The sequence below is a fragment of the Maritalea mobilis genome, from assembly GCF_019800885.1.
GTDB classification, from domain to species: domain Bacteria; phylum Pseudomonadota; class Alphaproteobacteria; order Rhodobacterales; family Rhodobacteraceae; genus Roseibacterium; species Roseibacterium beibuensis.
The window spans coordinates 1-56,525 of the sequence record NZ_JAHVKE010000001.1 but is presented as its reverse complement, the minus strand read 5'-3'; the positions used below and the strand labels follow the sequence as shown (position 1 = coordinate 56,525).

The window sequence follows — 56,525 nt, the reverse complement described above, 5'->3', positions numbered from 1 at the left end:
GACGAAGTCCATGGCTCCGATGGCAGCCGCAACCTGAAGGGCGAGGCCAAGGCCGCCTTCCTCGTCGACCGCTTCGGGCGCGGCGGGTTCGTCTATATCGGGGACAGTTCCGCCGACCTCGCCGTCTGGCGCGAGGCCGCAGGCGCCATCACTGTGGGCGCCAGCGACAAGACCCGCGCGGCGCTCAAGGCGCAGGGGATCGAGGCCGAGCATCTCGACGGCGGCGCGGGCGGCATGGCGGCGATGTTCAAGGCGCTGCGCCCGCATCAATGGCTGAAGAACCTGCTGGTCCTTGTGCCCGTCATCGCCGATCCGGGCCACGGCGCGGGGGCGCTCCTGCCGATCCTCGCGGCCCTGGTGGCGCTCAGCCTCTGCGCCTCGGCGGGCTATGTCCTGAACGACCTGCTCGATCTGGCCGACGACCGCAGCCACCCGCGCAAGTGCAAGCGCCCCTTCGCGTCGGGGGCTTTGTCGGCGGCGACGGGCACGTTCATGATGCCCGCGCTGCTGGTGACAGGCCTTGCCGTGGCGCTGTCCGTCTCGCCCGCGCTTTTCGGTGTGGCGGCACTCTATTTCGTGTCGACCATGGCCTACTCGGTGAAACTCAAGCGCCATGCCATCGTCGATATCTGCGTGCTGGCCTTCCTGTTCACGCTGCGCATCATCGCGGGGGGCGCGGCCGTCGGGATCGGATTGTCCGTCTGGCTTCTGGCGTTCTCGATGTTCACCTTCTTCGCGCTCGCCGCCGTCAAGCGCCTGGGCGAGATGAGCGAGGCAGGCGCCGCCGGGCGCGAGGTGTCGCGGCGCGGCTACCGGGTGGAGGATCGTCCACTGCTAAGCCAGATGGCCATCGCCTCGGGCTACCTCGCCGTTCTGGTGCTGGCGCTTTACGTCGACCAGCCCGATGTGCAGGTGAAATACGCCACGCCCTGGCTGCTTTGGGGGGTCTGCCCGATGCTGATCTTCTGGATCAGCCGCATGACGCTGGTGGCCAGCCGGGGCGAGATGGACGACGACCCGCTGGTCTGGACGTTGGAAAACCGGACCAGCCGAATGACCGTCCTGATCATCTCGGCCCTGATCGCGGGGGCGCTATGGGTGTGAGGGGGGCCACTCTGGTTGCGCGATACGCGGGCTTCGCGGTGCTGGCGGTTCTGGCCAACCTCGCCGCACAGCGCCTTGTCCTCTCCGGCGCCGAACTGGTGACGTCCACCCGCTTTGCCGCAGCCATGGCGGTCGGCACGTTGGTGGGGCTGGTGGTGAAATACCTGCTCGACAAGCGATGGATCTTCTACGACCAGACCAGCGGCGCCAAGGCGCAGGGGGCGCAGTTCCTGCTCTACTCGGCCATGGGCGTGGTCACGACCCTGATCTTCTGGGTCAGCGAGACCGCCGCCTGGATCATCTGGGGCACGGATGCCGCGCGCGAGGCGGGCGCGATCCTTGGCCTGAGCGTGGGGTATGTCACGAAATACCTCCTCGACCGCCGCTATGTCTTCAACCGGGCGGAGGCACGGGCATGAGCATTCTGTCGGGCTGGGGCCGCACCCCGAAAGCCGCCTGCCACGTCGTCCGCGCCCGCACCGAGGGCGACGTCGCCGCATCCCTGGGCGACACGACGCTGATCGCGCGCGGCAACGGGCGCTCCTATGGCGACAGCGCGCTCAACCCCGCGCTGACCCTCGACATGCGGGGCATGGACCGGATGCTGTCCTTCGACGCCGAAAGCGGCACACTGGTGGCCGAGGCCGGTGTCCTGCTGGAAGACATCATCGACACGTTCCTGCCCCGCGGCTGGTTTCCCGCCGTCACCCCCGGCACCAAGTTCGTCAGCCTGGGCGGCGCCATCGCGGCGGATGTGCATGGCAAGAACCACCATCGCGACGGCGCCTTCGGCAGCTTCGTGGACTGGATCGAGGTGATGGGCGCCGATGGGCAGGTCACCCGGGCCTCCCGGGACGGGAATTCAGATCTCTTCGGGTACACGCTTGGCGGTATGGGCCTGACCGGCGTGATCCTGCGCGCGCAGATCCGGCTGCGCCGGGTCGAGTCCGGCTGGATCGTGCAACAAACCCTGCCCACCGGCACGCTGGAAGAGGCGATCGACGCGTTCGAGGCCAATCTCGACGCGCTCTATTCCGTCGCCTGGATCGATTGCGCCACGCAAGGGCGGCATCTGGGCCGCTCCCTCGTCATGCTGGGCCATCATGCCACCCCGGACGAGTTGCCATCGGACAAGCGCCGCAAACCCTTCGCGGTCAAACGCAAGCGCGCCAAGCGCGTGCCGCTGGATTTTCCCGGCTTGGCGCTCAACCGCTACAGCGTCCGTGCCTTCAACGAGCTCTACTACCGGATGGGCGCGCGCAAGGCGGGCCGCGCCATCGTCGATTGGGACACGTATTTCTACCCGCTCGACGCGATCCTCGACTGGAACCGCATCTACGGCACACGCGGCTTTTTCCAGTTTCAATGCGTACTGCCCACCGATACGGCGCGCGCGGGCATGCATCAGCTGGTCGAGCGGATCGCCGCCTCGGGGCAAGGCAGCTTCCTTTCAGTTCTGAAGCGCTTCGGCGCGCAAGAGAGCCGGTTTTCCTTCCCGCAAGAGGGCTATACCCTCGCCCTCGACTTCCCCGCCAATGACAGGAGCCTTGCGCTGATGGACACGCTCGACCGGATTACCCTCGAAAACGGGGGGCGGTTCTACCTCGCCAAGGATGGGCGCGTGCCGCGCACGGTCTTTTCCCAAGCCGACCCGCGCGCCGCGGAATTCGCCGCGCTGCGCCGCGAACAGGGATGGGACCGCGCCTTTGCCTCGCTGCAATCCGAAAGGCTGGGGCTATGAAAGGCGGCCCTGTCCTGATCCTCGGCGCGACCTCGGGCATGGCGCGCGAGATCGCGCGGTCTTTCGCCGCCTGCGGGCACCCGATCCAGTTGGCGGCCCGCAACGTGGCACGGCTGGAGGATGACAGGGCCGATCTGGAAACCCGGCACGGCGTCGCTGTCACGCTGCACGAATTCGACGCGCTGGACCTCGCCAGCCACAAGGGCTTTGTCGAGGGGCTGCCCGCCCTGCCCGACATCGCGGTCTGCGCCGTGGGCGCGATGGGTACGCAGGAGGAAAACGCCGCCAACCCCGAGAAAGGGGCCATGGTGATGCGCGCCAATTTCGAAGGCCCCGCCTCGATCCTCGGGCATCTGGCCAACGCGATGGAGGCGCGCGGCTCGGGCACGCTCGTCGGGATCTCGTCGGTCGCGGGTGATCGCGGGCGCGCGTCGAATTACGTCTATGGCTCGGCCAAGGCGGGGTTCACCGCCTTCCTGTCGGGCCTGCGCAACCGGCTGGCCAAGACGGGCGTGCATGTCCTGACCGTGAAGCCCGGCTTTGTCGCGACCGCCATGACCGAGGGGATGGACCTGCCCGAAAAGCTGACCGCCGATCCCAAGGAAGTGGGCCACGCGATTCGAATTGCCGTGCAGTCGCAGAAAAACGTGATCTACATCCGCCCGGTCTGGCGGCTGATCATGGCGATCATCAAGGCCATTCCCGAGCCGATCTTCAAGAAAACCGAGATTTGAGAGGCAAAACGCGCGCCGAAAGGCCCGATGAACCAGGGGGCGTTGCGGATTTCGGGGAAGATGCGCGCGGCACTGGCCGAATCTCGCGCAACAAACCGCCAGAACGGCGAAAATCTGCCAAGGGTGCAACAGGTCAAGAAAAACCCGCCTTGGTGTTGTTGCGAATTTAACACTTTCGGCTTACCCCAAACTCATGAAAGGGACAGTTATCGCGCAGAACGAGGCGCGACGTAGGGGCAGTGCATCCAGGCTAATGGACCGCAGTGATATCGTCTTGGCGACTTCCATCGCCTCGACCTGTATTGCCGCACTCTGCAGTTTCGTCGTTCTCTCGAACGTGTCCGACGCCCGTATCGGGTCTCGGAGCGCCACCGCCACCGAAGAGTTGGCCGCAGTGCGGCCCGCCCCGCGCCCGACCGAGGCGCGCCAGTATCCCCAGGCCGAGGCCTCGGGGGCGCTTACGCTTGGGGAATTCGAGGATGAGCTTGCAGCCGTGCGCCAGGCGCCACTGCTTACACCAATGCGCGCCCCGCGGCTGGCCCTGGCCACCCCGCGCGGCAGCACGCCAGATGCCGTCGAGCCGGTTTCGGTGCCCGTCATGCTGGGCCGCCCGCCGGTCGAGGCCGTGCCGCGCCCCCAGATCGGGGTCGAGGTGGTGCAGGTTGCGCGCAACCTGACCACGGCCCGCGCGCTGGCCTTGCCGACGCCGTCCGTGCGGCCCGAGGCGATCATAGCCCGTGCCGCCCCGATCGTGTCTGAAACGCCGGGTGCCGAGGGTGCACCCGAGGCCGCGCCTTCGGTCCTGCTGGCCGCCGTCAGCCCGCGCCCGACGCTGCGCCCCGAGGGGCTGGCCGAACGGTTCCCGGCCCGCACCGCGCCCGGTCGCACCGATCCCGGCATCCAGGTCGCCCGCGCCGTCGAGCCCGAGGAAGAAATCACGCTGGCCCGCTACGAAGATCCGGGCCGTCCCAGCCTTCTGGGTCCGCGCGCAGGGTCCAACCCCTGTTCGTCGCGGCTTGCCGACATCCCGCGCCGCCGTGGCAGCGCGCCCTCCGGCTCGGCCGTCATGGCGAGCCTCGGCAACGGGTCGGGCAGCGGACGCGACAACGCCATCGTCGAGCAGGCGCTGTCGGGCAACGTCCCGGATTTCCTGCGCGATCTGCAACCGGTCAGCTTCACCGGCATCGCCGGCGGCCGCCAGACCGAGATCACGATCTGCGTGACGCCGGATTACCTCGCCATCGGGTCGGATGCCGACCATGTGCGCGTGCCGCTGGGTCTGCCCGCCGCGCTGCGGGTGGCCGACGGGTTCGACATGATGCTGCCCACGACCCGCATGGTCGACGCGATCTATGCGCAGGCCGACCTGCGCCTGTCGCCCTCGCCCATGACGCCGGGGCCGCAAATGTCCTCGACCGACTACTTCCTGCGCCATGACGCGACCGTGGATGGTCAGTTCGCCCGCGCCGGTGGGCGTGGCGGCATCCTCGTCGCCGGGCACAAAAAGGACGTGGTCATCGCCAACCGCCTGAGCCGCGCGCCCGGACGGGTCGCGATCTATGGCTGGCACCGCTCGAACGGCAACCCGATCCAGCCGCTCTCGACCGTGCATGGCGAATACTACGCCGATTACAGCCACGGCATCCGGCTGGTCAGCCGCACGGCTTACGTCAATGGCCGCGCCATAGACCTGCGCAGCCTGCTGACCGATGGCCAGTATGCGAGCCTTTTGAACGACGATGGCCCGCTGAATTCCACGACCGTGCGGCTCGCCGCACTGCAATAACCGCAAGTCGCAAGACGAGGGACGCGGAAGAGCGAGGCCCGCCACCGGAACACCGGGGCGGGCCTTTCTCATATCCGTGGTCTAGCCAAGGCGCAGGACCGGCGCAGCCCTCAGACGGGATTCTGCGCGCCCGCGAAATAGATCAGGCGTCCGTCGCCGTCATAGATCGGCCGGATGCGCAAACGGTTGACGAAGGGCGACCCGTCCTTGCGGTAATTCAGGATATCGATGGTAAACCGTGTCTCGGCCTTGAGACCGTGCCGAATGGCCTCGATCGCGTGCGGGTTGGTGTCGGGGCCTTGCAGGAACCGACAGTTTCGCCCGACAGCGTCCTCGGGGGAATAACCGGTCTGAGCCTCGAACTCGTCGCTGACATAGATCATCGGATTGTCCGGGAGCGATGGGTCTGAAAACACCACGCTCATTTCGACCTCGTCTTCTTCCAACAAGGATTTGAGGAAAGCCTTGTCGTCGTTTCTGTTTGCCATGCGATGGCTCCCTCACCTGCAACACCGGGTCATGCGGTCGTCTCAAGGGGCTGCCTATCGCATGATCGTTGCGCACTCCAATGGCAATTTGGGTCGGAGGCACCGTATGCCGCTGATCTCGCGAACCGGGGCCGCCCAACTCCGAACGCGCGCCCACTGGCAGAGCGGTTTCAGCAACAGCCGCCAGCGTCCGGACACCGCTGGCACGCGAGAGGGTTCCGGTAGACCCTGACGCAGCGGTATGCTATCGCATGCCTCGGAACGTGAGGGGAAACCGCATGTCAGCAAGCGATATCCTGTTGCCCGCGTGGCAGTCTTCTCGGACGGTGGCCCTTGCGCTGATCGCGGGTTTTGCGCGCAAGACCGGATTTCGCACGCTTGAAGAACGCGTCGAAGCCCTTCCCGTCCGGTCCCAGGCCGTGATCGTTGGGCTGACACTCGCGCTTCTTTTGGGGGTCAGCCTTTTCGCTGCTCAGTTCGGCCTGCTCGGATTTGCCCTTTATCTTGCGGCGGTTGTCGTCATCGTCGGCTGATCGCTTTCCTCATGGTTGTTGCGCTGCAGCATTTTCAACTGCAGCCGTCATTGTCGTCGAAAAGACTGGCTCTATCTCGCGGGGCACAGACGACCACAGCAACCGAAAGAGAGGAATGACCATGGAAATCGGTGGCCTAATTCTGAACTTCGGTACGTTGGGTTTTGTTGTAGCCTTTGCCTACATCTCGGCCCGCGCGACCGAAAAATACCGCAAGTCCAATCCGCCGAAATCGTCCCTGTCCCGGGACGGCATCGAAGAGCGGCTTCAGCAGGCCCGAGTGACAGTGAAATGAAAACAGGGGGCCGGAACGTCCGGGCCCCTTTTGGTTGAGACCGTCACCTGTCTCGGCATCGGCCCACTGGCGTGCTGAGCCCCAGCAATACTACAGAAAGACCAACGCCCTCGCAGGATGCTGCGCGGGCGTTTTTTTCTTCGCGTTCGAGCCAAGACCCATACGCTCCGCAGTACCGCAACACCGGGGCGGACCTCTTTCATGCGGGTGACCCCGCCAATACCCTTCGTGCGGTTCCACCGATCCGCCCTGAGCTTGCCATCGGCGCATACAACACGGACCCTTGATCCAAATCATTTCATTTTACACGAATTCGCCCGACTTTTCTGGTGCGTGTCGCAGGAATGGGAGGATGAGACATGACATACAGTCGGACATATCGTTCATTTTTCTTCTTGGTGTTTGCCGTCTTCATGGGATTTGCACAAAGCGAAGCACGGGCCGAGACACTGGTTGGCACGAATGTCGACAATCGTTTGATTGTCGGATTTGCCGTAGACCCAGACGCCGTCTTGGAGTTTGCACCAGACGGCTACGCGCCAATTTCGTTTCCACAGGGGCCGATGGCGGGTGCCAACTTGTTGGTTGTCTTTATCGATCGGTTGATCCAGCTCGACCCTGCCGGCGATGCGGCAGGTCCGCCCAACAGCCGCTTTGCCGTGCTCGCCGGTCTCGCCGCGACCGAGGGACGCCCCCCGCAGCTGTTCGTGTATCGAATCTATGCCTCGGATGGCTCTGACCCATACTTCAACTCCGTCGAAGCTGAGGTGACCCGTCATAGCCTCTCGGAGGGTCCCCCCAACGAGGGTCGCGCCCGGCATGAGACCTGGGAGACGACGACTGCAGATGGATCTCTGACGCTCGACCTCGACTTCACGTCAGGCCGCAGAAGCTGGAGCCCGGGCGAAGCGACCCCTTGGTCCGCTGCCGACCCCTCCTTTTCGCGCATTTATCGGTATAGCCAGCTTGTCGATGTGGTGATGAGTGCTGCCATGGATCGGGATCGAGCGAGCGAACTGAGCTTTCAATCCACGATCCCGGAACTGTCCGCTATCTTCGATGGCTCCGAGCAGATTTTGGCAATCATGGATATCCCGGTCTACACGCGACAGGTTTTCCTCCCGTGATCGGCACACATGACGCAACGATGGGACGCTGTGAACCCGATTTCTGATCGCAAAACGGACTACGCCCCCGCACATCTGCGGGGGCGTAGTCGTTTCGAGCTTCATATCTCAATGAGGGGCTGTACCGAAGCCTAGCCCGATCCTTGACTCTCGCGCTCAGATATCGCGGAAGCAGCGGAAACCGAGGTGGTAGTTGTGGTGGCTCGACGGCGACATCACGCGGCTGCCGTGCCAGAACGGCGCGCGCCAGCGCGCCCAGTGCTCATGCGCGCGGATCGTGTCCCAGATGAACCACGAGCCCTTCATCTCGGTCACGCCAAGCGTGGTCGAGCCGCGGCTGGCCATCTGGTCCTCGGCAAGCGGCAGGTTCATGTGCTCGGCGGCGTTGCCGTCGATGTCGTACACCCCCAAAGGCGAGCGGCATTCCGGGAAGGACCCTGCCGGGTAGGTGTTCGAGCCGCAGCCCTGGAAGCTGCCGCCGTTACAGCCCGGCGATTTCGACGACCCCGTGGCGCAGACGCCCGAGCGCCACTGGCCGATGGAATAGAGGTTCCGAGTCGAGGCGTAGCGGTTGTTGTGCCAGCTGCGCATGGTGTTGACGGCCTGCGACATGCCCATGCCGCGGATCATGTCGAACGGGTAATCGGGCGGCAAAAGCTGACCGGCCGCGGCGCCTTCCCATTCATGGGCGTCGCCGATGCGCTTGCCCTCGGCCGCGCAGAGCATGGCCGCCTCGTTGGCGCGCACCCAGGTCACCGGGTAGGCCATGGGGATGTTCGGATATTCGAACATGTCGGCACACACGGTCGCGTCCGAGGGGCTTTGCGTCTGCGGGTCGTAGAGCGGCACCATGAAGGGCTCGCCGCAGATGCGCTCGAATTCGCGGTTGCGGTAGCTGTTGCGAACCTGCTCGACCGACCCGCCCAGCCGCGCGGCGGCCTGTTCCGGCGTCATCGGGTGGCGCGTCACCGAGGGGTTGCCCTGCCCCATCCAGGGGGCTGCGGCAAAGATCTCGCGGATGCGGCGCATTTCGCCGGCAGACACGCCTCGGATCTCGCGCATCTGCTGGAACATCAGCTCGTTGTTCTCGGCCAGGGTCTGGCCCTGCGCCCCGCCCGACAGCATCAGCGCCGCCAGGGCCGCCCCGATGGTGGTTTTTAGGGTCGTTCCCAGTCGCATCACGTCACTCCCTCCGGATGAGATAGAAGAAATCGCGGTTATCGGGCGCGCTGACGAAGCGCGGGATGCGCCCGCCGTCCGAGCCGCGCACATCGACCTCGGCCATGCCGGTCACGAGGTGCTGCGCCTCCAGCTCCTCTTCCTCGCGCTGGTAGAGGGCCATGTAGGTGTGCTCCTGGCTGTTCATGTCCAAGAGCATGGCATAATCGCACTGGTACGCCTGGAAGGTGCGCGCCATGCCCGAGGGCGTCGCGGTCGAGAAATAGGCGTAGATCAGGAACTGCCGCCCCTCGACCGTGCGGGTGCAGGCCCCGGCGCGCAGGGTGCGCAGGTCGGCGTTCGCCGAGCCCGACCAGTTGCCCCCGCCCCAGGAGGTCACGCGCGCCCCCGGCACGCCGTCTTCGATGATCGCAACACCGTTCTGGCGCGCGAATTGAAGGGTCGACAGGAACTCGGCCGAGTTGTCTTCCTCGGTCCAGGTCCGCATGACGACTTCACCATCATGGGTCATGTACATGGTGGCGAGGTTCTCCCAAAGACGCGACAAGATCACCCCGTCCACCATGAAGCCGTAATGGTGGCCGTAATTGAAGGTCGCGTAGTCACCGAAGCGCCAGGCGCCATGGTCGCGCTTGAAGCCGCCGGTGAAGATGGCCGCGACCGACTCCGCGTAGGTGGGGTTCAGCGTACCGGTGCGCACCAGCGGATCGGGGCTGTCGAACCCGTCGGGGCCGCGGCCCTGGTAATGGCGATGGCTGGGACGCGAGGACCAGCCAAGGCGCGGGTGATCGGTGCCCGGCTCGTAGCCGAGGGTGAATTCCCCCATGTCGAAGGCCACGAGGTAGACGTCGGCGCGGCTTTCCACGCCGTCGAGGCGGTTGGCTCCGGGCACCTGGAAGACCTCGTTCGCGATCATGCCAGGTTGCATGACGCTGGCATAGATGCCGTCGGCGCCGTCCACCTCGTACCAGCTGCCGGCCTGCATGCCGTCCTCGGCGCCGACAAGGTCAAAGCCCATATAGGGGCGCATCACCGGCGCACGGTCGAGCAGCGCCTCGCCCAGAAGGGCGACGCCGTCGACCTCTTCCTCGACCTCCAGCCCCTCGGACGAGACCATGAAGGCATCCTCGAAGAAGGTGCCCTTGATCAGGTTCACGATGGAGTCGCCAAAAAGCACGTTGTCGCGCAGGAACTCGGCCACGGCCTCGCGGGTGGTGCGGTTGCCCGTCACCGGGTTGCGCAGGAAGACCGACCATTCGCAAAGCGGCGCGAAGGGCAGGCCCGTATCGCGCGCCTCTTGCAGGCCATTGTCCTCCCACGGGGCGCAAAGGATTTCTTCGCCATCCTCGTCACCGGTGCCGAGCACGCGGATTGCCGGGGCGCCGCCATCTTCGACCAGCGAGATCTGCCATTCGTCCCGATCGGCATTCTCCAGGTGGTAGTAGCGCGACGACCCGCCCTGTGGCGCAACCTCGAGGACGAACCAGGCGTTGACGTAAGGGTTCATCGAGGACAGGCGATAGGTGGTGCCGTCCTCGGCCACCAGTTCCTCGGAATTCATGAAGGGCTGCATGGCCCAGATCGAGCCCGGCACGTCCGAGCCGAGCGTCGCCATGCGTTCCGCGATGGTGTCGGCATCGGGCGGGGCGATTCCCTGCGCCGCGGCCATGGGCGCGGCCAGGCAGGCCGCGACGGCCATCGGCGCGGCCATCGCGTGCAGACGGGCCTTGCGTGGCAGGGGAAAACGGTCATTCGAGACAGCTTTGAACAAGGAAGGGCTCCATGCTTGCAAATGAGGCTGCGGGCAGAGCGCGGCCGGTCGTGGAAATGTTCGGCGATCAGTGTTGCAACAAGTGCCCCTGTGACGCAACGGCGCGCTGGCCATGGCGGTGATCAATTCGGCATCAGTGCAGATCTGGCACATCCGCTCTGCCGCAACGATATTCCACGTGATTAACGAAGTCTTAACCTGATCGCGGATTAGGCTTGGAGGGTGCCCCCCCCCCGATATCGCGAGCGGCGGGGAACCGGATGGCCCGCGCCCTCCGGTCGGGGGGGCACGCGCCGGGACACGTCACAAGCCAATCGGACAAGGGGGCATACCGATGGAACGAAAACGCAAGACCGAACTGGATGCGGGGCTGGCCGTCGCCGCGCTGAGGAAAGGAAACCCGGGCGTGGCCCGGCAGGCGGCCGAAACCGGTCTGAGCCACAGCCCGGGGGACAAATCGCTGTTGCGGCTGCTGCTTCTGGCGCAGATGAGCATGGAGGACCGCGACGCCGCGCAGGACACCGAGGCGCGGCTGGCCACGGACACGCTGGATGACGACACGTTCGATGTGCTGCTGGCCGCGGCGCTTTCGGCCAACCGCGTGTCCGACGCGCGCGACCTGATTGCCCGCGCCGACCGGGAGGGAAATGTCTCTGCCCCGCTGCGCGCGATGGGGCGGTCGCGAATCGCAATGCATCTGGGCGATGTCGAAGCGGCAAAGGCCATTCTCGTTTCGGCGATCGAGGCCCATCCCGAGGCCACCGCCCTGCGCGCGATGATGACCGAAACGCTGATGGCGTCGGGCGGCGCGGCCTATGCCCGCGACGTGCTGGGCCGGCTGGGCCAGCCGCCGAAGAACCCCGCCCCCGAGGACGCGGTCAGCACCCGCCCGTCGGCCCCGCCGGAGGATACCGCCAAGGGGGCCTAGCCGCTGACATCGTCCGGCGCGATGGACACGGTCTTGACGATGGCGAAACACTCCGCCCCCTCCGACAGCCCAAGCGCGCCGACCGACCGCTGCGTGACCCGTGCCAGCACCCGTCCGGCCGGCGTATCGAGGGCGACCATCGCACCCGGTCCCGCGCCGTGCCGTATGCTGTCGATCCGGCCCGGAAGGATGTTCAGGGCCGACAAGCCCTCGGGCCGCGCTCGCGACAACAGGACATCCTGCGCCGCGATCCGCAGGCGCAGGGTCGTTCCAACCGTGGCCGCCACGCGCGGCAGGAACAGCGGCACCCCGCCCGCCTGCAACTCGCTCAACCCGTCCTGGTGATGGGCCGCCACGCGCGCCCCGATCACCGCCCCGGCCCCGCGCGGGCCAAGCGGCATCACCTCCGGATCGCCAAGCACCTCGGCCGCGGGCCCCTGCGCCACCACGTGACCAGCATCCAGCGCAACGACTGTAGTCGCCAGGCGGGCGACCTCGGCCGGGGAATGGCTGACATAGAGGATGGGCACCCTGGCCTCGTCCCGCAGGCGCTCGAAATATGGGATGATCTCGGCTTTTCGCGCCTCGTCCAGCGCGGCCAGCGGCTCATCGGCCAGGATCAGGCGCGGCGAGGACAGGAGGGCGCGGCCCAGTGCAACGCGGCTTTTCTCACCGCCGGACAGCGCGCCGGGTCGCCGCGACAGGAGGTGCCCGATCCCCAGCATCTCGACCACCCGGTCGAGTTCGGCCTGCGGCGCCCGCTCGGGCGCGAACCACCGTCCGAAGGTCAGGTTCTGTCGCACGGTCAGATGCGGGAACAGGCGCGCGTCCTGAAACACGTAGCCGAGCCTGCGGTGATGCACCGGCAGATTCACCCCGGCCGCGCGGTCGAAGAGCGGCGTGCCGTCGATGGAGATCTTGCCTTCATCCGGGTGAAGAAGCCCCGCCACGGAATTGATAATGCTTGTCTTTCCAGACCCGGACCGCCCGAACAGCGCGGTTATGCCGGGCGGCGCCGATATCTGCACATCCAGCTGGAAGCTTTTGAAATCGTGCTGAATATCAATCTCGACGCTCATGAGTGGCCAACCCGCCGCGCCGCTGCCCGCGCCAGCCATTCCGACAGGATCAGCGCGGCCATAGCCACCCCGACCGACACGAGGACCAGACGCACGGCCGCGTCCTCTCCGCCCGGCACTTGCAGGAAGGCATAGATGGCCGAAGGCACCGTGCGCGTTTCACCCGGAATGTTCGAAACGAAAGTGATCGTCGCGCCGAACTCTCCCATCGCCTTGGCGAAGGCGAGGATTGCGCCCGCGATGATCCCCGGAAGGGTCAGGGGCAATGTCACCGTCAGGAAGACCCAGCCGCGCGAGGCGCCCAGCGTCGCGGCCGCCCGCTCAAGCCCGGGATCGACCGCCTCGATCGACAGGCGGATGGCGCGGACCATCAGGGGAAAGGCCATGATCGCCGCGGCAAGCGCCGCACCCGTCCAGCGAAAGGCCACCGGCAGGCCCACGGCCTCCAGCACGCCGCCAACCGGCCCCTGGGGGCCGAAGCCCAGCAGAAGAAGGTAGCCCGTCACCACCGGCGGCAGGATCAGCGGCAGGTGCACCAACCCGTTCAGCAGGCCATGGCCCGGAAACCGCCAGCGGGCCAGCGCATAGGCCACGAAGATGCCAAGCGGCAAGCTGGCCGCCACCGCCACGGCGGCCACGCGCAGTGACAGGCGCACTGCCTCCCATTCCGCGGGGCCGAGCCAATCCACCGGTCAGCCCCCCGGCGCCCAGAACCCGTGTTCGGCGATGATATCGACCGCGGGCGAACGATGCAGGTAATCCAGAAAGCTTTGCGCCGCGTCGCCGCTGCCCACGATCCGCGCCGCCGGATAGGTAATCGGCGGGTGGCTGTCCTCGGGGAAGACGCCAAGCATCCGCACGTCAGGGGTGCTGACCGCATCCGAGTAATAGACGATGCCCAGCGGCGCGGCCCCGGTCGCGACCAGCATCAAGGCGGCGCGGACATTGTCGGCCTCGGCCACCTGCCCCGCCACGGCGTTCCATAGCCCGAGGTACTCCAGCGCCGCGCGACCGTAGATGCCCGCCGGCACGGCCTCGGTCAGGGCCATGGCGAGACGCCCGCCTTCCAGCATCGCGCCAAGGTCGAGCGAGGGCGTGATGTCGACCTCCGCCATGGCCTCGTCATGGGCGATCAGGACGATGCGGTTCGATGTCAGGTCAAAGCGCGACCCCTCGACGATCCGGCCATCGGCCTGCAGCACATCCATCCAGTCAGCATTGGCCGAGATGAACACATCCGTCGGCGCGCCCTGCGCGATCTGGCGGGCAAGGGCCGAGGACCCGGCGAAGGACAGAACGACGCCTGTGCCCGTCTCGTCGGTGAACCGCGCCGCGATTTCGCCCAGCGCCTCGGTCATCGAGGCGGCGGCGAAAACCGTCACGTCCTCGGCCACCGCGGGCAGTGGCATCAGGGCAAGGCACAAGCTGGCAATCAGGCGGCGCATGACATCTCCCGGTCCGGTCGGCACAGGTATTGCGACGGCAGACGCTTGAGGCAAGCGTTATTTTCCGTCGGACATATCGGTGAGCAAGGCGCTCAGGGCCGCGATCTCCTCCGCGCCCGCCTCGGTCGCCAGGGCTTCCAGCCGCCGGTAGCGCGTCAGCACCTCCTCCCCCAACTCGGTCAGGTGCGCGCCGCCCCCCTGTTTTCCGCCACGCACCCGCGCGACCAGCGGGCTTCGGAAGGCGCCATTCATCTCTTCGACGAGCGACCAGGCGCGCTTGTAGCTCATCTCCATCCCCCGCCCGGCGGCGGCGATGGAGCCGGTCCTGCGAATGCCGTCGAGCAGATCGGCCTTGCCGGGCCCCAGCATCGCGTCGCCGATCATCAGGCGCAGGCGCAGGCGGGGCGCACTCATACCGGGATCGCCTGCCCTGCGCCCGCGGCCTCGGCCAGCGCGCGGGCATGGGTGGCAATCGCCGTGTCTTGCGCACCCGTTCCGGTCAGATCGCAGATGGTGATCTGCTGGGCATCCGTCCGGCCTTGCGCCGCCCCGGTCACGATCTGGCCAAGTTCCACCGGGTCCGCCGCCATCAAGCCCGCTGCGCGCGCCGCGCGCAATTCTCCCATCGTCGCGCATTGAGTTACCCGGTCACAGACATAGAGATCCGCCGCCGCCAGTGCCTCGGGCGCCAATTCGTTCTTTTCCGACTGGTCCGACCCCATGGCCGTGATGTGCAGACCCGGATGCAGCCAATCGGCCTGAAGAATGGGCTGGCGCGCGGGGGTGGTGGTCACGACCAGCTGGCTGTCGCGGACCACCTCGGCGGGATCGGCAACAGCACGCGCGACCACTCCAAGGGTTTCGGCGATCTCGGCGGCGCAGGCCTCGGCCCGCCCCCTGTGACGCCCCCAGACGAGAACGCGCTCGAACGGGCGAACGAGATGCGCCGCCGCGATCTGCATGCGCGCCTGCACACCGGTGCCCAGCACGCCAGCCGTTTGCACCGTCTCGGGCGCGAGATGGCGGGCGGCCACCGCCCCGGCCGCGGCGGTGCGCAGATCGGTCAGGTAGCCATTGTCGAGGAATACCGTCTCGACCAAGGCGGTCCTGGCCGAGAACAGGATCATCAGGCCGTTCAGGCTTGGCAAACCCAGCTTGGGGTTGTCGAAGAAGCCCGGACTGACCTTGATGGCGAAGCCGTCGAATCCCGGCAGGTACGCCGTTTTGACATCGACCTCCCCGTTCACCAAGGGCAGGTCCATCGACATGACCGGTGGCATGACGACGCCATCCCCCGCCAGGGCGGCGAAGGCGTGCTCGACCACGTCGATGGCGGCCAGATCGAGGGGCACAGCGCCCCGCAACTCGGCCTCGGTGACGATACGGACAGCGCGCTCAGGCATCGTAGACTTGTCCTTTTACGGTATATGTCCCCAGCTCGATTTCTTGCCCAGACATGATCCGAGCGAACAGGTTCATATCGAGATTTCGGCCCGTGATGATGGTCGCGACCGGCCCGTCGCCCGCTGATACCTTGCCCGATTGCAGCGCCGCAAGCCCCACGACACAGGCGCCCTCGGCAACGATCCGATCCTCGTAAAACAAGGTTTGCATGGCACGGTAAATCTCTTCCTCGGTGACCAGGACCGTGTCATCCAACAGGTCGCGGCACAGCGGGAAGGACAGCTTGTTCGCCATCCCGATCCCGCCACCAAGACTGTCGGCAAGGCTGGGAACTTCCTCGACCTCGACCGGTTGGCCTGCCTTTAAGGATTCGAACATTGCCGCGCCCCGCTCCATGCTGATGCCGATCACGCGGATCGCGGGGTCGATGGCCTTGGCCGCAACGGCGATACCAGCGGCCAGACCACCGCCGGAGAGAGGCACCAGCAAGGTTCTGACATCGGGCCGGGCCTGCAGGATCTCGAGGCCGATGGTCCCCTGCCCCGCGATCACCGCCGGGTCGTCGAAGGGCGAGATCTCGACCAGACCCTCTTCGGCAACCAGCCGCTGCGCCTCGGCCAGTGCATCGTCCTGGCTGTCGCCGACGATCTGCACCTCGCCGCCGAGTGCACGGATACCGTCGATCTTGGCTTGCGGCACCAGCCGCGACATGCAGATCACCGCGCGCAGCCCGCGCTGCCGCGCGGCGAAGGCCACGCCGCGCCCATGATTGCCGGTCGAACAGCAGGTCACACCCGTCACGCCCTCGGGCAGGGTCGCCATGGCGTTGAAGGCCCCGCGCAGCTTGAAGGCGCCGATGGGCTGCATGTTCTCGAGCTTCAGCAACACCTCTTGCCCGGCCAGCGCGGAAAAGAACGGCGACGGCACAAGCGGCGTGGCATCGGCCACGCCCTTGATGCGCTGAGCGGCGCCAAGTATGTCGGCAAATGTCACGGTCATTGCCCCTCTGACATGGTAGACCGATGGCACCCTCGCCCTGCACAGAGCCCCGGTGCAACGCTTTTCTGACAGCACCGTTGCCGCAACGTCAGGCGACGGGTGGTGAAAAAATATATGCGTTCGTCATGCAAATGCGTCATGGGCGTCTACAAAACCATTCCAGCGCCTCCTATTTGCGGGGCCTGTCCGTTTCGACCGAGCCGAGGATCCGTGCCATGTTCCCTTCGCGCCGCGCGGTGCTAGCCGCCGTTCTTGCCGTTTTCGCCCTGCCCGCGCCCATCGCCCATGCCCAAGACGAGGCAACGGCCGAGATCATCCGCCCCGTGCGCCTGATGGCGGTGGGGGACGGGGCCGCGGGGGTTACGCGGCAATTCTTTGGCCAGGTGGTTGCACGGCAGACGGTGGACCTTGCCTTCCAGGTGGGGGGCCAGGTCGTGGAGCTTGAGGCCGAGGAAGGTGCCGAGATCCCCGCCGGCGAGATGATCGCGCAGCTCGACCTCGAACCTTTCGAGCTGCAACTGCAACAGGCGCAATTGCAATACGACCAGGCCCAGCGCGAGGTTGCCCGCCTTGCGCAGCTGACCAGTTCCGTCTCGGAAGTGGCGCGCGAGGATGCCGAGACCCAGCTTGGCCTTGCCCGCGTGGCGCTGCGCAATGCCGAATACTCGCTGGAAAACGCGACGCTCCATGCCCCGTTCGATGCGCTGGTCGCATCGCGCAACGTCGCGAATTTCACGACCGTCAGCGCGGGGACGCCCGTTGTGCGCCTGCATGACATGTCCGAAATCCGGGTCGAGATCGACGTGCCCGAGGTCCTTTTTCAGCGTGTCGGTCAGGGTGCGGGTGTCGATCTCCGCGCGCGCTTCCCCTCCAGCGACCAGACCTTTCCGCTGGAACTGCGGGAATTCAATGCCGAGGCCTCCAGCATCGGGCAGACCTATCGCCTGACGCTAGGCATGCCCCGCCCTGAAGAAATCACCGTTCTGCCGGGCAGCTCGGTCACCGTGCTGGCCACCATCACAGGCAACGGCGCGCCCCTGATCGTGCCCGCCAGCGCCATTCGCATCGCAAATGATGGGGCGACCAGCGTCTTGCGCTTCGTCCCGGCGGAGGGCGGCGAAGACGGGTTGGGCACGGTCGAGGAGGTCGCCGTCGCCATCGAACCCACGCGCGACGGACGCTTCGCCGTCACCGAGGGGCTGGACCCCGGCGCCGAGATCGTCAGCACAGGCGCCCATGCGGTTACGCCCGGTGAAACCGTCCGGCGCTTCACCGGCTTCGCCAATTAAGGGGCCGCGCCATGACCATCGCCCGCGCCTCGATCGACAAGCCGATCATCACCTGGATCATCATCCTCGTCTGCCTGTTCGGCGGCATCTGGGGGTTCTTGAATTTGGGCCGCCTCGAAGACCCGGCCTTCACCATCAAGCAGGCCGTGGTCATCACCCAATACCCCGGCGCCTCGGCCGAGCAGGTCGCCGAAGAGGTTTCGGAACCGCTCGAGGCCGCGATCCAGCGCATGGGCGAGGTCAGCGAGATCACGTCGGTCAATCGCCCCGGGGTCAGCCGCATCGATGTGGAGGTTGAAGACACAATCCGCGGGGAGGACCTGCCACAGGTCTGGACCGAGTTGCGCCAGCAGATCGATGGGGTTGTCGGCTCCCTTCCCGACGGGGCGGGCGCGCCCTTCGTCGATGACGGGTTCGGGGATGTCTACGGCATCTTCTTCGCCGTCACCGCCGACGGCTTCACCGATGCCGAGCGGCACCAGTTGGCGACCTTCCTGCGCCGGGAGTTACTGGCCGTGGACGGCGTCGCCGATGTCGAGGTCGCAGGCCTACCCGAGGAGGCGATTTTCGTCGAGCCCGACCTGGCGATCTCGGCCCATTTGGGGGTGGATCCGCAGGTCATCGCACATGCGCTGGCCGAGGCGGACTCGGTCGCCGACGCGGGCAGCATCGACAGCGAGACCGCCTCCACCATGATCCAGACCCCCGAAGGGTCGGACAGCGTCAGCGAAATCGCGGGCCTTTCCATCGGGGTCGGTGGCGAGATCATCAACCTCTTCGACATCGCCGAGGTGAACCGCGGGCGTCAGGACGACCCCGACCAGATCATCCGCTTCAACGGGGCCGAGGCCTTTACCATCGGCGTTTCGGGCCTTGCCGATGAAAACATTGTGGATGTGGGCAACCGCGTCGATGCGCGGCTGGCCGAGCTACAGCCGGAAATCCCCTATGGGGTCGAGCTGCACCCGATCTACCAGCAGCATGTCGTGGTGGACGAGGCTTCGAACGGGTTTCTCTTGAACCTCGCCATGTCGGTGGCGATCGTGGTGCTGGTGCTTGGTGTCTTCATGGGGCCACGCGCGGCCATCGTGGTGGGGACGACCCTGCTTTTGACGGTGGTGGGCACCCTGTTGTTCATGGCGATCTTCGGGATCGAGATGGAGCGCATCTCGCTCGGCGCGCTGATCATCGCGATGGGGATGCTGGTGGACAATGCCATCGTGGTGGCCGAGGGGATGCAGGTTGCCATGGCGCACGGCAAGAAGTCCCGCGATGCCGCCGAGGAAGCCACCGGCAAGACGCAGATCCCCCTGTTGGGCGCCACCGTCATTGGCATCATGGCATTTGCGGGCATCGGCCTCAGCCCGGACTCGACCGGCGAATTCCTGTTCTCGCTGTTTGCGGTGATCGGTATCTCGCTGCTGTTGTCGTGGATCCTTGCCATCACGGTCACGCCGCTACTGGGGCACTACTTCTTCAAGCAGGGCGAGGTGAACGATGACGACGCCTATGGCGGCATCATCTTCCGTGGCTATGGCGCGCTCCTGCGGGGTGCGCTGCGTATCCGGTGGCTGGTGGTCGTGGCGCTGATCGCCGTCACGGCGGCGTGTTACGTCGGCTTCGGACAGGTGAAGCAGCAATTCTTCCCGGACTCGAACACGCCGATCTTCTTCGTTCACTACACGATGCGGCAGGGCACGCCGATCGACACAACCTCCGAGCGGATGCGGGTGCTGGAAGACTTCCTTGCCGCCCGTGACGAAGTTCAGGCCGTGTCGACCTATGTCGGCCAGGGGGCCACGCGCTTCCTTCTGACCTATTCGTCCGAGCGCCCGAACCCCGCCTATGGCCATCTGATCGTGCGCACCGAAACGCTGGACCAGATCCCCCAATTGCGCGCCGATCTGGAGGCTTTTGCCGCCGCCAACCTCGGCGATGGCGAGTTCCGGACCGAACGGCTGGTTTTCGGCCCCGGCGGCGGCAGCCCGATCGAGGTGCGCTTCTCGGGCTCGGACCCGGTGGTGCTGCGCGACCTCGCCGATCAGGCCATCACCGTGTTGCAGGGGGCGTCCGACAACATCCTCGCCCCGCGTGTCGACTGGCGCGAACAGGAACTGGTCCTGCGGCCCAACTACGCCACCGACCGCGCGCAAGCCGCCGGCGTCAGCCGCGATGACGTGGCGCAGATCATCCGTTTCGCCACCGATGGCGTCACCGCTGGCACCTATCGCGAGGGCGACCGCGCCCTGCCGATCATCCTGCGCGTCGCCCCGGATGCGGGCGTCAGCGCCATGGACCAGACCATCGTCGCGCAGGACGGCGAAACGCTTCTGCCAATCGAACAGGTGGTCGACGGCTTCACCTACGAGACGCAGAACACGCTGATCCGGCGGCAAAACCGCTTGCCCACGATCACCGTCGGCGCCTCCATCCCCGCCGACCTGACGGCGGCACAGGTGCAGGCCGAGGTGCAGGCGGCGGTCGAGGCGATGGACCTGCCTTACGGCTATCGCATGGAATGGGGCGGTGAATACGAGGCGTCGAACGAGGCCAACGCGTCGCTCGGGGCGCAGCTTCCGATCACGGCGCTGATCATGGTGCTGATCTCGGTCCTGCTGTTCAACGCGGTGCGTCAGCCGCTGATCATCTGGCTCCTGGTGCCGATGTCGGTGAACGGGGTGGCCATCGGCCTTTTGGGCACCGGCCTGCCCTTCTCCTTCACCGCGCTCCTGGGTCTGCTCAGCCTGTCGGGCATGCTGATCAAGAACGGCATCGTGCTGGTCGAAGAGATCGACCTGACCCGCGAGACGGGAAAACCGTTGCGCGAAGCGATCGTCAGCGCCTCCGTCTCGCGTTTGCGCCCGGTGCTTCTGGCGGCGGCGACAACGATCCTCGGGATGGCGCCGCTCTTGGGGGATGCGTTCTTCGTCTCGATGGCGATCACGATCATGGGCGGCTTGGCCTTTGCGTCGATCCTGACGCTGGTGGCCGCCCCGGTATTCTATGACATCTTCTTCTCCCGCTCGGAGCGGAAGGCGCGCGAGGCGGAGGGCATGGCCACACCGGCCTGATCGCCCCCTCCTCCCGCTTTGGGAAACAAGGAGGACAGACATGCCGCAGAGAGACTTCGAGGTCCGCGCCCTGGGCGAGATCGCCATTCGCTGCGTGGATATGGAGGCGATGGTCGCCTTCTACCGCGACGTGATCGGCCTTGAGCCGATGACCGATACCGAGGGCCGCCCGATCGTGTTCTTCCGCATCGCCGAGGGGTTCGGCGGGCATACGGCGGTTCTGGCCCTGTTTCGCCACGATATCGAAGGCGCGGGCCAGACCCGGGGCAGCGCCACACCACCGCAAACCGGCACGGGATCCTCCCTGCATCACATCGCCCTGACCGTCCCGTGGGAGGAACAGGACGCCGTGATGGCGTGGTATGACCAGCTCGGACGGGACTACACCGTCGAGGCGTTCGACTGGATCGGGTGGCGCGGGGTCTTCACCTTCGATCCGGACGGCAACACGGTCGAGCTTGTCGCCAAGGACCCGACCTGGGTTGCCCCCTGAGGCGCGCGCCACGTCGCGCGTGCTGCTGCCCAGATCAAAGGCTTCAAGAAAAAGGGCGACCGACATGGCCGCCCTTTCCACGTTTCAAAGCCGCGCTTCGCGCTCAGGCCCCGACGGACCGGCCCATCATCCGGCGCAGCGTGCCATCGCGCGAGACCGAGTGGTGCTTGATCGCCGCCGCGACGTGCAGAACGATCGCACCGATCATCACCCATCCGCCAAGACCATGCATTGCGCTGGCCCGACCAGCAAGCACCTCGTTCGCGACGAAGCCTTCGGTGCCGCGGGTCGCCGCCACCAGCTCCCAGCCGAAAATACTCAATCCAGTGCCGCTCGCCATGGCCATCATGATGCCCGAGACCGGCATCATCACCGTGCCGATCAACAGCAGGATATGCACCGCCCCCGCCACGATGCGGGCGCCCTTGCCATCCCGGCCCACCGGCTGCGGCATCCCATTCGCCAGGCGCCACAGGATGCGCAACGCCGCCAGCCCGAGGATGATGAGGCCCACCGATTTGTGCATCCCCATCAGCACGCCCTTTTCCGGACTGCGCGGCATCGCCTCCAGATACAGGCCGAAGGCCAGCATGGCCATGAAGCCGATGGCGATGATCCAGTGCAGCGCGACCGTGGTATGGCTCAGTCGCGTTGTCGTGTCCTTGAAACTCATGACTTGTCCTTTCAACCAGTCCACATGCTCTCGTCCCCGGCCTGCCGGACGGGTGGTTTATGGGGTGGTCGTTCACCTGACGCTTAGGCCCGTCTGATCGCTTGGAAAACGCGACCAGTCGCCCCGCTTGAACCCATTGCACGCGGGGCGCTGCGGTTTCCGTCGCGCGATTTTCGAATTTTCTGCCAAGGGGCGGAGCCGGCGGCGCGGGCGCGTCCTGGGCTCAAATACGGGCGAGCTGCCAATCGGCATGCAGGCCCGAGTCTTCGCGGTAGGCATCCGCGTCGAGACCGGCAAAGAGCCCGTCGCGCGTCACGAAAACCGTGCGCCAGCCGGCGGCGGCACCGCCGAGGATATCTGTGTGAAGGGTATCGCCGCACATGGCGATGCGGGTCGGGTCGATCCCCTCCAGCGTGTCCGTGACAAGCTGGTACACGTCCGGAAAGGGCTTGCCGAAAAAGCGCACGCAGTCCGGGAAATCGTCGGCGATCAGATGCCCGAAATGCCCGGGTTCGAGGGTGAAGCCGGTCTCCCGCGGGGCGGCGAGGTCGGCATTGGCCACTACGAGCGGGCGCGGGCGACGGGCAATCGCGGCGCGCAAGAGATCCTGCCGTGCCTCCGTCCACTCGGCCGAGGACAGGAAAAGAAACGCGTCGACGGCCTCAAAGGCGGCGGGGTCGTCACCGAGCCGGGTCATGGGATGCGGGATATCGAGCAACCGGTCGCCCTCCATCGCGATCACGCCCAAATGCCCATCAGGCAGGTGCTTCAGCGCCGCCTCGCGGCTTGTCACGATCTCTTCGTCGGCAAGCGACAGACCCAGACGCTGGAACTTGGCAATCGCGCCCTGCCTGTCATAGCTTGCCGCATTCGTCAGCACGCGGATCTGGCAACCGCGCGCGCGCAATTGCTCCAGCCGGCGATCCGCCCCGTCGATCAGGCTTTCCCCGACATTGAGCACGCCGAACGCATCGAACACGAAGGCATCGATCTGGTCCGCAATCTCGAGCAGGCTGCCGATCTGAACCGTTTCGGGCAGTGCGCCGACGCGCGGCAACCGGGGCCGGATCTGTTGATACCGCCGAAAAATCGTATCCGCGTCGCGCATGGGGTGCCATCATCCGGTATCAGGTTGCGCCGGTCGCATGTTCCACGACCCGCGATCATCGGCGACCGCATACCCGATCCGTCCGACAACGACCATAGCCCCACGCATGCGCGTCGGACCGCGCCGCCGGGCTACGCAATCGCCGGAAACACGCTGGTTTTCTTGACCGTGCCGTAGACAAAGGTCGTGTCGATCGAGGCGATGCCGCCGATCCGGTGTATGCGGTTGCGGATGAAATCCTCGTAGGCGTCCAAATCGGGGACCACGACACGCAACTGGTAGTCGAACGCCCCGGTCAGCACATGGCATTCCAGCACTTCGTCGAACCCCATGACCCGGCTTTCGAAACGCCTGACGTCTTCCTCGTTATGACGCTCCAACCGGATGCGGACGAAGACGGTGATTGGCAGACCGTAGGCCTTGGCGTCGACATCGGCGCTGAAGCCACGGATCGCGCCGCTTTCTTCAAGGATGCGCAACCGCCGCAGGCAAGGGGACGGCGACAGGTTGACCTTCTCGGCGAGATCCTGGTTCGTCATGCGCCCGTTGGCTTGCAAGGCCCGGATGATCTGGCGGTCTTTGCTGTCCATTTTCACGCTCTGTTGGCAGGTTCTGCCAAATCTTAATCATTTTGAAGCATAAAACGCAAATAAATGCCCCTTCGAGCAGCACATCATCGCAACAGTTCCGAGATACGAGGTTGCCATGAACGCGAAACCAGGATTTGCCACCCGCGCCATTCACCATGCCTATGAGCCGCTGGAAAACGGGGGCGCCCTGACCCCGCCGCTGCATTTGACATCGACCTTCGCCTTCGAGACGGCGGAGGCTGGCGGCGAAATGTTCTCGGGCGACCGGCAAGGCCATATCTACAGCCGGATTTCCAACCCGACCTGCGAACTGCTGGAGACCCGCATCGCCACGCTGGAGGGGGCGGAAGCCGGGCTGGCGCTGTCCAGCGGCATGGGGGCGATCACGGCCGTGCTCTGGACGCTGCTGTCCCCGGGCGACGAGGTGATCGTGGACCAGACGCTTTATGGCTGCACCTTCGCCTTCATGCACCACGGCTTGGCGAAATGGGGCGTCACGATCACCCATGTCGACATGACCGACCCTGAAAACCTGCGAAACGCGATCTCGGAGCGTACGCGCGTCGTCTATTTCGAAACGCCCGCCAACCCCAACATGCGGCTGGTGGATATCGCCGCGACGGCCGAGATTGCCCATGCTGCCGGTGCCACGGTGGTGGTCGACAACACCTATGCCACCCCCTACCTGACCCGCCCGATCGAGCTGGGCGCCGATCTGGTCGTGCATTCCGCCACGAAATACCTTGGCGGGCATGGCGATGTCGTGGCCGGGCTGGTGGCCGGATCGGCCGAGCAGATCGCCGAAATCCGGCTGGTCGGCATGAAGGACATGACCGGCGCAGTCATGGCGCCGTTCAATGCCATGCTGATCCTGCGCGGTCTGAAAACCCTGGCGCTGCGCATGGAGCGGCATTGCGCCTCGGCGCGAACTGTGGCCGAGTACCTTGAGGCGCATCCGGCGGTTCGCACCGTCCATTTCCCCGGCCTCGACAGCTTTGCGCAGCGCGACGTCGCGGCACGGCAGATGGCGCAGCCCGGGGCGATGATCGCCTTCGAGATCGACGGCGGCATGGCCGGGGGCATTGCGTTCATGAACAGGCTCGACATGATCCAGAGGGCGGTTTCGCTTGGCGACGCCGAAACGCTGATCCAGCATCCCGCGTCGATGACCCATTCCACCTACAACGCGGACGAACGGGCCGCGCATGGTATCAGCGACGGGTTGATCCGCCTGTCCGTCGGGTTGGAAGATATCGAGGACATCATCGCAGATCTGAACCAGGCCCTGCCCATGCCTGCCTACCACGCCGCCGAGTAACGGAGGTCTCCATGCCCGCCCAACTGTCCCACCTCAAGACCGTCGAACAGCGCCTGCTGTGGCTGTCGCACTGGATGATCCACCACGCCAATCACATCCGGCCCAAGGTGGACGGGATCAAGGTGGGCGGGCACCAGGCCTCGTCCGCGTCCATGGTGTCGATCATGACGGCGCTCTATTTCTCGGCGCTCCGGCCCGAGGACCGGGTGGCGGTGAAACCCCACGCCTCGCCCATCTTTCACGCGATGCAATACCTGATGGGCAACCAGACCCGCGAGAAGATGGAGAATTTCCGCGGCTTTGGCGGGGTGCAAAGCTATCCCAGCCGCACCAAGGACATCGACGATGTGGATTTCTCCACCGGGTCGGTGGGCCTGGGGGTCGCCATCACCTCCTTCGCGTCGATCATCCAGGATTACATCGCCGCCAAGAGCTGGGGCCAGGGCGCCCCGATGGGCCGGATGGTGGCGCTGGTGGGCGACGCCGAACTGGACGAAGGCAATGTCTACGAGGCGCTGCAGGAGGGGTGGAAAAACGACCTGCGCAACACGTGGTGGATCATCGACTACAATCGGCAATCGCTCGACGGGATCGTGCGCGAGGGGCTGTTCGGTCGGGTCGAAAAGATCTTCGATGCGTTCGGCTGGGATGTCGTGCGCGTGAAATACGGCGCCCTGCAACGCGCCGCCTTCGAGGAGCCGGGCGGGGAGCGTCTGCGCGACTGGATCGATGCCTGCCCCAACCAGCAATACGCGGCCCTGACCTTCATGGGCGGCGAGGTATGGCGCAAGCGGCTAATGGACGACCTCGGCGACCAGGGCGATGTCAGCGCGCTGATCGAGCGGCGCAGCGACGACGAGCTTGCCGCGCTGATGGAGAACCTCGGCGGCAACTGCGTGGAGACCATGGCCGAGACCTTCGCCGCCATCGATCACGACCGGCCGACCTGTTTCCTTGCCTACACGATCAAGGGATGGGGCACCCCGATCGCGGGGCACAAGGACAACCATGGCGGGCTGATGAACCGCAGCCAGTTCGCGACATGGCAAAAGCACATGGGCGTGGCCGAAGGCGAGGAATGGGACCCGATGGCCACGGTCGAAGACCCGGCGGCCCTGCGCGCGTTCCTGTCGCAGGTCCCTTTCTTTGCCCGCGGCACGCGACGCTACCACGACGCCAAGCTGGACGTGCCGCCCATCGAGATCGACACCTCGCGCGAGATCTCGACGCAGGCGGCTTTCGGCAAGATCCTCGATGACCTGGCAAAGGGCTCCAGCGCCTTGGCCGACCGGATCGTCACGACCTCTCCGGATGTCACCGGCACCACCAGCCTCGGGCCATGGGTGAACCGGCGCAAGCTTTTTGCCCGGTCCGAACAGGCCGACGCCTTCATCGAACACCGCATCCCCTCGACCGCGAAATGGGAGTTCACGCCGGACGGGCAACATATCGAGTTGGGCATCGCCGAGATGAACCTGATGTTGCTTCTGGGCGCGGCGGGGCTGTCGCATTCGCTTTTCGGCAAGCGCCTGATCCCGGTCGGCACCGTCTATGACCCGTTCGTGGCGCGCGGCCTCGATGCGCTCAACTACGCCTGCTACCAGGATGCGCGGTTCCTGCTGGTTGGCACGCCATCCGGCGTGACACTCGCCCCCGAAGGCGGCGCGCACCAATCGGTCGGCTCCCCCCTCATCGGCATGAGCCAAGACGGGCTGGCCTCGTTCGAGCCGGCCTTTGCCGACGAGCTGGCGGTGATCATGGAATGGGCCTTCGACTACCTTCAGCGCGATGGCGAGGGCGACCCGGATGAGCGCACGTGGTTGCGGGACGAGACCGGCGGCTCGGTCTATCTGCGCCTGACCACCAACCCGATCGAGCAACCCGGCAAACGGGTGGACGAGGATTTCCGGCAAGGGGCTATCGACGGGGCCTATTGGCTTCGAAAACCGGGGCCGAATTGCGAGGTGGTGATCGCCTACCAAGGGGCGGTTGCGCCCGAGGCGATCAAGGCCGCCGGGATGATTGGCGAGGGACGCCGGGATATCGGCGTGCTTGCCGTGACCTCGGCCGACCGGTTGAATGCAGGCTGGACGGCCGCACAACGCGCCCGCTCCCGCGGGCATCAGGCGGCGCGGTCCCATATCGAAACCCTGATGGCGGGTCTGCCGCCCCATTGCCGCCTTGTTACGGTGATCGACGGACACCCCGCGACACTCGCCTGGCTCGGCTCCGTCGCGGGGCATCAGACCATTCCTCTCGGCGTCGAGCATTTCGGCCAGACCGGGACAATCGGCGACCTCTACCGCCATCACGGTCTGGATGCAGCGGCCATCGTCGAAAAGGTGAATGGTCTGACGATCGGCAAAACGCTGCAGCAGGCGACCCCGCCCCTCGCGTCGGACGCGTGAGGGCGGCCCCCTGACCCTTCGCTCCGACGGGCCACCGGCGCTCAGTCAGGCGTCGGCGATGTCTGCGAAAGAGCGCACAACTAGGAAACCGACGGTACTGCCGGTTTCGAGCCTCTCAGCCGTGCGTCGCGCTCTTATTGATCCACCATAAGGCTGGCGGTGTCTGCCGACGCCTGGCCCGAGATGATGTTGGCAAAGGCCTGGCCCAGGGGCGTTGGCTGCATGTCGTTGTCCACCAGGTTGATCTCAGGCACCAACCCGTCCCAGTTGTACGGGTTCGCTGCAAACCAGGCGTGCCGTTCGACGAACGGAAGCGTTTCCATCATTCGGATAGCGCCATGGGCAAAGGCGGCGTTCGCCTCGTAGGTGGCAAGGGATGGGCGAGACCAGTCGATATAGGCGAATTCCGTGACCCAGATCGGGCGGCGGTAGGTGTTGTACACCTGAACGAGCCAGTTGCGGAACTCGTCGACGCTGCCATTGGTCGAGTAATAGTGGACGGCCATGAAATCGACCCGCAGGCCGCGGCGCTCGACCTCGGCCATGAAGCGGCTTTGCCAAGATCCGCGGCCGAGCGTGCCCTCACGCGTGGTGGCCGGAGACCCGAGCCTGAGACCGGTCGCTTCCAGCCGCGGCCAGAGGGCGATCGCCTCTTCCACGCTCATCCCCGCTTGGTGCGACCCGCCATGCCCATCGGGTTCATTGAACCCCAGCAGGTGGCGCACGCGGCGGCTTGAGCGGATCGTGTCACCGATATTGTCGGCCCCGTGGATCATCGGCACGAATTCGACACGGCGCGACCGGTTCGAATGACTGGCGATCTGGTCGGTGCGCCAGTTGTAGTACCAGTCGAGGCCGCGCGCCCCTTCGATCCAGTCGAGCGTTGTATAGCTGGGGTTTTCCCAGGCCCCGACCCCGGCCTGTTGGGCCTGCGCGGCATGCCCGACCCAACCCAGCATCAAGGCAAGGGACAAGGTGCGAAGGCTACGCAAAACTGCGGAGATGAGGGGCATGTGACGCGGACCCTTGGGAAAACGCGGACGGCACGGGTGCAAGGCCGTGCCGCGCAGAGATCAGTTGCGGTGGCAGCGCGACCGTTGACCGAAGCCCGCGGGCGAGCAGATCCAGCTGCCCGAGCCCATCTGGCGCACGCGCACGACAGGTGCGCCAGCACGCGGCGCCGACAGGAGATTGAGACCCTGGTTCGGGGTCCGGCTGGATGCCGTGACCTGCATCTGGTCGGCTTGGGCGGTATCGGCCAAAGCAGGGGCGGTCATCATCGCGCCGCCAGCCATCGCGAATGCCAGCAAGCCGGCCTTGGAAACGCGGAAAAATTTCGTGTGCATCATGGACGTCCGTCCTCCTTGGTAATGTTGCCAGGCCTGCGGTTGCCGAGCCGGGGAATTGTGGGGCGGTACAAAGTCCTGAGCAGGGCACAATCATGGCAATTCAGTGCCGCGATGCACCGCCAACCATGCCGACCCGCAAGCGGCGGGTGCATGGATCAGGTCCATTCAATTGCTAAGTATTCGGGAAATGCCCCCCGACCCTCGTTTCTTGCCTGTTCATCCTCTGCCGGGTTGCCGCTTGGCGCGGCTCCGACCGTTATGCAGGAAAATGATTAGCAGAAGGTTAGCGCGGCACGAAGTGATGTCAGGTTGCCGAAACAGCCCAGCGCCGCGCCGACAAAGCAGCGCGGCGCAGCCTGTTTCGACAATCAAGGAATTTCAATCCCCTATCGGCGGGATCAGGACCCCCGGCAAGGTCGTGGACGTCGGCAACAATCTGCCGACGTCCCGTTTTTTGTTTCTCAGTCTTCGAGAATGTTGTGGTCAAAGCGCCAATCCGGCAGCCCATACCCATCGGGCCAGGGATAGACCTCGGTCTGGTTGAAGTAGACCACCGCGACGAGCTGATCCAAGCCCTCGATGTCCTGACGGACATCGTTGAACCAACGGTCGTAATAGGCCTGATCGCCGACAAAGCCGAGTTCGGCCACGACAATCGGCAGACCGAAGCCAGCGGCGCGGTCATAGCGGGGCTGCAGGATCTCGCGGAAGCTGCGCTCTTCGCCGAGGATATCCTGTTCCCAGGGTTGCAGGCCGAAGACCGACAGGCCGATCACGTCGACGTAGTCTTCGCCGGGGAAATAGACCTCGAACTCTTCAAGCCCCAGCGGCGACCACATGAAATCCAGGTCAGGGGCGACGGAGCGGCACACGTCGACCATGTGGCGATAGGCGCCGATATAGGTGTCGGGCTCCCAGCCGGCCCAGATGAACTGGCCCGATCTGTCCTCCATCTCGTGCGCCCACCGGACGGTCACGGCCGACTGGAACCCGCCGAGGATCTCGCAGATCGTCGTCATGTTCCCGTCGAAGGCGCCGCTGTTAATCCCTTCGATCAACACCTCGGGCCGGTTGCGTTCGTCGCGCGTCCAGGTCCAGGGCTCGATCGTGACAAGGACGGCACGCCCCCGTTCGGCGGCATAGGCGTCGGCCTCGGCAAGCGAGGGAAGATAGACGTCCTGCCATGGCAGAAAGAGATGCTCGATCTGCACATCGGGGTCATCGGCAAAGGCCCCGTAGGGATCGTAGACGCCGAAAGGCAACTCGCCCGGCGGGGCGGCGAACGCGGCCCCGGCACAAAGCAGGGATCCGGCCAGGGCGGCCGAAAGTTGGGTCAGCATTGGTTTTGCGGTCATGGTCTTACTCCTCGCCGGTAGAAATGAGATTGCGCCACGCATCCGGGTCCATCCGGAAACGGACATTGTCCTGCGCCCCCATGCCCGCGCCGGAAATCACGTATTCGTAGCGGACGAGGTCGGACTCCACCAAGCCGACACTCAGGGCCAGGATGCTTTCGGGACCGCGCAGGATCATGGCCGAAACGATCAGGGCCACGAGCACCGGAAGCGCCGTAACCTGCAGCGGAAGGGTGGACAGGGCGCGCGACAGGGCGATGCCATTGTCGCGCAGATGCTTCAAAACGATCACGATGGTGATGATCGCGTAAATCGTGCCGTTGAGCAGCGTCAGGAAGTAGAAGCCGCGGGCAACGTCGACGCTGTCGACCAAAAGCACGGGCAGGATGCAGCCAAGCGCCAGCAGCGCGTAGGGCCCCACGACCCGCATCGGCAGGGCCGCGGTCGCCGCCTCTCCCTTGGGCGTGATCTTGAAATCGACGAACCGCCCCGTGATGCGGTCGTAGAAAGCCATCACGACACCGGCCAGCACCCAGGGCCACTGGATCGCAAGAAACAGGGCCTTCTCCCAGCCCAGGACCTTGGCGTCACGGGGCCGGAAAAACCCGTCCGCCTTGATCGCATAGGCCATGAGCGTGACCGCGATGGGGGGCCAGATCGCGTGGAACACGAAGGCGGGATAGGTCACGTCGGCGTACCGGACGTCAAACACCACCGCCACGATCGGCAGCAGGTATAGCACCAACATGAAAAACGCGAAAAGCGGGTACCAGACCTGGCAAAACACGAACTGGAATTTCAGCCGCGCGGGCATGGTGGCAAGGTAGCCTGGCGTATAGCGCAGAAGAATCGACAAAAGGCTGCGCGACCACTGGAATTCCTGCGTGCAAAGATCGGAGATGGTGGCGGGTCCATCCCCGACGGCGATGGCATCGAGCGCATGCACGCCGCGCCACCCGGCCGAGTTCATCAGCATCGTGGTCGAATGATCCTCGGCCAGTTCCGGGCCAAGGCCGCCCGCTTCGCGCAGGGCCGAGGTGCGGACGGCGTAATGCGAGCCGATGCACATCGGGGACAGGACGGCGGTGTAGCCGGCCTGGAAGATGCCGTGAAACCCGGCCTCGGTGTGCAGGCGGGTGCGCGCGGCCCAGCTTTCCTTTTCGTTCTGGGCGCAGATCGAGGGCGCGCTGACATAGCCGACAGCGGGGTCGGCAAAGCCGCGCATCATCTCGGCCAGATAGGTGGGCGTCGGTGTGTGATCGGCATCGAGTTGCGAGACGAAATCATATTCCTCGTAGCCATACTGGTCGTAGAAAAAGGCAAGATTGCCTTCCTTGCAGCGCGTGCGACGGGGCCACTCCGCGCGGTGGTAATCTGGGCGGCCCTTGCGGGTCGAGATGCGCACGCCATGCGCCGCGCACCAGGCGATGGTCTCGGGGCTGGGGTCTTCGTCGGCCAGCCAGGTGTCATGCGGATAGGTCTGGGCCAGCATCGCCTCAAGCGTGCGGCGCACGACGGAAAAGGGCTCGGATGGGGTTTTGGTCGTGATCATCGCCACGCGCACCGTGGACGGGTCTGGCGGGTCGGCCGCCGGGACAACGGCGCGCCGGAAAATCAGGACAAAGAACGCCTGCAGGAAGAACAACCAGGCGAAGGCCACGCTGGCGATCCAGTAGCGCGCACCGGGCAGGATGTGGTCGGGCGTCAGCCACCACGCCCAGAACCAGATCGTCGCCGCGGCCCAGAGGATCACGAGCAGGTCGTATTTCAGCTTGCGCCGCCCGGTCAGCACTGGCCGGACATAGCGGCGCGGCGCCGATGTTCCGACCGGAAGGGCCGGAGGGGGTGATATGCTGTCAGCCATCAACATGTGTCTTCGGCATCAAGCCGAAATGCGGGGCCGCATCGCGCACGATGCGATCTATCTCGGACAGGCGCGGGGCAAAGCCGAGGCGTTTGCGTGCAAGCGACGGATCGGCGACGAGCGTAGGGGGATCTCCGGCGCGGCGGGGCGCCTCGACAAGGGGAACGTCACGGCCTGTGACCCGCGCAATCGCATCGCAGACCTGCCGGATCGACGTGCCCTGACCGGTCCCGAGATTGAGGATCAGGTCGTCGCCCCCACCGAGCAGGTGGTTCAGCGCGCGCAGATGCGCCTCGGCCAGATCGGTGACGTGGATGTAGTCCCGTATGCAGGTGCCGTCCGGGGTGTCGTAGTCGGTGCCAAACAGCTTGAGCGGCGCCCCCTGCCCCGACGCCGCCATGAGCGCCAGCGGGATCAGCCGTGTTTCGGGATCGTGCCTTTCGGACAGTTCCCCCTCGGGATCGGCGCCTGCGGCATTGAAATAGCGCAGCATGACATGGCGCAGCCCGTAAGCTGCCGCCTGGTCGCGGATCATGTGCTCCCCGAAGAACTTGGTGCGGCCATAGGGGTTGATCGGGTTTTGAGGCGTCTCCTCGTCGATCGGGACCGTGTCGGGCACCCCGTAAGAGGCGCAACTGGACGAGAAGACAAGGCGATCCACACCGGTTGCCTTCATCGCCGCCAACACGCCGGCAAGCCCGCCAACATTGTTGTCATAGTAGAGATCGGGGGCATGCACGGAGTCGGCGACCACGGCGAAGGCCGCGAAATGCATGACGGACCGCGCGCCATGCTTTCTGATGACGGCGGCCAGAGCGTCGGCATCGCGCACGTCCAGTTTCTCCAGCGGGCCCCATTTCACGGCATCGGCATGGCCGGTGCTGAGGTTGTCGACGGTCACCGGCAGGAAACCGGCCGCGGCCAGATGCTTGCAGGCATGGCTGCCGATGAAGCCGGCCCCGCCCGTGACGATGATGGGATCGCCCGACATCGGCCTACACCTGCGCTTTGGCGCTTTGGGCAATCTCGGCGGCAAAATAGGGGATCGTGCGGCGGATCCCCTCGATCAGCGGAACATGCGGTTCCCACCCGAGGGCGTCCCGCGCGTGCTCGATATTCGGTCGGCGGATCTTGGGGTCGTCCTTGGGAAGGTCGAGGTGCTTCAGCGCCGAGGTGCTCCCGGTTTCGGCCAGGACGAGGTCGGCAAGTTCGAGAATGGTGAACTCGACCGGGTTTCCGAGGTTGACCGGGTCGGCCAGATCCCCCTCGGTGTACATCAACGCCATCAGGCCCGCGACGAGGTCATCGACGTAACAGAAAGAGCGCGTCTGTGTCCCATCGCCATAGACGGTCAGGTCATGCCCCTGCAGCGCCTGCACGATGAAATTCGACACCACGCGCCCGTCCTCCGGGTCCATGGCCGGCCCGTAGGTGTTGAAGATGCGCGCAACACGTGTGTCGACCTTGTGCAGGTGGTTGTACTCGTAGAACAGCGTCTCGGCGGCGCGCTTGCCCTCGTCGTAGCAGGCGCGGGGGCCCATCGTGACGACGTTGCCCCGGTAGTCTTCGGCTTGCGGTGACACGGCCGGGTCGCCATAGACCTCGGAGGTCGAGGCCTGAAGAATCCGTGCACCGCGACGCATGGCGAGTTCCAGCAGGTTATGCGAGCCGCGGACACTCGTGTCGAAGGTCCGGATCGGGTGAAGCTGGTATTTCGGCGGAGAGGCCGGACAGGCCATGTTGAAGATGTAATCGATCGCCTCGCCCGGTTCGTAGGGGTCGATGATGTCGTGTTTGACGAATTTGAAATCGTGGCCCTCGAGCAGGTCTTCGATGTTGCGCAACCGACCTGTGGACAGGTTGTCGACGCAAAGAACCCGCGCCCCTGCCTCAAGATGATGACGGCACAGATGCGACCCGAGAAACCCGGCGCCGCCCGTGATCACGATGGTCCTTCCGGACAAGTCTCTGCCCTCAGACGAGTGTCCCGGGCCCGGTTTGTTTTTGTCCAGCATCGCGTCCTCCCCCCTCATAGAACTTCGCGTCATGGCTGCCGACGAGATGGCACCAGAGTGATTGACCAACGCGGAACGCTTCCCCCCGGCGCGTTCCCGGTCCCGCACATCTGTTGCGCGAACCATTTACTTTACAATGATATATTTTACGCCTTTCACTATTTATTGTCGAGATGAACCGCTTGATTTCGCCCAAAGGTTGATCAATTCGGCGTCGCGCCATTGACTGTTTCGGCTTTGGCACCGCGGCACTCCCCTCCCTTCGCGCCAACTGCGGTCGGAGCAGAATACTCAATTCAGCGGCGGGACAATTGACACACGTCAATCATGCAAACGTATCATATGCGACAATTTGGTCGGGCGCTGGAGAAGAGCATCAGCGCGCAACGCACGGCGCCCGTGGGACCAAGGCGAGCGTTGTCCCCAAGAGAAGACCCCTTCAACCTTGGTGGATCCGTTGCGGCGCCGCCATCTACGCTCGGGCGTGGTCCAGATAGCCCGAAAGGACCGCGGTCAGGTTTTTCCCCAGGGCGTCGGACACGTAACCGCCCTCCTGGACGAACAGGCAATCGAGGCCGGTTTCCGCGATCCGGCGGCCAATCGCTTCGAACCCGTCGGTGGTGACCGCGAAGCCCTTGAAAGGGTCGTCAATATGGATGTCGAGCCCAAGCGCCACGACAAGCGCATCCGCCCCGAAGGCCGCGATCCTTTGCAGCGCAACCTCCAGGCTGGCGAGATAGTCGCGGTCATCCGTGCCGCGCGGCAGAGGCAGGTTCAGGTTCTGGCCAAGGCCGAGGCCCTCGCCGCGTTCCTGCGCGTAGCCCCAGAAGAACGGATAGAACCGCTCGGGATCGGCGTGGATCGAGACGGTCAGCACGTCGCCGCGGGCGTAGAAGATGCCTTGCGTTCCGTTGCCGTGATGCACGTCCACATCGAGGATCGCGACACGCCGCCCGGCCACAGTCAGGCGTTCGGCCGCGATCGCGGCGTTGTTGAGGAAACAGAATCCGCCGGCAAGATCCGCAAACGCATGGTGGCCCGGTGGACGGCTGAGGACATAGGCGCCACGCGTTCCGCCAAGGATCGCGTCGGCCCCGGCGATGGCAGATTGTGCAGACCAGTAGGCGGCCTCCCATGTGCCCTCGGCGATTGGGCAGGCCGTGTCGGCCTGGTGGAAGCCCGCCTGCCCGACGGCGGATTTCGGATAGCCGTCGGTGCGGTTCGCGGGGTGGATATTCGGAATGACCTCCTCCCCCGCGCCGTCGATCCGGCGCCAGCGGGTGTAGATGTTCTGAAGGAACTGGATGTAGTCCGAACCATGGATGGCCGCTATGGGGCCGAGCCCTGCATCAGGTGGGGCCTCGAACCTGCAGCCCGCGGCCTGGGCCCCGGCGCGCAGGATCTCGATCCGCGCGGACACCTCGGGGTTGGGCAGGCGTTCGCCATTGGCCATGAAATGGCGCGGCTCATGGCGGCCCTGACGGGCATCCAGAAAGGCTCTCACGGCAGGTCCTCCAGCGTGGTCAGGGCATCCCCGTCGAGGGTCAGAAGGTCCATCCCCCGGAAGGTGCGAAAGCCCATACGTTCATAGAAGCGGCGAGCGTCGGCATTGTCGTCATGGACCATCAGGCGCAGGAACAGAGGCCGCCCCCACGCCTTGGCGGCATCGCGCAACGCGGCGGCCAGGAGCCTCGGGCCAAGACCCGCGCCGCGCGCGTCGGATGACACCCAGAGATCCGAGACGAACACGCCCACGCCGCCCTTCATTGTGGAAAACAGCGGCGAGGCGAGCGCGACTCCGACGCAAGACCCGTCGTTCGACAGGGCCAGTTGCGCGCGCACCGCTGGGGTTGGCCCGAAGGCGGCCTGGGCCAGCGTCTCGATATCAGTGGGATAGGGATCGCCGAGATCCCGCGCCAGGGACCGCAGCGCGCCGTCGAGGAAAGACAGGTCGTCTTTCTGCGCCGTGCGGATGGTGATCGGATGGGGCATCGCTCAGATCGCGGTCCGGTCGGCGCCCTTGAGGCCGAGCATCGCGCGCGCCTCGGTCGGGGTGGCGACCTCGCGGCCAAGCTCCTCGACGATGCGGCGGATCTTGGCGACCTGCTGGGCATTGCTGCGGGCGAGTTCCCCGCGCGCGATCATCAGGCTGTCCTCCAGGCCCACGCGCACATGCCCCCCCATCGCCGCCGACATGGTGATGAGCGGCATCTGGTGACGCCCGGCGGCCAGCACGGAAAAGGCGTAATCCGACCCGAAAAGCTTGTCTGCGATCAGCTTCATGTGGCTGAGGTTCTCGGGGTCCGGCCCGATGCCGCCCAGCACCCCGAACACGAACTGGATGAAAAGCGGCGCCTTGACCAACCCGCGATCCACGAAATGACGCAGCATGTAAAGATGGCTTACATCGTAGCATTCGAACTCGAACCGCGCGCCGCGCTCCTCGCCCATCTCGGTCAGGATGCGGGCAATGTCGCGCGGGGTGTTTTTGAAGACGAGATCGTCAGAATTGCGCAGGAACGGCTCTTCCCAGTCGTGTTTCCACTCGGTGATCCGGTCGGCGGCCGGATAGAGCGCGAAATTCATCGTGCCCATGTTCAGGCTGCACATCTCGGGCTCGGCGCGTTTCGGGGCGGCAAGGCGCTGGTCCAGCGTCATCACCGCGCTGCCTCCGGTCGAGATATTCAAGACGGCATCGGTACCCTGTTTCAGGCGCGGCAGGAAGGCCATGAAATCGTCCGCCTCGGCCGAGGGTTGGCCCGTCTGCGGGTTGCGGGCGTGGAGGTGCAACACCGCCGCGCCGGCCTCGGCCGCCGCAAGGGCCTGTTCTGTGATCTGGTCGGGCGTGACCGGCAGGTGGGGCGACATGGACGGCGTGTGGATCGAGCCGGTGATCGCGCAGGTGATGATGATCTTGGACATGGGACAGGTCAGGCGCTGCGGGGAAGGTTCGGACGGATCTCGTCCATGAATTGCGCCAGCGATCGGTCGAGAAGCCCGGTGATCTCGTCAAGCTGCGCCTCGGACACGATCATGGGCGGGCAGACGAGGACATGGTCGCCATCCACCCCGCCCCGCGTGCGGCGGGAATAGACGATCAGCCCGTGATCATAGGCGATCTGCACGAAACGGTCGAAGGCGCGCAGATGGGAGGGCAGCGGGGCCTTGCTGCGGCGGTCGGCCATGAATTCAAAGGCCAGAAGCAGCCCCTTGCCGCGCACGTCTCCGATGATCGGGTAGCGGTCCATCAGGGTTTCAAGACGGGCCTTCAACGCCTCGCCCATGGTCGCGGCGTTTTCCACGAGGCCGAGGCGTTCGATCTCTTCCAGAACGGCGGCCCCGGCGGCACAGGCCAGCGGGTTGCCGGCATAGGTAAAGCCGTGCTGGAACCCGCCCTCGTCCAGCACAGGCTCGACCAGGCGGGTATGAGCCACCATCGCACCAAGCGGCACATAGCCCGCGGCATAGCCCTTGGACAGGACGATGATGTCGGGGGTGATGCCCCAATGTTCCGAGGCGAGAAAGCAGCCAGTGCGCCCTGCCCCGGTCATCACCTCGTCCAGGATCATCAGGACGCCGTAATGGTCGCAGATCTCGCGCACCCGCTCCATGTAGCCCCTGGGCGGCACGAGCGCCCCGGTCGAGGCCCCGCCGACGGGCTCCACGAAGAAGGCGAGCACCGTTTCCGGGCCTTCCTCGAGGATCCGTTCCTCCAGCATGTTGGCGTAGTGCAGGCCCGTCGCCTCGTCCTCGGGGTCGAGCCCGTCGAGATAGGCGCGCGGCGCAGGCACCTTGGGCATGGCGCGCATCATGGGGTCGAAGGGCGCGGTCAGGGGCGCGTAGCTGGTAATGGCCAGCGCCCCGAGCGTGCAGCCGTGGTAGGAGGGCGCACGGCTGATGACCTTCCAACGCTGCGCCTGCCCGGTGGCCAGCGCGTGCTGGCGCGCCAGTTTCATCGCGCTTTCCACCGCCTCGGAGCCGCCCGAGACGAAGAACACGCGATCCAGCCCCTCGGGCGTCAGCTCCGCCGTGCGCGCAGCCAGGCGTTCCGAGGCCTCGGTCTCGAAATGGAGCCGGTAGCCGAAAGTCGCCCGATCCATCTGGTCGCGCATGGCGGCCAGCACGTTCTCGTTGCCATGGCCGATATTGCAGACCATCGCGCCCGAGGAGCCGTCGATATAGCGCTTACCGTCGGTGTCCCACATGTAGATCCCGCGCGCCTGGTCCAGCACGGGTTTGCGGCCGCGGCCTTGGTAGAACAGGAAACTCGGTCGTTCAGACATGGCCTTATGCCCCCGGCAAGGCGGCGCAGTCGCGGGGGCGGAACCGGATCTGCACGTTGTCGCCTTCGTTGAATGGATGCTCGTCGATCATGTTGATCGCCTGCAACTGGCGACCATCCGGGGTGCGCACGAAATAGCGCACGGCCTGGCCCTGGTAATCGACGGTCTCGACGGTCGCCTCGCCGCCGATGTGGCCCTCGGGCGTGGGACCGGGGGGTGCGAGCTGCAGCTTCTCGGCGCGCAGGACCAGCTTGGCGGGCCCCGCCCCACCGATATTGGGCGCTTTCTCGGCCGGGACGGGAACGGGGCCGAATACCTCGGCCTCCAGCAGGGCCGCGCCGTTCGCGCGCGAGGTGCATTCGGCGGGCAGGATGTTGGAGGCGCCGAGGAAATTGGCGACGAATTCGCTGGCCGGGGCGTTGTAGACCTCTTCCGGGGGGCCGACCTGTTCGACGCGGCCATCGGACATGACGACGATCTGGTCGGACATGGCCAGCGCCTCCGCCTGGTCGTGGGTGACGAAGATCGAGGTGACGCCGATGCGGTGCTGGATGCGCTTGAGTTCGACCCGCATATCCTCGCGCAGGTTGGCGTCGAGCGCCGACAACGGTTCGTCCAGAAGCAGAACGTCGGGTTCGATGACGATGGCGCGGGCCAGCGCGATACGCTGCTGCTGCCCGCCCGAAAGGGCCGAAGGATAGCGGTCGCCCACATCGGGCAGTTGCACGAGGTCCAGCGCCTCTTGCACGCGGCGGACGGCGTCGGCTTTGGACACGTTGCGATAGCGCAGGCCGAAGCCCACATTATCGGCGATCGTCTTGTGCGGAAACAGCGCGTAGTTCTGGAACACGATCCCGAGGTTGCGCTTGTGGATCGGCAGGCGGTTCACCTGCCGACCCTTGATGGTGATCTCGCCCGCACTCGGGTCGAGCAGCCCGGCGATCATGCGCAACGTCGTCGTCTTGCCGCAGCCGGACGGCCCCAGCAGGGTCACGAATTCGCCTTCGGGGATCTCCAGCGACATCGGGTGAACGGCGGTGAAGGTGCCGAATTTCTTTTCGATATTGGTCAGGGTGACGGCGCTCACGGGGGCGATCTCCGGCTGGCGGGACGGGGGCGGCCCCGTGGGTGGGGCCGCCCGATTTCGAATGGGTGTCGTCAGTACCCGCGTGCGACGCGGCTGAAGGTCTCGGACCAGTCCTGTTCGTTGCCGTTCCAGTAATCCGGCACGGCGAAGGTCAGGCCGTCCAGCGTGCCGGTTGGGTCGAAGGCGGGCAGCGTCGGGATCTTGTCGCCAAGATCCACCTGTGTCGGGTCGAGTGCGGGCGGGTAGTTCTGCCCCTCGGCCACGGCGATGGAGGTTTCGGGCTCCAGCATGAAGTTCAGCAGTTCCTCGCACGCTTCCATCGGCGATCCGGCGATCACGAAGAGGCATTCCTGCCAGCCGAAGCCGTTGGGCGGATCGATGTAACCGATATCGTGGCCCTGCTCCTGCAACGCGTAGATGCGGCCGGACCAGCCCTCGGTCACGTAGATCTCCTCTTCGGCCAGAAGGCTCATCAATTCGGCCCCGGACGTCCAGTAGCGCAGCGCGAGGTCGCGATGCTCGCGCACGGCGTTCCAGACGGCCTCGATGTCTTCGATATTGTTGGGGTCCTGCCCGGTTTGCAGCGCCCCATACCAGATACGCGTGCGCCAGTCGTTCCAACCGCCGATCTTGCCCTCATAGGCGGCGTTGATCAGCAGGTTGGCCCCCTGCTCCTGCGCTTCCTCGTCCGAGATATAGGCGCGGTTATAGGCGATGCCGGTGGTGCCGTAGTCGTAGGGCACGCAGGAGAGCGGCCCGCCGCTGATCGAACGGAACGCATCGCTGAGCGCCGGGATCACAAGGCCGAGGTTCGGGATATTGTCCTCGTTCAATTCGACCGAAAGCCCGAGATTGTGGTAGCGCGCGTAGTCGAACACGCCTGAAAGGTGGGCGATGTTGAACTCACCCGGCTGGCTGGTGCGCACGCGGGCGAGGTATTCGTCGCCGCCGCCGAAGGTGCCGTCGACCACCTCGATGCCGGTCGCCGCAGTATAGGGCCCGAAGGCATGCTCGCGGAAGGCTTCCGAGACGATGCCGCCCCAACCGTCAAACCGAACCTGGCTGACCTCTTGTGCGCGGGCGTAGCGCGCAAAGGGTGTTTGCACGCCATAGGCAAGGCCCGCGGCCCCGATCAGGCCGAGGAAACTGCGGCGATCCAGATCTCCGTTGCGATAGCGCTCGAGCAGGCGCTGATAGCGAGTGGTGTTGTCCATGTCGTCAAACTCCCTGGGTTTGGGTCCTTGGTCTTGTGGTTACTTGGCCTGCTGCCGGCTCTTGCGGACGGACAGCCAGCGCGAAATCGCCATGCCGAGAATGGGCAACCCTGCGGTGATCATGATCATGAGGGAGCCCAGCGCGTTGATCTCGGGCGAGATCGAGTTGCGGAGCATGGCGAAGATCTGGGTGGGCACCGTTTCGACGCCCCCCGGTTTCCAGAACAGCGTGCCGGTGATGTCATCGAAGCTGATGGTGAAGGCGAAAAGCGCCCCGGCCGCCACCGCCGGCGTCAGCAGCGGCAAGGTGATGGAAAAGAACGTCTGGACCGGCGAAGCGCCAAGGCTCATCGCGGCCTCTTCCACGTCGCGGCGAATGCCCATCAGGCGCGCCTGCACGACGAGGATGACGAATGGCAGGGTGAAGATCACGTGACCCAGCAGAAGCAGGGTAAAACTTTTGTGGACGCCGAGGAATTGCAGGAACAGCAGCAGCGCGACGGCCAGCACCACCTCGGGGACGAGGATCGGCGCGATCAGCACCGTCGAGATGGCGTTGCGGAACGGCACGTTGTAGCGCACCAGCGCAAGGCTGGCCAAAACGCCCAGCGTGGTCGAGATCAACGCTGTCAGCAGCCCGAGGATCAGCGAGGTGCGCAGCGCGCGCAGGATCGCCTCGTTCTGGAAGAGTTCCTCGAACCAGCGCAGCGAGACGCCTGTCATCGGAAAGCTGCCGAACTGGCTGTCGTTGAAGCTGAGCAGCACCACCACGACGATGGGCAGGAACATGAACAGGTAGACCAGGACGGTCCAGATCTGGATCGCGCGCCATCCCATCAGCTCAACCCCTTCATCAACTGACCGAGGCCGAGGAAGTGGTTGTAGACCATCACCAGCGTGCCCAGCACCGCCAGCAGGAGCAGCGACAGCGTCGCCCCAAGCGGCCAGTTGAGCTGCGTGATGATCGCCTCGAACACGAGATTGGCGAACATGGCATCGCGCGGCCCGCCCAGAACGGCCGGGGTGATGTAGGTGCCCGCCCCCAGCACGAAGCACAGGAGGCTGCCGGCGGCGAGACCGGGGAGCGACAGGGGCAGGACGACCTGAAGGAAGGATTGCCACTTGGTGGCACCCAGCGACCCGGCCGCATCTTCAAGCGTGCGGTCGATCCCTTCGAGGCTGACATAGACGTTGAGCACCATGAACGGCAGCAGGAAATGCACCAGGCCGAGGATCACGGTCGTCTCGTTATAGAGCATCTGGATCGGCTCATCGATCAGGCCCAGCCAAAGCAGCGTGGTGTTCAGCGCCCCGGACGTGCCGAGGATGTAGATCCAGCTCATCGTGCGGATGATGTAGCTGATCCAGAAGGGCAGCATCAGCAACAGCAGCAGAAACGCCTTGTTGCCGCGCGCCCGGGCGATGAAATAGGCCGCCGGATAGCCCATCAGGGCGCAAACCACCGTGGTGATAGCCGCGATCTTGAGCGTGTTGAGCAGGATGTCGCGATAGAACGGGTCAGTGACCGCATCGCGCCAGTTTTCCAGCGAGAAGGCAGGTTCCACATCGCCCACGGCCGTTCGCAGCCAGAACGAATAGACCAGGATGAACAGGAGCGGCACGAACAGAAGCAGCGTGATCGCCGTCAGGCTTGGCGACAGCAGGATCCAGGGCTGACGTGCTTCGCGGGCCTCGATCGACATTCATTTCCCCCGTGGCGTTCGGGGGGAAGGATGAGAATGTCTGACCTATTCCTCAAATAGTTAATTGGTATTCTGACTATTGATGTTATCAATACCCCATGCGCCCCGACACCAGATCCGCCCATCGCGTGCTGCGCGACCTCGACTGGAACCTGCTCCACACCTTCGTGGTGCTGGCGCAGTCGAAATCGATCACCGACGGCGCCAGGAAGCTACGATTACAGCAACCTTCGGTCTCGTCGGCGCTCAAACGGCTGGAAGACCAGATCGGTCGCCGCCTGATCGATCGCGCGCCGGGCCGGTTCGACCTGACCGAGGCGGGCGAGTTGCTCTATGCCGAGGCGCTGGATATCCAGGGTGCCGTTCTGCGGCTGGCGACGGTGTTGCGCGAAACGACCGACGAGGTGCGGGGCCACGTTCGGATGACCGTCGCCTCGCACGTGGTCTGCCCCTTGCTGGATTCCGCCCTAGCCGAGTTCCACGCCGCCCACCCCTCGGCGACGTTCCAGATCGACGTGATGACCAGCAGCGCGGCACTGGCGGCGGTCGAAGCGCGCGCGGCGTCCTTCGCCATTTGCCTCGTGCGCGACAGGAACCCTAAACTGGAATACCGCCGCCTCTATCGCGAATTTTTCGGGTTGTTCTGCGGGCCGCCGCATCCCTTGTTCGGGCGCACCGATCTGACCCGCACGGATCTCAAGGGGCTGGCGTCCGTGAGTTTCCAGACCGACCGGCTACAGGATGTCTTGAAACCCGTCGCCCTGATGCGCGCGGCCTCGGACCTCGAGGATCATATCGTCGGCACCTCGAGCCACCTCGAAGAAGTCCGTCGCATGATCATCGCGGGCCTGGGTGTCGGCCCGCTGCCGCTGCACGTGGCCGCACGCGACGTGGCGGCGGGCGAGATCTGGCAGGTGCCTCCCTATGACGACTTGCCTGCCATCGACGTCCATCTTGTTTGGAACCCGCGATCGAAATTGAACCGGGCCGAGCAGATCATGCTGCAAATGCTGAAAGACAAGATCGAGAGCACCCCGATGGAGCTGCGCACTTATCGGTGAAGTGTTGGGCTGCACGCTCGGAGCGACGAATGGAGCCCCGACCCTTCCAGCCCATTACGGACAGTCTCAAGTCCGTCGGATGCTGCACTGCCCCCTTCGCATGCCGCGCACGCGTGGTTCTTGTGGCATTCTGGCAAGGCAAAAAATCGCCTCGCACACTGAGCAGCTCGTTCAAACCCACAAAGAAGAAGGGCCAGCGCAGAAGGTCGCTGGCCCGCTGTTCCCGTTTGAAGAAGAGCTTAGTCCTGTTCCATCAGGTATTCGGCCACCGCCTGGTAGGCGGGCAGCGAGGTTGGGTCGATGCGGCTGTTGAAGGCGATCGGGAAGGACGAAAACCGGACGATGACCATCTCGGCGGTCGGGTCGATATAGATGGTCTGGCCATGCACGCCACGCGCGGCGAAGGCGCCGTGGTCGTTGTTGAAGATCCACCACTGTCCGCGATAGCTGCCGCCGGCCAGATCGGCGTATCCGGCTGCCGCGAAGTCATCGAGGTTTCCGCCGGCGCGGATACTCTCGACCGCTGCTTCGGGCACGATCTGTTCGCCGTGCCATTCGCCACCGTTCAGCATGATCTGCCCGAAACGCCCCAGATCGCGCAGGCCGGCCGAAAGGCCACCCCCGGCAAACGGGGTGCCCAGGCCATCGACGGTCATGTAGGCGTCTTGCTCGGCGCCCATGCGACTCCAGATCCGATCGGACAGAAGTTCGGTCACTTCCATGCCCGACACGCGCGACACGATCCAACCCAGCACGTCGGAATTCGGCGTGCGGTAGTGGAATTCCTCGCCATGCTGGATGCCCTCGGGATCGGGGCCAACCGTCTGTAGGAACTCGAAATATCCGTTCGGTCCGTCGTAACCCTCGTCTCGCGGGAAGGGGCTGGCCGCCGCGTTGTAGACCCAGATCGCTGCGTTCGGGTCACCGTAATCTTCGCTGAACTCGAAGGCGGTGGTCATGTCCATGACCTGCCGAACGGTGGCCGATCCAAAGGCGCTGACCTCGAGCTCGGGGATGATCTCGCTGACCAAAGCGGTATCGTCCAACGTGCCCTCGGCCACCAGCATCTCGGCCAGCGTGCCCGTGAACGACTTGGTCATCGACATGGCCGCGTGCTGGGCAGCTTCATCCATGCAGCCGAAGTAGCGCTCGTAGACAATCCGCCCTTGGTGCAGGATCAACATGCCGTCAGTGTAGTTAGCGTAGAGCGACTCCTCCCACGTCATCTCTTCCTCTCCGCGGAGCGGCATGAAGGTGACGGCGTCGATGCCGTCATCCAGCGCATACTCGAACGGGATGGGCGCGCCGAGGCCACGGCTGACCTGCTCGGTCGGCAGGAATTCCCGCAAATGGCAGACGGACCAGCGCAGCCGGGGAAAGCTGAAAAACACAGAGTCGGGATTGGTGATCCGCAACTCGGGCGGCGGGGGGAACCCCTCCATCCAGCCGATCGCGGCGGGGTCGCTTTCCTGGGCCGACGGAAACCCCGTGGCCTGTGCATGCGCATCCTGAGCCAGCAGGGAAAGGCCGACAAGCCCCCCAAGCGCCAGCGCGCCGACCTTAGAAATTGTAGACGACATTCAGAAAACCTCCCACCCAGTTGGGGTCCGACCCTGGAAATACGTTTCGAATGCCCTCACCGGGGATGGCGACACTGACGCCCGCCGAGAGGAACGTGTTGCGATTGATGATACGCCGATACTCGACAAAGAAATCGTCCGAGAGATGTGGGTCACTCACGCCGGTTTGCAAAAGGCCCCCGCCTGCCCCGGGACGCGTGGCCTGGCCGAATTGCACCGGGCTGCCCAACTCGTTGGCCCGAACATGGGCGTAACGGAAGGTGAAGGTGTCACGGTCGGTCGGCTGCAAGGACAACGACAGATTGTGCGACCGGACGTTCGAGTTGATGAAGACCATCGCCGATTTCGACCCGGTCGCCCAAGCACTGGGAGAGCCGTCGTAATACAGCGGGTCGAACCGTTCGAGCGCCGAAGTGTTCGGGTCATCGCCCGAGAAACTCTGGTAGCTGTATGTCAGGGTCGGCGACCACGCCGCATCGGCAAAGGTGTAGCCGACCTGCACACGACCGGCCCAGGCGGACAGGTCGATGCTGTCGTTCCACTGGTAGGCCAGATCACCCGTCAGAAAGACGTTTTCCAGCGCGCCCTCGAACGGATTGCTGCGGGCATAGAGCGCTAGGGTGTTCGTGCCCTCTCGCGCCCCCGGAACGATATCCAAACCGGTGACTGGATCAACGCGCGGATAGGGCGCGTCGGATTCCAGAACGCTGACATAGGTCAGACCCAGATATCCGCCCGCCGGGTCATCGTAGCGAAAATCGAGACCCGCCAGCGCGTTGCCATTGTCGCTGTCGTCATGTTCGCGCGGATCGATGTAGAACAGCGTGCCGGTGTAGTCGTCCCACGACAGCTCGGCGATCGCCGCGATTTCCCAGGCCCGCCTGGGGCCGAATTTCAGCGCGCCGCGGTCGAACCCATCCGACGCCCCGTCCGAGATCAACATCCCGGTGCCGAGGCGTAGTGACCGCGCGCCGAAGGAAAGATCAAGCTCGGCCCCATCCGCGAAGGCCGTCCTGAACCCGACATAGCTTTCTTCAAGCGTGAAACGGCCGGTGTCCCCGGTATCGAAGGCATCGGTCCCCTGCGTGTAGGACCCCACCGCCGAAATCCGCCCGTAGAGCTGGTTGCCGCCATCGAAGGTCGTTTCGAACTCCAGACCCGGCGTGACGTAAAGCTCCAACCATGTTGTGTCCGGATCGAACCCGGATGTGGGCGCGGCAAACTCCGACAGGTTCCAGAACAGGTTGGCCTCGCTGACCAGATTGGCCCCGAATTGCAGCGTCGCGCGCACCGTGGTGCCATTCTCGTCGTAGAGCAGCCAGGGATCATCGTCCTGCGCGACAGCCGGTGCCGCGAAGCCGCCCGCCAGAACGGCAACGAGGATAAGGGACTTGCGGTTGTCGCAGGGTGCACGCGTATCCGATTGCGCCCGTGGGCGTGAAAGGGTTTCAACCAAGCGGTCCGCGCTGCCAAATGCGTTCATGCCACACCCCGAGATTTCGTTTCACAAGACACTATATGCTTGGCAAAAGCACTCAATGGACACATCGCCCATTTTGGGCGGCAGGAACGGGGACCGGCATGCCGCACAGAAAATCGGACGCAGCAGAGGCCATCAAGGCACGGTTCGGCACTGTGTGGCCGGCCCATCTGTCAGCCTTCACAACCCTCCTCATCAACCTCAGAACTTGCTTCGACGGTGACCTGGACCTGATGCTTGTTCTGGCCGTCATCGCGGAACGAACCCGCCCTGACGAATGGCATCCCGAGATCTTCACCTACCGGCAACTCACCCGAGACGAGGCTGAGGGCGGCCCCTTGATGATCAACCTGCAATCGATCGCGGAGTATTCCGGTATCCCGCGCGAGACCGTTCGACGAAAAATCAACATCCTCGTCGACAAAGAATGGGTGGTGCGTGACGGAAATGGGATGCTGTCGGTCTCCAAGCAGGCGGCGACCGATCTGGAGGATGCCACAGGCCATTCCGTGACCTACCTGTCGGTCCTTTGGCAGGCGTTCCATGCCGAAGGAACCTGACAACTCATCGCCTCATTCTGCAGATGACGCGTAGGAAAAAAAACGATTGAGGGGAAAAACGGGCGGCGGGCGTGCGCGCGTTACAGACACGGGTTCAGGGTCACGACCTTGAGTGATCGAGCGCACCGTTAAGTCGTTGTGATGGTTTATGGATTTGGTTGCGGGGGCTCGCTTTGGCCTTTGCCGAACCAAAACCAAATTGTAGTTGCCTCGACCGGTTTTGCGTCAGGCCCTTCGCGTTCAATATCATATCGAACGGGAAAGGCTGCGCCGTCCGGATCGACATGCGTAGCAGCCATCTGACGTTTCTTGTCAGATGACCGGGGCGAGCCCCTCTCAGACCGTGGTGTCCCGCGCAGCATCCGTCTAGATGGGCTTATTGCGTTGAAAAGCTCTTCCTTGATCAATGGGTAAGTCGCTGATTCAATTCGTCCTGTAGGGAGGGATCGGCGATGACGGGATCAAGGCAGGAAGCGCAAGCGGCTTTGTTCTACAAGTTCTACTAGAGGACCACGTTCCTCAAGATCATCTCCTGCGGTCGATCGACCGATTTGCCGATCTGAGCAGCATCCGCAGGCATCTGTCTGACTTCTACAGCCATACTGCCCGTCCACCCACGGGGAGCAAAAGGGAAAGGGCTGTAATGGTCATTTCGGCTGCGCCTGCTACCATCCGCGCTTCCTGCTCAACCAGTTCCGGATGCTGGAACGTTGCGCCCTCCGCACCGGCAACGTTCACGGTGCCGATAGCTGGAAAGACGTTCTTGACCCGGGAAACGCGCGGCATGCCAAACGCGAACCGGCGCAAACACGAACTGGGCTCCACTCGCGGCTGGATGAAAGTTCAGTGGCAGGTCAGTCTGCTCATGCAGGCCAGCGAGCACGCTGGATTCGCAAGATGAATCCTTCACCCGGCCTTTGCGCGAAAAAGCCCAGGCGATGCAAAGAAAATGTAAATCCGCTGGAACAGTAGGAAATTTGCGGCTACCACCACATGGATTTACGCTGTTTAACTAGTGAGCAAGAAAGATGCCAAGCGATAGCTCTTACGAGGCCTACTTTGCAGAAGGGAGCCTTTTTTCCGTCTTGGACAGGGTGAAGGCGCGCCGAGAAGTGTGAAGGCAGGTGATCGCCAGGTCGCTCTTGTTGAAGAGACTAGCGATGTTCCGTTCCATCGTTTTGATTTCAATCCTGAAGTTCTGGAGTTTGATGAAATTTCGCTCGAGGGATATCGCTTGGGCGCCACCTCGTCCGTGGTTGTTAATGAATACGAGGATTTCGCCCTAGAAGGCGGGACCACGCTTCAAGTCAGGGTTGTCGAACATGACCAACCTCGCCTTATTGCCGTCCGTCAAACCTTTTCGGTACAGGGGCGTAAGGAGGGCTGGGTGTTTCGCGCCATGCTCGCCTGCCACCGGGGTGAAGGCGAGTTGGTCATCAAATTTTCGACCGGTACTCTGGACGAGAAGGCGACGTTCACCATCCCGTTTGATCTGAACAAACCGGGCGGGCGGACTGCTGCGGGTTATCAGCAGGTGAGCGTACCCTGTCCGCTCACGGGAGACGAAGTGTCGGTCGAATTGTCGATCCAATACGTGCGGCTTATCGATGATGGCGTGGAGGATGTCCCTTATTTCTTCGTTGCTGACGCCGAAATGGTGCACGCCGAAGCTGGTTGGTTGAAGCTATTGCCGCATCAAATAAAGGGCGGCGATCATGTGTCCGGGCCTTGGTATCGAGCTCGCGTCCCTGTGTTTCGCTCCGAGGATGAATGGCCGGTCACGATCGTGTTGGATCGCGATGAGGTTCCCCTGTTTAGCCCCGAGTTCAACAGCGTGTCGCTTGTCGAGGACTGGGGGCACGCCATCGTGGTCAAGGCTCAAAAAGCGGATAGGTTCGTCCTTTTCATCGATGGGCAACCGATAGAGCAGATAAGTATCGGCGTTGAGAATACGTCGGTATTAATCCCTGCAAAGTACTTGAGAGGGGAGATTATAACGATTTCGGTGCGCGATCTGTCCGGCAGCCAGGAATTCTTGTCGATACCGGTGCTGGCGCCGCGGATTTTGACGCCGGCCGACGTTATGGCACGGGAATCACGTGCTCCGTATCCGACAGATATGACTGTTCGGTCAAACCATCGGTATCAAAGCCTTCGAGCGCATTTTGAAAACCCCTTGCCGTGTCTTGATGCAGCTTCTTTGGCATCGGCAATCCAGACGCTGGATTGCACGTACGAAACCGTCAAGTTGCACAAGATCGCCTTTCCCGAAGTTAAGTCCCCAAAGGTCAGCATCATCATTCCGGCGCACAACAAGGTTGAGGTGACCTACTATGGGCTGTGTGCATTGCTTGTTGCGCACAACAAGGCCAGTTTCGAGGTTATCGTGGTGGACGATGCCTCAAGCGATGAGACCTCGAAAATCGAAGAAATAGTGTCCGGTATTCGCGTTGTCCGCAACGAAGAGCCGCAACGCTTTATTCGGGCCTGCAATGCCGGCGTGGCGCAGGCACGGGGTGAGTATGTCGTGCTCCTTAACAACGACACCGAGCCAACTGGAGGTTGGCTCGATGCGCTGCTCGACGCGTTCAACAAACTGGACAACGTTGGGCTGGCCGGGTCGAAACTACTCTACCCGGATGGGAAACTGCAGGACGCTGGTGGCATCGTCTGGGGCAACGGGAATCCTTGGAATTACGGCAACAGGGCCAATCCATGGGATCCAAGATTTTCTTATGCAAGGCAGGCAGATTATCTTTCCGGCGCCGCGATGATGACCACCCGTAAGATTTGGGACGAGGTGGGTGGTCTGTCATCCTATCTTGAACCGATGTATTTTGAGGATACGGATTTCGCCTTCAAGGTGCGCGAAGCGGGCTACAAAACGTGGTTCGTGCCGTCTTCGATCGTCTACCATTTCGAAGGGATGACCAGCGGCACAGACACTTCAAGCGGGTTCAAGCGGTTCCAGGAGGTCAACCGACCTAAGTTCAAACGCCGCTGGGTGCGTGAATACTCCGGCTTTGGCAAAGCGGGCGAAAAGCCCGATCTCGAAAAGGATCGTGGGATAGTTGGCCGCGTGCTTTTCATCGACTACGCCACCCCGCGGGAGGATCGCGATGCGGGATCATACGCTGCACGGCGCGAGATCGAACTAGTCCAATCGCTTGGCTACAAGGTGACTTTCCTGCCGCAAAACCTTGCTCATCTCGGCAGCTATACCGAGGAACTGCAAAACAGCGGTGTCGAAGTGATAACCGCGCCATTCTACAGGTCTCTGGTTGATTTCCTTCGGGAACGTGCGGCCGAGTTCGATGCGGTGTACATCACGCGCTATTACGTGGCTCAGGATACGCTACGATTGATCCGGGAATTCGCGCCAAACGCCAAAGTTTTGTTTAATAACGCAGATCTCCACTTCCTGCGAGAACTCAGGGCCGCGCTCAGCGAGGACGACGGAACACGATTGGCTTTGGTCAGCAGTGTCCGGAACCAGGAACTCGAGATGATGAAGGCGGCTGACGTGGTGTTGAGCTACAACGAAGTCGAACATGCCGTGATATCGTCTCACACAGACGGGCAAGTCCGAGTTATGTCCTGCCCTTGGGTGGTCGACATACCGAAAAAGATCCCATCAGCTGAGGGGCGCAAGGGACTCTCCTTCCTAGGTAGCTTCCGGCATCACCCGAACGCGGAAGGTGTGCATTGGTTTTGCAAGTCTGTCATGCCACTCTTAGAAGGAAGCGGCGCGCATTTGTCGATCTATGGATCGGGAATGAACGATGAAATCAAGATGCTGGAATCCGACGCAGTTAATCCCGTCGGATATATTGAGAATGTCGCGGACGCCTTTAACCGTCACCGTGTCTTTGTAGCTCCGCTGCTGTCCGGCGCCGGGATCAAGGGCAAGGTCCTAAGTGCTGTCGCACACGGAATTCCTACTGTACTGACACCTATCGCCGCCGAGGGGATCGGTTTGCGGTCAGGACATGATTGTATCATCGTTGAGGAACCTCGTGATTGGGCGGACGCCATCACATCTTTGATGAAGGATGATGAGATGTGGTCCGCAATGTCTTCGGCTGCCCGAGCTTACGCAGGCTCCCGTTTCTCGTTCGAAGCAGGACGGGAAAAGATGAGGGCAGCGTTCGAAGCGGTGGATTTGTTCGGATCGGTCTGATGGTCAATACAACTGAGGCCGGGATGAAAGAAGAGCGAACCATCATCCTCCACTACCACCTGTTCAAGAATGCAGGCACATCGGTTGACGCGATCCTGAAGGAAAACTTTCCGGGCCGTTGGGTCACACGCGAATTTCCGATGAACGGCGGTAACAATACCGGCATGGTCGAGGAATGGATCAGGGAAACGCCTGAGGCTGTGGCCTACTCCTCGCACACGATGGTAGGACCCATTCCACAGATGGACGGCATCCGGGTGATCTCCTTTATGCTATTGCGCGATCCGATCGAGCGGATCAAGTCGGCCTACCGGTTCGAGCGAAAGCAAGAGGCGGACACGTGGGGCGCAAGGCTTGCCAAGGAGCATGACTTCGAGGGGTACGTGCGAGCGCGACTGGCGCGTCCCGGAGACCGTCAATGCCGCGATTTCCAGACGGCGCGACTTGCCTCACTTACGCCGGGTCCGGAACCAGAATTGGCCCGCGCGCGAAAATCGCTGGAGGCACTGAGTGTGGTCGGGCTTGTGAACGACCTCAGTGGCGCGATGGACCGGCTTGCCGACCTCTATTTTGAACACGGCGAAGACTTCGGCCAGACCGACGTCCGCGCCAACACATCCTCCGCCGGGTCAGGCGACACGCTTTCGCCGGACCTCGTCGAGCTTTTGCGGGAAAACAACGCGAATGATCTTCAGCTTTTTGACCGAATGACCTGACCCATGGGCGAAACCTACCTAGATTGCGACCTTCTGATACTTGGGAATCCACGCTGTGGATCGGCGTCGCTGGCCATGGCGTTCCGCAACGCCGGGAAGGAGCCAAGTGCTGCCGCTCAGCGAATATTGGGCGACTACGATCAGCGCGCGCGGTGACGGTGGTCCGGATCCCTGGGAAAAATTTTGGCCGAGGCCAGAGCGTTCTATGTCAATCGACAAATATGGACTTGCCGGTCTCCATGTGATGCCTCCAGTCGGTTTCAGCGGTCTTGTGCGATAACCGCTGATGGAACCTCACATATTTCAGAACTTCCGACATCGGAACGACGTCCACTTCGGCGAACAGGTCTTCGTGCTGCCCGGAAAAATGCAGTCTGGTCTGGATGGCCGGCCCAGTTACTATCCAAACATTGTTGGAGATCCTCTTCTCGACATTGCCGGTCGCGATAGACAGTACCCGCTCCAGCAAAGGCGCTCCAGGGCACCTGAAGAACATGAAGCCGTTTGGTAAGATGTTTCGCGGGACGCGCTGCATCAGGACTGCCGATGCGAATTGCCTAAGGTAAGCCGCCAGTGGACCGACTTGCTCGGTTCCCGCATCGACGTAGACGCCTCCGTGGACATACAAGGCGCAATAGCGGAAGAAATCGGCTTGCATGGCGGGCACACCGCATTTTCGATACGCATCGAGCGTTTGCCGGTCAAAATGCGCTTCTATGAACGCATCGGCGGTCTCGGCGTTGAATCGCTGATAGTGGAAAGCCGGATCCTCGGACCATGTCCGCATGAGAGCTTCGACTTCGTCCGGTGCCTGCTCCGTATTCCAGAACTGGAACAGTCTGAGCCGGTCGCTTTCACCCCCTGCCATACCCATCCTCATACCGCAAAATATCATCGTCACCCAGATAGGCCACCGTCTGCAAGCGATCAGAAGCGTCGGCACCTTCCGTTAGTTTTCCATACGGTGCACGGCTCCTAGCTCGATGTAAACCGACTGATTTTCCGACACCAGCCGAACCTCGTTACCGACGATCAACTTCGCGGTCCACTGCTCGACGATCCAGTGTTCCGCTATGCGGGTTAGGCTTGGCGTCGATACTACAAGAGGAACGGCCACACAGCGCGATCGGGAACACGCCGCCGATCCTGCTAACGAAATCAGGAGACGCAGCCAGTCCGTCACCCTGACAAATGCTTGAAAACTCTATCCGCCGCTGGTCCGAAGATGGGTGTCGCTTCAACACAAATCAGGCTCCGGTCACGGCTGAATGAAAGTTCAGTGGCAGGTCACGCATGTTCCAAATCACTTGGCGACGGACACATGTGACATCGCCTATGATTATATGGCTGATATTTTGAGAGCGCCGGCTCTTGGTTGCGCTTGTTATTGAGGGCTGCGATCGGCGTTCATCCCCTCAGGATGTATTGGCATGTTCTGGAGGTTTTGCGATGCTCGTTGGCCTGAATGGGAACTTCAGCGTGTAAGACAGGCGATGCTGTGTTTGCGCTCAGTATTTCGTCGTCTTTCAGGGATTTGGCATGCGTCACCGTAGACGACCGACCAAGAGCACGAGAGCGTCGTCGAACGAGACGCCGGACGACTACTCGATCTATTTGAACATTGACCGGATCAAGCCAACGGATCTGCCCTTTCGCATTGCTGATTATCGAGAAGAGGGCATTTTCACAGATGACGAACAGAAGGTGTTGTCGGAGAGGCATGGACTGGCCGCGAAGCACACAAAGGAGCTGTCCCTCCTCGTCGGCAACGCGCTTGACTGTAATAGCGACGTGAGTTTCGTGCGCATCAGCCGATCCCGTGTTCAAAGGCGACTGGAACGCGCTCTCAAAGGCGAGCGCATGAGAACCAAACCACTGCTCGACGATATCGACGCAATCAATCGGACATTCGCCTCTTTGTCGCTTCCCTATTTCGTTCCCACGTCTCACGATCGACTGGGTGAGCACCAAATTGCTGAAGCGCCGGAGGGTTTTTCGGGCGACAGGCCGACAGGTTCGCGCATCCCTGTCTCTTTGAAGGTGGCGCGAGCGGTGCTTGTACCTGACGACTACCGGACGGAGGCGGATGAGAGACGGCGCGCTGTTGTCGTGCAGTGTTGTTATGTCGCCCTCGACGCTGGTTGGCCTCTGTCGTTTACCTCTGATCCAAGTCTGAACAACACCCTGCGCACTGGGCGTCTCGTTGACCTAATACGCGACGTCGTCCGTCTCACAACGGATCCTTCAAATACCATCAGCGGAGACACGATTGTAAGCGACATCGAAATTGCACGCCTTCGCATGATCGATAATGGAGATTACCCAGCGTAAGTAAAAAACTGCGCGATGCCATATTGATGCACTTAGACGGGCCTCTGGGTGACCTGCGATGGTCTCGCCATGCCAATAGCACCCACACAAAGCAGGGACACAACCGACCACGGCTCAATTGCTGAGGTCGACACTGTTGTCTGTGTATTGGCGCGCCTTCTGGGAGAGGCGGCGGCGCGGGAGTGGCTGGCTCAAGACAGCAAAACTCAGGACGGCCAACATGACCGAGCAGAACAAGACCCCACCGTTGTTGACGGTGCGTGAGATCGCGCGCCTAGACAATGTCAGCGAGAAGACCGTTCGCCGGGCGATTGCTTCAGGCGCCTTGGAAGCCATCCGCATCGGCCCGGGAAAGCGTTTGCTTCGCATTCATCCCGAGGCGCACGCCGCCTATCCGCGCCGATACCATCGCCGCAGGCCGTGGGCTTACCGATGCCATTGAAAGGCTCAGGAAGAATGCCTGACATGACCAGATCCGCCATTTACGCCCGTTACTCGTCGAACATGCAGCGAGAGGCCTCGATCGAGGACCAGGCGCGCCTGTGCATGGAACGGGCGGAGCGGGAAGGCTGGTCCGTGATTGAAACGTTTTCCGATATGGCCTTATCCGGAGCCTCGATGCATCGTCCCGGGTTGCAGAACCTGATCGGAATGGCCGAGCGCGGCCAAATCGATGTCGAGATTGCCGAGGCACTGGACCGCTTGAGCCGCGATCAGGCGGATGTCGCCGTGATCTACAAACACCTGAGTTTTCACGGTGTGCGCATCGTGACGCTGGCCGAAGGCGAGATCAGCGAGCTGCATGTCGGCCTCAAGGGCACGATGAACCAGCTTTTCCTCAAGGACCTGGCGGACAAGACTCGCCGCGGCTTGCGCGGTCGGATCGAGGCTGGGCGATCCGGTGGTGGGAACGCATATGGCTATGACATCGTGCGGAGAATGGCGAGCGACGGGTCCCCTGTCACCGGCGAACGGGTCATCAATGCGAATGAGGCGGAGATTATTCGCCGGATTTTCCGCACCTTCGCTGACGGCATCTCGCCCAAGGCAATCGCGCGGCAACTGAACGCTGAAGACATACCGGGCCCGCGCGGAAAGCTCTGGCGGGACACGGCGATCCGTGGCCATCGTCAGCGTGGCACCGGGATCCTCAACAACGAGATGTATGTCGGTCGATTGGTCTAGAACCGCTTGCGCTACCGGAAAGACCCCGCAACGGGCAAACGCGTATCACGACTAAACCCCAAAGAAGACTGGATCATCAAGGAGGTTCCCGAGCTACGGATTATTGATGATGTGCTCTGGGAGCGCGCGAAGGCGCGCCAATCTGAGATAGATGCATCGCCCCGGGTGCAAGGCATAAAGGCCAGCCGGTTCTGGGAGTACAAACGGAAGACGCATCTGTTGACCGGCCTTCTCTACTGTGGCTGTTGCGGTGGCGGGTTCGCATCGGTCGGCAAGGACTACCTGGCCTGTTCTGCTGCACGGAAGCTGGGCACCTGTGAACAGCGCCGTGGCTTCCGGCGCGAGAGACTGGAAACTGCCGTCCTCGACCTTCTGCGCGAGCGCCTGATGCCGCCCGACGCCGTTGCAGAGTTCATCAAGGCGTTCACGGCGGAGATGAACCACCAGCGAGGTCGTGAGACGGCCGATCGCGGCCGACTGGAGAAGGAGCTTCAGTCAATGAATGACAAGCTTGACGGGCTTTATGACGCCATTGCGGAAGGACTGCGCACGCCCGGTCTACGAGCACGTCTCGAGGACTTGGAAACGCGTAAGGCCGCTCTGGAAGCCTCGCTAGAGGCCCCTGCCCCGTCACCGGTGCGTCTGCATCCAAATCTGTCAGAGCTTTACCGCAAGAAGGTTGCTCATCTCTCATCGAGCTTGGCCAATCCGGAGATACGGACGCTTGCACTGGAGATCATCCGCGGCCTGATCGATCGCGTGACCGTGCACGCGGAGGCCGATGGGAATGTCGTTCTTGAGTTGGAGGGGGCACTGTCTGCCATGATCGAGGCGGCCCAGCCGGGCGCGCTTGGTTGTGTGGATCATGGTTCGGTAAAAGTGGTTGCGGGGGTAGGATTTGAACCTACGACCTTCAGGTTATGAGCCTGACGAGCTACCGGGCTGCTCCACCCCGCGCCAAGTCCTCGGAGGGACCTATTTTTGGTGATCCGAGGTATG

At 63.7% G+C, this 56,525-nt stretch carries 52 protein-coding genes, 1 tRNA gene and 2 pseudogenes (1 of these 55 running past the window's edge); 24 read left to right on the top strand and 31 right to left on the bottom strand.

The features are described from left to right. The 5 genes from KUV65_RS00270 to KUV65_RS00250 form a co-directional block, all read left to right on the top strand. Nucleotides 1–1,104, top strand: partial view of a UbiA family prenyltransferase gene (locus KUV65_RS00270; RefSeq protein WP_222186854.1) — the 3' portion only. It extends 465 nt beyond the left edge of the window; 1,104 of the gene's 1,569 nt are visible here — the last part of the coding sequence; its start codon lies off the left edge, out of view; it ends in the stop codon at nt 1,102–1,104. Further along, complete coding sequence (locus KUV65_RS00265) at nt 1,101–1,523, top strand: GtrA family protein (RefSeq protein ID WP_222186853.1); 423 nt, start codon at nt 1,101–1,103, stop codon at nt 1,521–1,523. Before KUV65_RS00270 ends, KUV65_RS00265 begins: the two co-directional genes overlap by 4 nt. Continuing rightward, nucleotides 1,520–2,845, top strand: coding sequence for an FAD-binding oxidoreductase (locus KUV65_RS00260; protein ID WP_222186852.1), 1,326 nt, complete (start codon nt 1,520–1,522; stop codon nt 2,843–2,845). The genes KUV65_RS00265 and KUV65_RS00260 overlap by 4 nt, the downstream gene beginning before the upstream one ends. Then, the gene (locus tag KUV65_RS00255) at nt 2,842–3,579 is read left to right on the top strand and encodes an SDR family oxidoreductase (RefSeq protein ID WP_222186851.1); all 738 of its coding nucleotides are present in this window, start codon (nt 2,842–2,844) and stop codon (nt 3,577–3,579) included. The genes KUV65_RS00260 and KUV65_RS00255 overlap by 4 nt, the downstream gene beginning before the upstream one ends. Before the next feature lie 253 nt (nt 3,580–3,832). Then, nucleotides 3,833–5,365, top strand: coding sequence for a hypothetical protein (locus KUV65_RS00250; RefSeq protein ID WP_222186850.1), 1,533 nt, complete (start codon nt 3,833–3,835; stop codon nt 5,363–5,365). Between the two features lie 110 nt (nt 5,366–5,475). On the opposite strand, the gene KUV65_RS00245 is transcribed toward KUV65_RS00250, so the two are convergent. Beyond that, nucleotides 5,476–5,853, bottom strand: coding sequence for a PAS domain-containing protein (locus KUV65_RS00245; protein ID WP_222186849.1), 378 nt, complete (start codon nt 5,851–5,853; stop codon nt 5,476–5,478). 278 nt (nt 5,854–6,131) lie between these two features. On the opposite strand from KUV65_RS00245, the gene KUV65_RS00240 reads away from it, so the two are divergent. The 3 genes from KUV65_RS00240 (at nt 6,132) to KUV65_RS00230 (ending at nt 7,808) form a co-directional block, all read left to right on the top strand. Further along, on the top strand, nt 6,132–6,386 hold the full coding sequence (locus tag KUV65_RS00240) for a hypothetical protein (RefSeq protein ID WP_222186848.1): 255 nt from the start codon (nt 6,132–6,134) through the stop codon (nt 6,384–6,386). Nucleotides 6,387–6,501: 115 nt separating this feature from the next. Next, a complete protein-coding gene (locus KUV65_RS00235) occupies nt 6,502–6,681 on the top strand; it encodes a hypothetical protein (protein WP_222186847.1) in 180 nt (59 codons plus the stop codon). A 359-nt stretch (nt 6,682–7,040) separates the two neighbouring features. Next, complete coding sequence (locus KUV65_RS00230; RefSeq protein ID WP_222186846.1) at nt 7,041–7,808, top strand: hypothetical protein; 768 nt, start codon at nt 7,041–7,043, stop codon at nt 7,806–7,808. A gap of 156 nt (nt 7,809–7,964) precedes the next feature. On the opposite strand, the gene KUV65_RS00225 is transcribed toward KUV65_RS00230, so the two are convergent. Next, a complete protein-coding gene (locus tag KUV65_RS00225) occupies nt 7,965–8,987 on the bottom strand; it encodes a formylglycine-generating enzyme family protein (RefSeq protein WP_222186845.1) in 1,023 nt (340 codons plus the stop codon). A gap of 4 nt (nt 8,988–8,991) precedes the next feature. Beyond that, nucleotides 8,992–10,758, bottom strand: a complete 1,767-nt coding sequence (locus KUV65_RS00220) for a hypothetical protein (RefSeq protein WP_222186844.1) — start codon at nt 10,756–10,758, stop codon at nt 8,992–8,994. 334 nt (nt 10,759–11,092) lie between these two features. Here KUV65_RS00220 and KUV65_RS00215 point away from each other — a divergent pair, with 334 nt between their 5' ends. Next, on the top strand, nt 11,093–11,686 hold the full coding sequence (locus KUV65_RS00215) for a hypothetical protein (RefSeq protein WP_222186843.1): 594 nt from the start codon (nt 11,093–11,095) through the stop codon (nt 11,684–11,686). On the opposite strand, the gene modC is transcribed toward KUV65_RS00215, so the two are convergent. The 6 genes from modC to eutB are packed head-to-tail and all read right to left on the bottom strand — an operon-like array spanning nt 11,683 to nt 16,613. After that, nucleotides 11,683–12,765, bottom strand: coding sequence for a molybdenum ABC transporter ATP-binding protein (gene modC / locus KUV65_RS00210; RefSeq protein ID WP_222186842.1), 1,083 nt, complete (start codon nt 12,763–12,765; stop codon nt 11,683–11,685). The two genes, KUV65_RS00215 and modC, sit on opposite strands and share 4 nt — an antisense overlap. Then, nucleotides 12,762–13,454, bottom strand: coding sequence for a molybdate ABC transporter permease subunit (modB, locus tag KUV65_RS00205; RefSeq protein WP_222186841.1), 693 nt, complete (start codon nt 13,452–13,454; stop codon nt 12,762–12,764). The genes modC and modB overlap by 4 nt, the downstream gene beginning before the upstream one ends. A 3-nt stretch (nt 13,455–13,457) precedes the next feature. Beyond that, complete coding sequence (gene modA, locus KUV65_RS00200) at nt 13,458–14,210, bottom strand: molybdate ABC transporter substrate-binding protein (protein WP_222186840.1); 753 nt, start codon at nt 14,208–14,210, stop codon at nt 13,458–13,460. A 57-nt stretch (nt 14,211–14,267) separates the two neighbouring features. Continuing rightward, nucleotides 14,268–14,624 (bottom strand): winged helix-turn-helix domain-containing protein, encoded by a 357-nt coding sequence (locus tag KUV65_RS00195; RefSeq protein ID WP_222186839.1) that lies wholly within the window; start codon nt 14,622–14,624, stop codon nt 14,268–14,270. Next, complete coding sequence (locus tag KUV65_RS00190; protein WP_222186838.1) at nt 14,621–15,613, bottom strand: cyclodeaminase; 993 nt, start codon at nt 15,611–15,613, stop codon at nt 14,621–14,623. Before KUV65_RS00190 ends, KUV65_RS00195 begins: the two co-directional genes overlap by 4 nt. Further along, complete coding sequence (gene eutB, locus KUV65_RS00185) at nt 15,606–16,613, bottom strand: hydroxyectoine utilization dehydratase EutB (RefSeq protein WP_222186837.1); 1,008 nt, start codon at nt 16,611–16,613, stop codon at nt 15,606–15,608. The genes KUV65_RS00190 and eutB overlap by 8 nt, the downstream gene beginning before the upstream one ends. Before the next feature lie 215 nt (nt 16,614–16,828). On the opposite strand from eutB, the gene KUV65_RS00180 reads away from it, so the two are divergent. Genes KUV65_RS00180 through KUV65_RS00170 form a run of 3 tightly spaced genes read left to right on the top strand, consistent with a single transcriptional unit; the run spans nt 16,829 to nt 21,466 of the window. Further along, entirely contained in the window at nt 16,829–17,902 is a 1,074-nt protein-coding gene (locus KUV65_RS00180) for an efflux RND transporter periplasmic adaptor subunit (RefSeq protein WP_222186836.1), read from the top strand. 11 nt (nt 17,903–17,913) lie between these two features. After that, nucleotides 17,914–20,973 carry an efflux RND transporter permease subunit gene (locus tag KUV65_RS00175; protein ID WP_222186835.1) on the top strand — a complete coding sequence of 1,020 codons (3,060 nt, stop codon included), beginning with the start codon at nt 17,914–17,916 and terminating at the stop codon, nt 20,971–20,973. Nucleotides 20,974–21,013: 40 nt separating this feature from the next. After that, the gene (locus KUV65_RS00170) at nt 21,014–21,466 is read left to right on the top strand and encodes a VOC family protein (RefSeq protein WP_222186834.1); all 453 of its coding nucleotides are present in this window, start codon (nt 21,014–21,016) and stop codon (nt 21,464–21,466) included. Between the two features lie 103 nt (nt 21,467–21,569). On the opposite strand, the gene KUV65_RS00165 is transcribed toward KUV65_RS00170, so the two are convergent. From KUV65_RS00165 to KUV65_RS00155, 3 genes are all read right to left on the bottom strand, one after another. Then, nucleotides 21,570–22,139, bottom strand: coding sequence for a cytochrome b (locus tag KUV65_RS00165; RefSeq protein WP_222186833.1), 570 nt, complete (start codon nt 22,137–22,139; stop codon nt 21,570–21,572). 223 nt (nt 22,140–22,362) lie between these two features. Continuing rightward, nucleotides 22,363–23,247, bottom strand: coding sequence for an HAD-IIA family hydrolase (locus tag KUV65_RS00160; RefSeq protein WP_222186832.1), 885 nt, complete (start codon nt 23,245–23,247; stop codon nt 22,363–22,365). 131 nt (nt 23,248–23,378) lie between these two features. Next, the gene (locus KUV65_RS00155) at nt 23,379–23,837 is read right to left on the bottom strand and encodes an Lrp/AsnC family transcriptional regulator (RefSeq protein ID WP_222186831.1); all 459 of its coding nucleotides are present in this window, start codon (nt 23,835–23,837) and stop codon (nt 23,379–23,381) included. A 115-nt stretch (nt 23,838–23,952) separates the two neighbouring features. Between KUV65_RS00155 and KUV65_RS00150 the strand changes: the two genes are divergently transcribed. Further along, the gene (locus KUV65_RS00150) at nt 23,953–25,155 is read left to right on the top strand and encodes a methionine gamma-lyase (RefSeq protein ID WP_222186830.1); all 1,203 of its coding nucleotides are present in this window, start codon (nt 23,953–23,955) and stop codon (nt 25,153–25,155) included. 11 nt (nt 25,156–25,166) lie between these two features. Beyond that, a complete protein-coding gene (locus KUV65_RS00145) occupies nt 25,167–27,563 on the top strand; it encodes a 1-deoxy-D-xylulose-5-phosphate synthase N-terminal domain-containing protein (protein ID WP_222186829.1) in 2,397 nt (798 codons plus the stop codon). Nucleotides 27,564–27,697: 134 nt separating this feature from the next. Here the strand turns inward: KUV65_RS00145 and KUV65_RS00140 are convergent, their stop codons facing one another. The 14 genes from KUV65_RS00140 to KUV65_RS00075 all read right to left on the bottom strand — a co-directional run bounded on the left by KUV65_RS00140 (nt 27,698) and on the right by KUV65_RS00075 (nt 42,433). Continuing rightward, complete coding sequence (locus KUV65_RS00140) at nt 27,698–28,576, bottom strand: glycosyl hydrolase (protein WP_222186828.1); 879 nt, start codon at nt 28,574–28,576, stop codon at nt 27,698–27,700. Nucleotides 28,577–28,636: 60 nt separating this feature from the next. Further along, on the bottom strand, nt 28,637–28,912 hold the full coding sequence (locus KUV65_RS00135; RefSeq protein WP_222186827.1) for a hypothetical protein: 276 nt from the start codon (nt 28,910–28,912) through the stop codon (nt 28,637–28,639). 461 nt (nt 28,913–29,373) lie between these two features. Next, complete coding sequence (locus KUV65_RS00130) at nt 29,374–30,267, bottom strand: glycoside hydrolase family 26 protein (protein ID WP_261331552.1); 894 nt, start codon at nt 30,265–30,267, stop codon at nt 29,374–29,376. 4 nt (nt 30,268–30,271) lie between these two features. Continuing rightward, nucleotides 30,272–32,131 (bottom strand): glycosyltransferase family 2 protein, encoded by a 1,860-nt coding sequence (locus KUV65_RS00125; RefSeq protein WP_222186826.1) that lies wholly within the window; start codon nt 32,129–32,131, stop codon nt 30,272–30,274. After that, nucleotides 32,124–33,122 (bottom strand): UDP-glucose 4-epimerase GalE, encoded by a 999-nt coding sequence (gene galE, locus KUV65_RS00120; protein ID WP_222186825.1) that lies wholly within the window; start codon nt 33,120–33,122, stop codon nt 32,124–32,126. The genes KUV65_RS00125 and galE overlap by 8 nt, the downstream gene beginning before the upstream one ends. Before the next feature lie 4 nt (nt 33,123–33,126). Continuing rightward, nucleotides 33,127–34,272, bottom strand: a complete 1,146-nt coding sequence (locus KUV65_RS00115; protein ID WP_374107050.1) for a UDP-glucuronic acid decarboxylase family protein — start codon at nt 34,270–34,272, stop codon at nt 33,127–33,129. A 346-nt stretch (nt 34,273–34,618) separates the two neighbouring features. Continuing rightward, nucleotides 34,619–35,650 (bottom strand): histone deacetylase family protein, encoded by a 1,032-nt coding sequence (locus KUV65_RS00110; protein WP_222186824.1) that lies wholly within the window; start codon nt 35,648–35,650, stop codon nt 34,619–34,621. Further along, nucleotides 35,647–36,138, bottom strand: a complete 492-nt coding sequence (locus tag KUV65_RS00105; RefSeq protein ID WP_222186823.1) for a GNAT family N-acetyltransferase — start codon at nt 36,136–36,138, stop codon at nt 35,647–35,649. The genes KUV65_RS00110 and KUV65_RS00105 overlap by 4 nt, the downstream gene beginning before the upstream one ends. 3 nt (nt 36,139–36,141) lie before the next feature. Then, a complete protein-coding gene (locus KUV65_RS00100; protein WP_222186822.1) occupies nt 36,142–37,068 on the bottom strand; it encodes a 3-keto-5-aminohexanoate cleavage protein in 927 nt (308 codons plus the stop codon). Nucleotides 37,069–37,076: 8 nt separating this feature from the next. Next, nucleotides 37,077–38,429: an aminotransferase family protein gene (locus KUV65_RS00095; protein WP_222186821.1), complete on the bottom strand. Its 1,353-nt coding sequence runs from the start codon at nt 38,427–38,429 to the stop codon at nt 37,077–37,079. Nucleotides 38,430–38,433: 4 nt separating this feature from the next. Beyond that, nucleotides 38,434–39,516, bottom strand: coding sequence for an ABC transporter ATP-binding protein (locus tag KUV65_RS00090; protein WP_308124463.1), 1,083 nt, complete (start codon nt 39,514–39,516; stop codon nt 38,434–38,436). 71 nt (nt 39,517–39,587) lie between these two features. After that, nucleotides 39,588–40,730 carry an extracellular solute-binding protein gene (locus tag KUV65_RS00085; RefSeq protein ID WP_222186820.1) on the bottom strand — a complete coding sequence of 381 codons (1,143 nt, stop codon included), beginning with the start codon at nt 40,728–40,730 and terminating at the stop codon, nt 39,588–39,590. Between the two features lie 39 nt (nt 40,731–40,769). After that, on the bottom strand, nt 40,770–41,567 hold the full coding sequence (locus KUV65_RS00080; protein WP_222186819.1) for an ABC transporter permease: 798 nt from the start codon (nt 41,565–41,567) through the stop codon (nt 40,770–40,772). Continuing rightward, nucleotides 41,567–42,433 (bottom strand): ABC transporter permease, encoded by an 867-nt coding sequence (locus KUV65_RS00075; RefSeq protein ID WP_222186818.1) that lies wholly within the window; start codon nt 42,431–42,433, stop codon nt 41,567–41,569. Before KUV65_RS00075 ends, KUV65_RS00080 begins: the two co-directional genes overlap by 1 nt. 98 nt (nt 42,434–42,531) lie before the next feature. On the opposite strand from KUV65_RS00075, the gene KUV65_RS00070 reads away from it, so the two are divergent. Next, nucleotides 42,532–43,494 (top strand): LysR family transcriptional regulator, encoded by a 963-nt coding sequence (locus KUV65_RS00070; RefSeq protein ID WP_222186817.1) that lies wholly within the window; start codon nt 42,532–42,534, stop codon nt 43,492–43,494. Nucleotides 43,495–43,733: 239 nt separating this feature from the next. Here the strand turns inward: KUV65_RS00070 and KUV65_RS00065 are convergent, their stop codons facing one another. Next, a complete protein-coding gene (locus KUV65_RS00065) occupies nt 43,734–45,074 on the bottom strand; it encodes a serine hydrolase domain-containing protein (RefSeq protein ID WP_222186816.1) in 1,341 nt (446 codons plus the stop codon). Beyond that, on the bottom strand, nt 45,055–46,557 hold the full coding sequence (locus tag KUV65_RS00060) for an alginate export family protein (RefSeq protein ID WP_222186815.1): 1,503 nt from the start codon (nt 46,555–46,557) through the stop codon (nt 45,055–45,057). The genes KUV65_RS00065 and KUV65_RS00060 overlap by 20 nt, the downstream gene beginning before the upstream one ends. A 35-nt stretch (nt 46,558–46,592) precedes the next feature. Here KUV65_RS00060 and KUV65_RS00055 point away from each other — a divergent pair, with 35 nt between their 5' ends. The 5 genes and pseudogenes from KUV65_RS00055 to KUV65_RS00035 all read left to right on the top strand — a co-directional run bounded on the left by KUV65_RS00055 (nt 46,593) and on the right by KUV65_RS00035 (nt 52,010). Beyond that, nucleotides 46,593–47,114, top strand: coding sequence for a hypothetical protein (locus KUV65_RS00055; RefSeq protein WP_222186814.1), 522 nt, complete (start codon nt 46,593–46,595; stop codon nt 47,112–47,114). Nucleotides 47,115–47,566: 452 nt separating this feature from the next. Next, a pseudogene (locus tag KUV65_RS00050) lies at nt 47,567–47,727 on the top strand (IS5/IS1182 family transposase); the annotation flags it as partial. After that, a pseudogene (locus KUV65_RS00045) lies at nt 47,727–47,912 on the top strand (transposase); the annotation flags it as partial. The pseudogenes KUV65_RS00050 and KUV65_RS00045, both read left to right, overlap by 1 nt. A gap of 316 nt (nt 47,913–48,228) precedes the next feature. After that, entirely contained in the window at nt 48,229–51,294 is a 3,066-nt protein-coding gene (locus tag KUV65_RS00040) for a glycosyltransferase (protein WP_222186813.1), read from the top strand. Further along, nucleotides 51,294–52,010: a sulfotransferase family 2 domain-containing protein gene (locus KUV65_RS00035; protein ID WP_222186812.1), complete on the top strand. Its 717-nt coding sequence runs from the start codon at nt 51,294–51,296 to the stop codon at nt 52,008–52,010. The genes KUV65_RS00040 and KUV65_RS00035 overlap by 1 nt, the downstream gene beginning before the upstream one ends. Before the next feature lie 208 nt (nt 52,011–52,218). On the opposite strand, the gene KUV65_RS00030 is transcribed toward KUV65_RS00035, so the two are convergent. Then, on the bottom strand, nt 52,219–52,878 hold the full coding sequence (locus tag KUV65_RS00030; RefSeq protein WP_222186811.1) for a glycosyltransferase family 32 protein: 660 nt from the start codon (nt 52,876–52,878) through the stop codon (nt 52,219–52,221). Between the two features lie 81 nt (nt 52,879–52,959). Then, complete coding sequence (locus KUV65_RS18235) at nt 52,960–53,046, bottom strand: hypothetical protein (protein ID WP_261331626.1); 87 nt, start codon at nt 53,044–53,046, stop codon at nt 52,960–52,962. A gap of 503 nt (nt 53,047–53,549) precedes the next feature. On the opposite strand from KUV65_RS18235, the gene KUV65_RS00020 reads away from it, so the two are divergent. From KUV65_RS00020 to KUV65_RS18005, 4 genes are all read left to right on the top strand, one after another. Continuing rightward, nucleotides 53,550–54,341: a hypothetical protein gene (locus KUV65_RS00020; RefSeq protein WP_222186810.1), complete on the top strand. Its 792-nt coding sequence runs from the start codon at nt 53,550–53,552 to the stop codon at nt 54,339–54,341. A gap of 220 nt (nt 54,342–54,561) precedes the next feature. After that, a complete protein-coding gene (locus tag KUV65_RS00015; RefSeq protein WP_222186809.1) occupies nt 54,562–54,783 on the top strand; it encodes a helix-turn-helix domain-containing protein in 222 nt (73 codons plus the stop codon). Nucleotides 54,784–54,806: 23 nt separating this feature from the next. After that, on the top strand, nt 54,807–55,526 hold the full coding sequence (locus tag KUV65_RS18010; protein ID WP_261331550.1) for a recombinase family protein: 720 nt from the start codon (nt 54,807–54,809) through the stop codon (nt 55,524–55,526). Nucleotides 55,527–55,637: 111 nt separating this feature from the next. Continuing rightward, complete coding sequence (locus KUV65_RS18005) at nt 55,638–56,450, top strand: zinc ribbon domain-containing protein (protein ID WP_308124573.1); 813 nt, start codon at nt 55,638–55,640, stop codon at nt 56,448–56,450. Here KUV65_RS18005 and KUV65_RS00005 read toward each other — a convergent pair. Next, a tRNA-Met gene (locus tag KUV65_RS00005) sits at nt 56,407–56,483 on the bottom strand. The two genes, KUV65_RS18005 and KUV65_RS00005, sit on opposite strands and share 44 nt — an antisense overlap. Between the last annotated feature and the right edge of the window lie 42 nt (nt 56,484–56,525).

Bases quoted from the DNA above. Each gene is read 5' to 3' on its own strand.
- KUV65_RS00260 (WP_222186852.1), top strand. From the start codon at position 1,520: ATGAGCATTCTGTCGGGCTGGGGCCGCACCCCGAAAGCCGCCTGCCAC.
- KUV65_RS00255 (WP_222186851.1), top strand. From the start codon at position 2,842: ATGAAAGGCGGCCCTGTCCTGATCCTCGGCGCGACCTCGGGCATGGCG.
- KUV65_RS00250 (WP_222186850.1), top strand. From the start codon at position 3,833: ATGGACCGCAGTGATATCGTCTTGGCGACTTCCATCGCCTCGACCTGT.
- KUV65_RS00245 (WP_222186849.1), bottom strand. From the start codon at position 5,853: ATGGCAAACAGAAACGACGACAAGGCTTTCCTCAAATCCTTGTTGGAA.
- KUV65_RS00240 (WP_222186848.1), top strand. From the start codon at position 6,132: ATGTCAGCAAGCGATATCCTGTTGCCCGCGTGGCAGTCTTCTCGGACG.
- KUV65_RS00235 (WP_222186847.1), top strand. From the start codon at position 6,502: ATGACCATGGAAATCGGTGGCCTAATTCTGAACTTCGGTACGTTGGGT.
- KUV65_RS00230 (WP_222186846.1), top strand. From the start codon at position 7,041: ATGACATACAGTCGGACATATCGTTCATTTTTCTTCTTGGTGTTTGCC.
- KUV65_RS00225 (WP_222186845.1), bottom strand. From the start codon at position 8,987: ATGCGACTGGGAACGACCCTAAAAACCACCATCGGGGCGGCCCTGGCG.
- KUV65_RS00215 (WP_222186843.1), top strand. From the start codon at position 11,093: ATGGAACGAAAACGCAAGACCGAACTGGATGCGGGGCTGGCCGTCGCC.
- modC (WP_222186842.1), bottom strand. From the start codon at position 12,765: ATGAGCGTCGAGATTGATATTCAGCACGATTTCAAAAGCTTCCAGCTG.
- modA (WP_222186840.1), bottom strand. From the start codon at position 14,210: ATGCGCCGCCTGATTGCCAGCTTGTGCCTTGCCCTGATGCCACTGCCC.
- KUV65_RS00195 (WP_222186839.1), bottom strand. From the start codon at position 14,624: ATGAGTGCGCCCCGCCTGCGCCTGCGCCTGATGATCGGCGACGCGATG.
- KUV65_RS00190 (WP_222186838.1), bottom strand. From the start codon at position 15,613: ATGCCTGAGCGCGCTGTCCGTATCGTCACCGAGGCCGAGTTGCGGGGC.
- eutB (WP_222186837.1), bottom strand. From the start codon at position 16,613: ATGACCGTGACATTTGCCGACATACTTGGCGCCGCTCAGCGCATCAAG.
- KUV65_RS00180 (WP_222186836.1), top strand. From the start codon at position 16,829: ATGTTCCCTTCGCGCCGCGCGGTGCTAGCCGCCGTTCTTGCCGTTTTC.
- KUV65_RS00175 (WP_222186835.1), top strand. From the start codon at position 17,914: ATGACCATCGCCCGCGCCTCGATCGACAAGCCGATCATCACCTGGATC.
- KUV65_RS00170 (WP_222186834.1), top strand. From the start codon at position 21,014: ATGCCGCAGAGAGACTTCGAGGTCCGCGCCCTGGGCGAGATCGCCATT.
- KUV65_RS00165 (WP_222186833.1), bottom strand. From the start codon at position 22,139: ATGAGTTTCAAGGACACGACAACGCGACTGAGCCATACCACGGTCGCG.
- KUV65_RS00160 (WP_222186832.1), bottom strand. From the start codon at position 23,247: ATGCGCGACGCGGATACGATTTTTCGGCGGTATCAACAGATCCGGCCC.
- KUV65_RS00155 (WP_222186831.1), bottom strand. From the start codon at position 23,837: ATGGACAGCAAAGACCGCCAGATCATCCGGGCCTTGCAAGCCAACGGG.
- KUV65_RS00150 (WP_222186830.1), top strand. From the start codon at position 23,953: ATGAACGCGAAACCAGGATTTGCCACCCGCGCCATTCACCATGCCTAT.
- KUV65_RS00145 (WP_222186829.1), top strand. From the start codon at position 25,167: ATGCCCGCCCAACTGTCCCACCTCAAGACCGTCGAACAGCGCCTGCTG.
- KUV65_RS00140 (WP_222186828.1), bottom strand. From the start codon at position 28,576: ATGCCCCTCATCTCCGCAGTTTTGCGTAGCCTTCGCACCTTGTCCCTT.
- KUV65_RS00135 (WP_222186827.1), bottom strand. From the start codon at position 28,912: ATGATGCACACGAAATTTTTCCGCGTTTCCAAGGCCGGCTTGCTGGCA.
- KUV65_RS00130 (WP_261331552.1), bottom strand. From the start codon at position 30,267: ATGACCGCAAAACCAATGCTGACCCAACTTTCGGCCGCCCTGGCCGGA.
- KUV65_RS00125 (WP_222186826.1), bottom strand. From the start codon at position 32,131: ATGGCTGACAGCATATCACCCCCTCCGGCCCTTCCGGTCGGAACATCG.
- galE (WP_222186825.1), bottom strand. From the start codon at position 33,122: ATGTCGGGCGATCCCATCATCGTCACGGGCGGGGCCGGCTTCATCGGC.
- KUV65_RS00115 (WP_374107050.1), bottom strand. From the start codon at position 34,272: ATGGTTCGCGCAACAGATGTGCGGGACCGGGAACGCGCCGGGGGGAAG.
- KUV65_RS00105 (WP_222186823.1), bottom strand. From the start codon at position 36,138: ATGCCCCATCCGATCACCATCCGCACGGCGCAGAAAGACGACCTGTCT.
- KUV65_RS00100 (WP_222186822.1), bottom strand. From the start codon at position 37,068: ATGTCCAAGATCATCATCACCTGCGCGATCACCGGCTCGATCCACACG.
- KUV65_RS00095 (WP_222186821.1), bottom strand. From the start codon at position 38,429: ATGTCTGAACGACCGAGTTTCCTGTTCTACCAAGGCCGCGGCCGCAAA.
- KUV65_RS00085 (WP_222186820.1), bottom strand. From the start codon at position 40,730: ATGGACAACACCACTCGCTATCAGCGCCTGCTCGAGCGCTATCGCAAC.
- KUV65_RS00080 (WP_222186819.1), bottom strand. From the start codon at position 41,567: ATGGGATGGCGCGCGATCCAGATCTGGACCGTCCTGGTCTACCTGTTC.
- KUV65_RS00075 (WP_222186818.1), bottom strand. From the start codon at position 42,433: ATGTCGATCGAGGCCCGCGAAGCACGTCAGCCCTGGATCCTGCTGTCG.
- KUV65_RS00070 (WP_222186817.1), top strand. From the start codon at position 42,532: ATGCGCCCCGACACCAGATCCGCCCATCGCGTGCTGCGCGACCTCGAC.
- KUV65_RS00065 (WP_222186816.1), bottom strand. From the start codon at position 45,074: ATGTCGTCTACAATTTCTAAGGTCGGCGCGCTGGCGCTTGGGGGGCTT.
- KUV65_RS00060 (WP_222186815.1), bottom strand. From the start codon at position 46,557: ATGAACGCATTTGGCAGCGCGGACCGCTTGGTTGAAACCCTTTCACGC.
- KUV65_RS00055 (WP_222186814.1), top strand. From the start codon at position 46,593: ATGCTTGGCAAAAGCACTCAATGGACACATCGCCCATTTTGGGCGGCA.
- KUV65_RS00035 (WP_222186812.1), top strand. From the start codon at position 51,294: ATGGTCAATACAACTGAGGCCGGGATGAAAGAAGAGCGAACCATCATC.
- KUV65_RS00030 (WP_222186811.1), bottom strand. From the start codon at position 52,878: ATGGCAGGGGGTGAAAGCGACCGGCTCAGACTGTTCCAGTTCTGGAAT.
- KUV65_RS00020 (WP_222186810.1), top strand. From the start codon at position 53,550: ATGCGTCACCGTAGACGACCGACCAAGAGCACGAGAGCGTCGTCGAAC.
- KUV65_RS00015 (WP_222186809.1), top strand. From the start codon at position 54,562: ATGACCGAGCAGAACAAGACCCCACCGTTGTTGACGGTGCGTGAGATC.
- KUV65_RS18010 (WP_261331550.1), top strand. From the start codon at position 54,807: ATGACCAGATCCGCCATTTACGCCCGTTACTCGTCGAACATGCAGCGA.